Origin of the sequence: Anaerobiospirillum sp. NML120449 (assembly GCF_023051105.1) — a bacterium.
In the GTDB taxonomy this organism is placed as follows: domain Bacteria; phylum Pseudomonadota; class Gammaproteobacteria; order Enterobacterales; family Succinivibrionaceae; genus Anaerobiospirillum.
Genome location: NZ_JALKIL010000002.1, coordinates 57,672 through 115,342, shown reverse-complemented (window position 1 = coordinate 115,342; position 57,671 = coordinate 57,672). Strand labels below are relative to the sequence as shown.

The following is a 57,671-nucleotide window of genomic DNA, read 5'->3' as shown; positions in this document are numbered from 1 at the left end:
GTTGATACAGCAGCCGACATTAAGTTTTATGCCAGGGCTGTGATTATCTGTGCCGGTACCTTCCTCAATGGCCTGATTCACATAGGTCTTAACAATTATCAGGGCGGCCGTGCCGGTGATCCGGCCTCCATTGCTCTTGCTGAGAATCTTAAGGAGCTGGGACTAAGGCAGGGCCGTCTTAAGACCGGTACCCCGGCCCGTCTTATCAGCTCCACCATCGACTATTCAAAGATGCAGCGCCAGGAGCCTGAAAGCCCGCTGCCTGTGTTTTCATTTATCGATGACAACAGCGTTCTCCCTGAGCAGGTATGCTGCCATATCACCCACACCAATGAGCGCACCCATGAGATTATCCGTTCCGGTCTTGATCGCAGCCCGCTGTACTCAGGTGTAATTACCTCCACAGGTCCACGCTACTGCCCTTCCATTGAGGATAAGGTAGTACGCTATCCTGACCGTGCTGCCCACCAGATCTTTGTCGAGCCTGAGGGCCTGACCACCAGCCTGGTTTATCCAAACGGTATTTCCACCTCGCTGCCCTACGACATTCAGGAGCAGTTTATCCGCTCCATTGAGGGCTTTGAAAATGTGGTCATTGCCCGTCCTGGCTATGCCATTGAATATGATTTCTATGATCCTCGCGAGCTGTCAGTCACCATGCAGTCCAAGAAGATCAAAGGCCTGTTCCTGGCAGGTCAGATTAACGGTACTACCGGTTACGAGGAAGCAGCTGCTCAGGGCCTGCTGGCAGGTATTAACGCCGGTCTGTTTGTTCAGGGCCGTGATTCATGGTTCCCGTCACGCAATACAGCCTACATGGGCGTAATGATGGATGATCTTTGCACCCTTGGTACCAGGGAGCCATACCGCATGTTCACCTCACGAGCCGAGTACCGTCTCATTCTGCGTGAGGACAATGCTGATCTGCGTCTTACTCCGGCAGCCCGTGATCTGGGAATTATCAGCGATGAGCGCTACCGTATCTTTGAAGAGAAGCAGAACCAGATTGAAAAGGAAAAGGCCCGCCTGCGTGAGACCCTGGTAAAGCCAGGATCTGACATGGGTAAAAACATCAGCTCCATTCTCAACACTCCGCTTTCCAAGGAGCAGACCCTTGAGGAAATACTGCGCCGTCCAGAGTCCCGTTTAAGACCTCTTCTCGATGCTGCCGGTATGGATTTGATTGCCACCATGCCTCAGGCTGAAGAGCAGGTGGAGATTCAGGTGCGCTACCAGGGCTACATGGATCATGAGCTCGATGAGATCAAAAAGCGTGAGCTCAATGAAAAGACCCTGCTGCCAGCAGGCTTTGATTACCGATCAATATCTGCTCTGTCCAATGAGGTAGCTCAGAAGTTAAACGAGTTCCAGCCTGAAACCCTGGGCATGGCCTCCCGCATCTCAGGTGTTACTCCGGCCGCCATCTCCATTCTGATGGTCCACCTCAAGAAGCTCGGCCTGCTCAACCGCGTACCTCTGTCCGACCGTTAAGAGCACACAGCGGCCTGCTGCTTAAGGCAGAAGCCCGAGATCAGCTCTCAACGCAACCGGCTTAAAAAGGCGCCTTGTGAAGGAATTCATAAGGCGCTTTTTCATGGGCGCGGCCAGACTCACAGCTGCCATTGTGCAGGCATGGAATGACCCTTCGGCCATGGCAGCCCGGCTGGACAGGCCCTGGCCTGGACGTGCACTCAGCTGCAGGGACCGGTCTGCCGCCACATGGCTTGTGCCTGCTGCATCATGAAGAGCATGTGGAGCTGGCAATATGGACCCGGCTTATAAGGCAGCGGGCATGCAGGGCTGGAATCTCAGGCACTGTGGAAACAGGGGCAGACTGAGCCGGGGCGGGGCGGGCCGGGCGGAGCTGGCTGATAACCGGAGATGACCTGGAGGCGAACTGTCATTATGGAAAGCGAGGCGTTAAGCCGCTCGTGCGGGGATCAGAAAAGTGGCTGATTTTGCAAAATTTCGGCGAAAAAGCATGAAAAATCGAGTAAAAATGGGCTGAAATGAGCCGAAACGATGAAAAAACATGAAATCACAGCCTGTGGGAAAAGCGGGCAGGGCAGTCAGGCAGGCAGGTCGGGGATGGTGGCAGCCGGCGCGGATGTGCTGGTGCAAGGCCAGGCTGATTTTTCAAAATTTCGGCGAAAAAGCATGAAAAATCGAGCAAAAACGGGCTTAAATGAGCCGAAACGATGAAAAAACATGAAATCACAGCCTGTGGGAAAAGCGGGCTGGGCAGTCAGGCAGGTCGGGGCGGAGGCAGCCGGGGCGGCTGTGCGAGTTCGGGCTCTGTTGAGAACTTTTGATGGATGGTCTTAGAGCCGGTTTAAGGCGGGGTTTAGGAGAGGGTGAGGAGTGATGGCCGCCTGCTGGCATCTGTCTGTGCTGACGGATGCTGCAGGCGGACAGTATGATCAGGCAGCCTGGGGCAATAAGAGCGGGCGCCTGGTCATCATGTCCTGCAGGACAGTAAGGCGCTGCAGGACTGATGGGCGTGAAGCCGGAGCGTGTGCGCGCCTGCGCAGGCGCGTGTCGTGCCGGCTCAATTGCCTGAACCAGCCCGCAGGCTGGGCGGCAGCCGGACAGAGTTAGTAGTTGCGACGCTCTCTGGTGCCGCTCTCACCGGTATAAGGATTTACATTACCTTCGGTTGACCAGTTGTTGTTGTAGCTGCTGTCAGGTGCGGAGCGGTAATGGCCTCTTACCTCGGTGCCGTCAGAGCGGGTGTAACCATTGACCCAGACATCCCTGGCAAATGCAGAGCCGGCAAAAGCGGCAGCCGCTGCAGCAGTAATGACCATTGATAAAACGAGCTTTTTCATAAAAACCTCAGGCAGATTGTTATTAAGGTTGCGTGCATTATAGTCCCGGCACCATACCCGTTCAACAAATCTGTCATACATCCGAAAATGCATGGCCTCAGACTGGGACATCTGCTGACAGGAACCGTCCGTAACAGCCTGTGGGAAATTTCATGACTAAGCACGAAGTGATGTGATGAGACAGTGAGGGCAGGAAGCAGGGACGGGCAGCAGTTACAGGGGCGGCTGCTGATACTCCAAGCGGCCGTGGCGGCGTGCAGGATCACTGCAGTTGTCTGAGGCACAGGACTGAACGCGGGCGCTGCTGAGGTTAAGGCGGCGGGGAAAGCGGCGGAGGCGCCGCTGCCGGCGCGCCGGTGACGGCGCGGTGGTGGGGCGTCGTCAGGAGGGCGAAAAAAAGATGGTGCTGGGGGCTGTGGCCTCCGGCACCATCTTCAGTTGTCCGGCTCAGGTGGGAGCCGGACGAGTCAGTTTGAAGAGAGCTTGCTTTTATTCCCTGTTAAGGCTCATGAACTTGCGATTGAAGTAGAGCAGGGCATTATGTGGTCTGACAACGATATTCTTAAGCTCAACAAAGTAGAGGTTATGTGTGCCCAGTTCGTCCTGCTTGCAGATCACACCTTCAAGTGACGATATGGCGCCTGTATTGACCGGCTGAGACAGAGAACCTTCTTCCCAACTTGGATCCTGAAAACGCTCTTCCATGGTAGAGCCTTTCATGCCGGCGAAGTGGGCGGCCACTTCATCCTGACCCTCGGCAAGAACGTTGACACACATTGTGCCGTTACCCTGGAATACCTGGTTCATCTCGCTCTTTTTGTTAACAGCAACCAGTACGGTAGGAGGGGTATCAGTAATGGACATTACTGCTGTAGCGGTAATACCGCACTTGCCTGCCTCACCATTGGTGGTTACCACGTTAACGGCAGCAGCCAGATTGGCCATGGAATCTCTAAAGGAAAGGCGCATTGCCTCTACGTCGTCAGACATGTTCACCTCTTCTTAAACTAATTCTTCTAACTTAACGAGATCGTCGTTGTTGTGGTAGATAGGAGTCTTCCATCCCTTGCGATCGTAATCGCTCAGGCAGCGGTCAACCAGGTCAGTCATCTCCTTCATTGCGCCGGAGGCCTTGGCCTGACGTAAGCACTGCATGCGGATTTCGTCCTGAGAGCCGGTGTAGTTGATCTCATACAGCTCGTGACGGCCGCCGAACTCGGAGCCGATAGCATCCCACATGAGCTTGAGGATCTTGATGCGCTCCTCGAAGTCCATACCGTTGGAGCCACGTACGTACTTGGCCAGGTACTTCTCAATCTCAGGATTGTTCATATCGCGGATTGAGGATGGCAGGTAGACCAGACCGGAGGTCAGATTGCGCTCAACAATGTTCTTGATCTTGGCGTAGGCCATTGGAGCCATTACACGGTAGGTCATGATGGACTTGGTGTCAGGCATCCATGCACCACCGCGCCACTCTTCAGCCTCAGCCCACATGGCATCGGTCAGAGCCCAGAACATGTGACGCCAGGTAACTACTTCACCAAGGTCAGCCTGTACACCACGGAACTCACTTACGCCGGTGCACTCAAGGGACTTCTGTAATAAACCGGCCAGGAAGTCGAGCTTTACGGCAAAGCGTACGCAGGCCTGGAATGGGAACAGACGGGCAAAGCCACCCTGCATGGTCCAGTTACGGGCGCGCTCGAAGTCCTTGTAAATTAAGACGTTCTCCCATGGGATGAATACATTGTCCAGAACCAGAATGGCGTCGTTCTCGTCAAATCGGGAGGACAGAGGGTAGTCAAATGGGGAACCGGTAACACCGGCTACGAGCTCATAGGAGGCACGGGAAATCAGCTTGACGCCTTGAGCATCCATTGGAGCTACGAACATCAGGGCGAAGTCAGGGTCATCACCCATAACCTGGGCAGAACCGAAGCCGATGAAGTTGTAGTGGGTCAGAGCGGAGTTGGTGGCAACTACCTTGGCGCCGGATACTACGATGCCGGAATCTCTTTCCTCAACCAGCTTGATGTAGACGTCCTTAACCTCGTTAACTGGCTTGTGACGGTCAATTGGTGGATTAACGATGGCATGGTTGAAGTAAAGTACGCTCTCCTGAATGCGCTTGTACCAGGTACGGGCGTTCTGCTCGAAGCGGCCGTAGAACTCAGGATAAGCACCTAAAACGTTACAGAAAGCGGCCTTGTAGTCAGGGGTACGGCCCATCCAGCCATAAGAGAGGCGGGACCAGTCAGCGATAGCATCACGCTGTGCCTTTAATTCATCGCGGCTGCGGGCATAGCGGAAGAACTTGTGGGTGTAACCGCCAGAACCGGTGTCGGTGTCCCAGCACAGCTTGTCCTTGTACTCAGGATCGTGGAGTGCGTCATAAATCTTGCCAATGGAGGCGGCAGAGTTTCTGAAGGCCGGGTGGGTGGTTACGTCTTCTACGCGCTTGCCGTAAGCATAAATCTCACGACCATCCTGGAAAGACTGGAATAACTCCTTGCTGTTGAATGGGCGCTTTTTATCTTGGCGATAATCATCGTAAAGCATCGATCAGGTCCTCTCAGATGTTGTTGATGTTGGGAACTCAATGACTTCATTTTAGGTATTGAGCGCTGTCTTTTTAATTAACATTTGGACTGGAAAATGGTACTTTTCGGCTGAAGTTTCTTGTATCCCAGTAAGGTTGTGAAATTTCAATCCCAGGTCACAAAAAGGAACATTGATCGTGATAAAAGATCCGCAAATTGACCCATATGGCATGCTTATTGTTGATAGGTATCGCTCTGTTGATAAACAGTATCACCTCGCTGACATCAACCGTCATCAAAAAATGTGACTGGGTCCGAAAAATGGCCTGTATACCGGGTGCTTTATGTCACTTTTGAGTCTGTCCAGGCTTAAAACCTGCCCTGATTCCCCTTTTTTTTCACCTCCCTGCAGCTGCTTTTTCACCATGCATCAGCCAGCCTTTCCAGGCTGAATACAGCCGTGACGCACAGCCAGGGGCAGTAGCAGCCTGAAAGGGCTGTTTCAGTACCAAAAAGTCACTGGGATCCTGAATTCTCTATAGCCAAACAGCATGTATAAGCCAATTTTATGGGCATATTTGGCTGCATGCGGCATAAAAAGGTGTTTTCTGCCCTGAAGTTCCAGGTTTATGGATGTAAAAACACAAAATGGTACTTTTAGTTGAAATATCGGGTCTTTTGGAGAGTGTGGCCCATGAAGCCCCTTACGTGCATGCTTTTTAGCGCCAGGCTGAGTGCCTGGTAGCACTCAGGTGACGCTGTGCTTTATGGGCACAGACCTTGTGAAATGACAGGATGAGTAACTGTGCTCCGGCCCAGGGGCGGGCGCCGCCAGACAGAGGTTCATGCTGTGCCCTGGGCAGCTGCTCAATGGCGGCTCAATGGATGCAATTGCCTGCAGTCGGCATCCTGCTGCCGGACGCCGGTCAGAGGCATCCTGCCGCCGGATGTCGGCCGGAGGTATCCTGCAACCGGACGCCGGTCGGAGGTATCCTGCTGCCGGATGCCGGCCGGTGCCGACAGTATGCAGTCTGAATAAGATGTCAGGGCTGTGGCTGGACTGTGGTTATATAAGGATGGCTGTGCGAGCTGATAGAGTATGGCAAGTCTCGGTATGGAGGAGATTCTTGTCGCAGCATGGAGGAGATGCTTACGGTATGCACGGATGCGGGCAGGTTTGTGAGCCTGCCAGGGGGCGGGCGGGATTGAGGTGGTGGGAAAAATTAAGGGCAGCCATAGGCTGCCCTTAATTATAAGTGTACTGGAGTACGCCGCCGCTGCTTCTGAGCGCAGGCGCGGCTGCGCCTGAGCAGGTAGCGTGGTGATTACACTGTAGTGATATGGTGAATATCCTGGTAGATGTGCTGCATGTTCTTGCTGCGCTTGCGCCACTGTGATGGTGTCTGGCCTACACAGCGCACAAAGAAGCGGGCAAAGTATGAAGGATCAGTAAAGCCAAGATCTGCTGCAATCTGGTTGATGCTGCGATCTGAGTAGACCAGACGGCGCTTGGCCTCAAGCAGGACACGCTCGAAAATCATGCGCTTAGGAGGAAGCGATGAGAAGCGGCGGCACATGTCCTTGAGCTTGGAGTCGGTAATGGACAGCAGGCGGGCATAGTCAGGAACTGACAGCTGCTTGTGGTAGTTGGCCTCGATAAGCTTGATAAAGTTCTGGAAAATGGTGAGATCGCCATTGACCATGGGAGCTACGGTAAGGCTGTCCTTGAACTCGCGCTTGCACAGAATATAGGAGAACAGGGACTGTACCAGGTGGGACAGTACCAGATCCTGATCAGTGTCCACATTCTCAATGGAGCTCTGAATAATACGGAAGAAGCGGTCAATATTCTTCTTAATCTCGCTGTTTTCGGCAAAGGAGAGGAAGACAGCCTTGTTAAGAATGATATTAGGGTTTGAGTGGTACAGCTTCTCAATAATAGGGGTAATCAGACTCTCTCTTACTGTAAGCACGTGACCGGTGGTCTCATTGGTGGTGAAGAATGAGTGCGGCGCAGACGGTGGAGTAAGAATGAGCAGTGGCACCTTGGGAGTAAGGTTCACCGAGTCGTCAAGGTTGAGGTTAATGTAGCCAAAGTCAATGTAATGGAGCTGGAAATAGCCCTCGTGACGGTGAGGCTCCATAAAGCGGCCGTAGAAGGACGCCATATGCGAAAAGGAGCGGTAGCTCACGTCATTTAACTTGCCGAAAGTTAAATTATCCTTTGCTACATCGATATTTCTAATTGCCATCTTCTAACCAACAATTTTTCAATATCTAAACAGTAAGACAATCCATTTAACAAAGAGCCATACCATAAGGTACGCTCTTGACCAGGCAGTCGGAAAAACAGCTGATTTTTCAGGCATGGTATTTTCCGTCACTTTCACTTACCTGGTATGACTGGTATGGCAGTGCTGTATTTTCATGACCGGTATTGAGTCATACACGGCCTGATTATCAGGGTTGTTAAGCAGGGTTCTGCTTTTTCAGCCCTCTGTCAGCTGCAGTCTATCAGTCATGTCTGGTATTTATGATAGGACAAATGTCCAGGTCTAAGTAAGGACCTGCGTCACAGGCACAACAGACCAATATGATAATCATGCTCAATTATGAGCAAAATGCATGCTTTAGCCCTTTATTCAGGCGCACTGTTGAGTGCCTTCCCAGGGGACAGATGCTCAAAAATTGGTAAAACAGCCATTTTGTGCCGTGCTGGTGCATAAAAGGCACTGATATTTATCAGCAGGAGGCTAAATCACCATGGAGGTGGCAGATGCTGCTGTCGGTGCTGCTGGCTGACTGTTGCGCTCGGCTGTCAAGGCTGAATGGGGACAGGGTGTCCGGGCGAACGTATGCTGTGGAATGATGGGCTGAAAAATGATACACCGGAGGCCGTGAACGGCGCTCCGGTGTATCAGAAAGCATTTGATCAGCTGATTGCCGGGCTGATGGCTCTGGTCTGTTGCTGCGGGCCCGGGCCGTGGCTCAGGCATGAGATCTGGCCTGGGCTGGGGGCCTGGCTTGGGACCTGGCCGGAGACCTGCTGCCGCTTCATGCCTGATGCAGGCTGCAGGTCTCCGGTCTGACCACAGGTGACAGGTGGGCGCCATCACATCCCTGAAGCTTGCTGTTATGGAGTTGCTCTTGGACGTGATCTGCCCATTGGGATGAAGATCAGGAGGATAGAGCCAATTACCAGCAGGACAGATACGTAGATGAGACCTGACTCAAAAGAACCTGTCTTGTCGTACAGAACACCAATAACCAGAGGGCCGATACCTGAGCCTATGTTACCAACAGAGTTGATAACGGCGATGGCTACGGCGCGGGCGCTGTCTGAAATACACTGATCAGGAGTGGTCCAGAACAGTACCATGGCGGTGAAAGAACCGGCTGTTGCGATGATAATACCAATGTACTGCATGTTGGCTGAGGCCATCACAGCACACATTACCCATCCGGACATGGCTATGATGTATGGCAGTATGGTATGAACCTTACGTTCCTGCATCCTGTCTGAGCTGCGTCCCCAGATGAGCATCAGACCAATGGTAACAAGGTGCGGAATACCGGCCAGAATACCGATGATGGCATTTGATGTGTCAGGACCTGCTACGCTCTTGATGATCTGTGGAGTCCATACGTTGGATGCGGACAGTGAGTTACACAGACAGAAGTAGGAGATGGTATACAGGATAACAGGCATGGTGAAAACGCCCTTCCACTTGCTCTCATGCTGCAGGGCAACATAAGACTTGTGGCCTTCAGGCTGGACAAGGGTAAGCTTGTCCTTTTCAATCATGTCCTTAAGAGTCTCTTTTTCCTTGTCGGTAAGCCAGGTAGCCTTGTCAGGAGAATCAACAAGATAGATCCATACGAAGACACCGAGGATTACAGCAGGGAATCCCTCAAGCAGGAACAGCCACTGCCAGCCTGTTAAGCCCCAGATACCATCCATCTGCAGGAGGTAACCGGATACTGCCGAGCCGATGGCGGCAGTAAATGGCATGGCTACGATGAACAGTGCATTGGCGCGGGCGCGGAAGAATGAAGGGAACCAGTAGGTCAGGTACAGAAGAATACCTGGAAGGAAGCCTGCTTCGGTAATACCTACGAGCATACGGATGATGTACAGGGAGGTTGGTCCCTGGGCAAACATGGTTGCTGTCGATGCAAAGCCCCATGCCACCATGATGATGGCAATCCATTTGCGGGCGCCAATGATGGACAGAATAACGTTGGACGGAATGCCACCGATAAGATAGGTGACATAGAACAGCGTCATCGCAATACCGAAGGCGGTAGCATCAATACCGATATCCTCTCCCATGGTCAGGGCAGCAAAGCCGATGTTGATTCGGTCGAGGAATGAGAAAACGAAGAGAATGAAGAGGAAGAGGATCAGACGGGTAAACAGTTTCTTTATAACCGCCTGTTGCTCTGGTGTATAATTCTCGTGTTGTTGTGCAGGGTTGGTCGCTTGGGCGCTCATAATGCACACGCTCCTAAATAAAAGTTGATTCAAGCATGCCCTTACTGCTGTGGTCATTTTGCAGTATGGACAATGGTGCTTTGACTGAACTTGCCAGGAACCCGGATATCCTTAAAGTCCGACATAAACTGTGGTCAATTTTTTGTTTATGTCTGAGGCTGTAAAGGTCCGGGTTTTTTTTTGCCCGAAATTCACCCGGAAAGTACTGCAGGGCAGGTCAGGCCCTCAGGTGCATCAGGCCGGTCAAAGCTCTGATGCACTCACAAGGCTGCCACAGGGCGCCTTATGAGACTTCAGTCCTTACGGGCTGGTCAGACCCTCAGGGCTGTGGCCAGCCTTGCAGGGCTGACCGGGTGAAGGAGGTAAATACCTGCTCCAAAATCCAGTGACAGGGTCATCCGCCACTGCCGGGGCCAGGCTCTGGTCAGGAGCCCTGTCCCCATGTACAGGGATATTAAGTTCAGCAGTTATGTCTGTCTGATTAATAGACTGAGTTGCTGTCCTTTTTGACTTCAGTATTGCGGTACTTTGCCAGCAGGGACTTTGCAGCATTGGAGAGCATGGTAGTGTCAACACCTACGGCTACAAACAGAGCTCCCAGTTCCATGTAATGTCTGGCCATCTGTTCGTTGGCCATCAGGATACCAGGTGCCTTGCCGGCAGCCTTGATCTTGGCAATACACTGCTCGATGGTTTTTACCACCTCCTCGTTATTGGGATTGCCCATGTAACCCATGTCTGCAGAGAGATCGGCAGGTCCGATAAAGACACCGTCAACACCCTCAACTGACAGAATCTCATCGAGGTTTCTTACAGCCTCCATGGTCTCGACCTGTACCAGAACACAGATCTCCTCATTGGCGTGATGCAGATAACCTTCAACATTATTCCAGCGGGAAGCACGGGCAAGTGCAGCGCCAACACCGCGAATACCCTCAGGAGGATAACGGGTGGCTCGTACGGCCTTAATTGCCTCTTCCTTATTCTGAATCATCGGAATCAGGAAAGACTGGGCACCAATATCCAGGTACATCTTGAGCAGCACAGGATCATTGAAATTAGGGCGTACTACAGGAGCACTTGGATATGGTGCGATAGCCTGAAGCTGAGGCAGAACGGAGCGCACGTCATTAGGGGCGTGCTCACCGTCGATGAGCAGGAAGTCATAGCCTGCACATGCCATAAGCTCGGCAGTATAGGAGTTTGCCAGACCCAGCCACATGCCAATCTGCAGCTGACCGTTCTTTAAGCTGGCCTTGAACTTATTTTTGATTAATTCCATGTCTCACCTAGCCGAAGTAGCACTTTACTGAACCCATGTTGCCGTAATCTACAAAGAAGGTGTCACCCTTCTTGGCAGGGATAGGAATGGTGAAAGAGCCTGACAGGATGATTTCACCTGCCTTGAGGGTCTCACCATATGGGTGAAGCTTGTTGGCCAGCCAGGCTACACCGTTAGCCGGATGGTTAAGTACTGCTGCAGCGACACCGGACTCCTCAATGGAGCCGTTGCGGTAAAGCAGGGCGCTTACCCAGCGCAGGTCAAGCTCGTCCACCTTGACGATACGGCCGCCGGTAATTACGCCGGCATTGGCAGCATTGTCAGAGATGGTGTCGAAGACCTTGCGGGTACGACCGGTCACAGGGTCGGTATTTGGGCAGCGAGCATCTATAAGTTCAAGGGCAGGCTGCACATACTCAGTTGCCTTGTAGACATCGTAAATAGTGCAGTTCGGGCCGCTTAAATCCTTGCCCAGAATGAATGCCAGCTCAACCTCGATACGAGGAACAATGAAGCGATCGACAGGAATGGTATCGCCATCATTGAAGAGCATGTCATCAAGCAGGGCGCCATAGTCAGGTTCGGTAATGTTGGAACTTCTCTGCATGGCCCTGGAAGTCAGACCAATCTTGTGACCAATGATCCTGCGGCCCTCTTCCTCGGTCTTGATCCTCACCCACTCGCGCTGAATGCTGTACGCATCCTGGATATCCATATCAGGACAGGTAGCAGAAATCTGCGGAATCTGTACACAGGTCTTTTCAGCCTGATTCAGATCCTGGGCAATTTTCCTGATTTGAGCTGTGTCCAGCATAAAAACTCCTACTTGTTTACTGATCCAAGGCAGATGTATTTGACCTCGAGGTATTCATCAAGGCCATAGGCTGAACCCTCACGGCCCAGACCGGACTGCTTGATGCCACCAAAAGGTGCTACCTCGTTGGAGATAAGGCCGGTATTTACGCCTACCATGCCGGCTTCGAGAGCCTCATAGACGCGGACGATACGGCCCATATCTCTTGAATAGAAATAGGAAGCCAGACCAAACTCGGTGTCATTTGCCAGAGCCACAGCCTCGCTTTCATCCTTGAACTTGAATAATGGAGCCAGAGGGCCGAAGGTCTCCTCGGAGAATACCTTCATGTGCTTCTCAACGCCGGTGATGACAGTTGGCTTGAAGAAGAGCTTGCCCTTCTCGTGACCGGTGCCGCCTACCAGAACGACTGCACCGTTATCCTGTGCATCCTTAACGTGCTCACTGACCTTGCTTACGGCCATGGCGTTGATAAGAGGACCCTGCTGCACACCTTCCTCATGCCAGGCTCCTACCTTGAGAGCACCTACGCGCTCAGCAAGCTTTCTGGCAAATTCTTCGTACACACCTTCCTGAACAAAGATACGGTTGGCGCATACACAGGTCTGGCCAGAGTTGCGGTACTTTGCTACCAGAAGACCCTCAACAGCATCGTCCAGATCAGCGTCATCAAATACGATGAATGGAGCATTGCCACCAAGTTCAAGGGAGAGCTTCTTGACGGTGTCAGCGCACTGCTGCATGAGGATCTTGCCTACACGGGTAGAACCGGTAAAGGTGAGCTTCTTGATGACTGGGCTCTCACACAGGGCCTTGCCTACGCCTGCAGCATCCTTGCTTGGAACGATGTTGAAGACGCCGGCAGGAACACCGGCCTCACGGGCCAGGTATGCCAGTGCCAGAGCTGATAAAGGAGTTTCATCGGCAGGCTTTAAGACTACGGTACAGCCGGCAGCCAGAGCAGGACCAACCTTACGGGTGATCATGGCATTAGGGAAATTCCATGGAGTAATGGCAGCAACAACGCCAATTGGCTGCTTGATGGTGCTCATACGGATGGAAGAAACTGGAGCCTGCATGGTAAGGCCATTGATGCGCTTGCCTTCCTCTGCAAACCACTCGATAAAGGAGGCGCCGTAGGCAATTTCGCCCATGGCTTCAGCCTTGCCCTTACCCTGCTCGATGGAAAGGATGATGCCCAGGTCTTCCTGGTGCTTCATGATGAGATCAAACCAGCGACGCAAGATGATGCTTCTTTCTTTGGCAGTAGTCCTTGACCAGGTGGTGAAGGCCTTCTGAGCACACTCGATGGCGGTATGGGTATCAGCAACAGTCATATCTGATACACGTGAGATGACCTCACCGGTGGAAGGATCCAGAACGTCGAACTCAGCCCCGCTGCTGGAGTTGACGAATTCACCGTTAATAAAACCCCTGGTCTGAAGTAAAGAGGCGTCTTTTAAATGCTCTTGCATATAATCTCCTGATTAATTTGTTTGCTTTTCGTCGGGGGTATCTCTTCGAATCATGAACTGATGAATAAAAGAGATAAAAGCAAGTATTAACATTATTAATGTCATTGCAAACGGGGTGTCGTCCTGCAGGATTGACACAAGATATGAGGCCAGACATCCCAGAGCGAACTGTGAAGATACCGCCAGAGAGGTTGCACTTCCCGCCATTTCGCCCCTTTGACTGAGCAGCAGGGACAGTGAGTTTGCGCCCAGAGCATTGGTCATGGATATGAAAAGAACTATGCAGACGACAATTGTGGTCAGGTTACTTTCGTTGAAAATGAACAGCAAAATGCCAGAAATAAGCTGAAATGAGGTCTGAAACAGAATAATTTTTCTTAATTTGTACTTTTTGAGCAGTTTCATGTTCAAAACGAGCATGGCAATCATGCCCAGAACATTGAGCAGGAACAGATATCCGTAGTACTGCTCGGGTACTTTGAAATACTCTATATAAACAAAAGGAGAGCCTGCAATAAAGGCGAACATGGCGCCAAAAGAGAAAGCAAAGACACCGATAATGCCCATATCTGATGGCGATTTGATCAGGGTTATGTAGTTTTTAAACGATGTCAGGATAATGCCCTTGTCGTCCTCGGTCTCCCTGAGGGTCTCCGGCAGCACAAAGATGATGATGCAGAAGGCCAGCAGTCCGATTATCGTCAGCGTAATGAAAATGGCTCTCCATGAGGCAAAGTAAAGTACGTAACCACCTATGATTGGTGCTGCCAGCGGCGCAACCATGGTTACCAGAGTCATAAGCGACATGACCCGCGGCAATGTCTTCGGGTGGTAACAGTCCCGGGCAATGGCGCGCGCCATAACGATTGCTGCTGCCGATCCAAAAGCCTGCGTAAAGCGCAGGAACACAAATAATTCAGCGTTGGGTGCGAAAGCCAGGGTAAATGATGAACATACGAAAATCATAAGTCCGGCTATCAGCAGTTTGCGGCGACCAATCACATCGGAGATTGGGCCGTAGATAAGCATGGCTATACAGAAGCCAAAGAAGAAAGCAGAGAGTGAATGCTGCATCTGAGCCTGGCTGGCACCGAGATCTTTGGCAATAGCCGGAAGAGCCGGCAGATACATGTCAATTGACATGGGACCAAAAGCTACCAGTGAGCCCAGCAAAGGAATAAAGAATTTATGTGGATCTCCTTCAAATGGTTTTGGCATGATTTCACTTTCCTGTAATGCTGTTAATAACTGTCCAATACGTACATAAAGCAGGGCCTGCCCGTATGCATGCAGCAAGGCCCGGCCCGTGCCCTGTGGCACGGTGCTCTGGCTCTGGCACCTGTCCATGACATGTGCCAGACGGGCAAATGCCCTTTATCAGGATTTCTTTAAGAAAGCATGTACGTTGTTTTTCTTAAAGTTTAGTACAGGATCAAGCTCTTCCATGGTGAAAGACAGTGCCAGCAGCCGCTTTTCCTGAAGTTCGGCAAAGTGCCCGGTAATGAGATCAAAGATCATCTGACCGGCCTGCTTGCGGGTCTCCAGATCACGACCGGCTCCGATTTTCAGAGTCATATGAACAAAGGCATAGTCGTGGGCTCCGTCAGCCATCTGCCAGGTATCCAGCCAGATGGCTCTGGAGCGGATACCTCCTAAAGGAAAGACACCTGTGTCAGCCATTGCCTTGTTGACCTTGGCAAAGAGCTCAGGAAGACGGGCTTCCTCTTTGATGTTATCTGTACATTCAGCGATAAAGTGCGGCATAAAGTCCTCTGTTAACCTACTCGATCCCTGAGGTATTCAGGGATTGGGAACTCGGCCACAATCTGGCCGGTGCCGGAGCTTGGGAAGAGATCGCATAAAATCTCCACCTTCTCTGAGTATCTGTCCCAGCCAAGCATGCCCAGCAGCATTACTGTGTCGTGCATAGCACCTTCACCCTGGCAGTGAACTGCATACTCAGGAATCATTGCGCAGAACTCCTTAAAGCGGCCTTCTTTCCACATCTCGACCACCTTCTCGTCAACATGCCTGTTGAACTCGTTGGTGAATGCATCCATGCCCTCTTCGGCACGGTGATCAGGAATGAAGTAGTGAGACAGGGATCCTGAGGCAATAACACCCACAGTACCGTCATACTTCTCAATGGCGCTGATGATGGCCTCACCGATCTTTCTGGAGTCAGCATGCTCATGGGAGGTCAGGAAAGCAGCAATGGAAACTACCTTGAACTCGTAACCGCCCATTTTCATGTAGCGCATTGGAACCAGGGTGGCGTACTCGAGCTCAAGAGAGTCAATCTTGTGGCCCATGGCTCGCACGCCCAGTTTCTTTGCCTCTTCAGCGATCATCATGCCAAGCTCAGGGTTTCCGGTGTGCTCAAACTCCATATCGTGAATGAAGTGAGGCAGCTCGTTGGAGGTATAGGTGCCCTTGAAGTGTGCACCACAGTTGATGTGGTAGGCGGAGTTAACCAGCCAGTGGGTGTCGAACACGATTACAGTATCGACGCCTTTTTCCTTCATGCGGCGGCCCATCTCCTGCAGAGCATCGATGGCAGCCTGGCGGCAGCCGTGGTGCTTGCCTGGGAGCTCTGATAAGTAAAGTGATGGTACGTGTGTAGCTTTAACTGCGTAAGCAAGTTTGCCCATAGATCAAATCCTCTTTTTGTATGAGCCTGAAAACTCTTATACACCCCAGCGTGGGATAGGGTGATCGCCAAAGGAGATACATACGTTCTTAACTTCGGCAAATACCTCAAAGCTGTACTCACCTCCCTCGCGGCCAACACCGGAGGCTTTGATGCCACCGAATGGCTGACGCAGGTCGCGAACATTCTGAGTATTGACGAATACCATGCCGGCTTCGATCTTTGAGGAGATACGCAGAATCTTGGAAATATCCTGAGTCCATACATAGGAGGCCAGACCGTATTCGACGTCGTTGGCAAGGCGCAGACCCTCTTCCTCGTCCTCAAATGGGATGAGGCAGACTACAGGGCCAAAGATTTCTTCCTGAGCAATGCGCATGTTGTTGTTAACATCGGCAAAGACAGTAGGGCGGATGAAGTTGCCATTCTTCAGATGCTCTGGAACATCAGGACGCTCCAGACCACCGGCGAGCAGAGTTGCACCCTCTTCCATACCGATCTTGATGTAGCCGGTTACCTTGTCGTAGTGCTGCCTGGAGATCATGCAGCCTACCTGGGTGTTGAAGTCGGCAGGGTCGCCTACGATAAGACGCCTGGCGCGTTCGGCAAACTTCTGGACGAAGTCAGCGTAGATGCTCTTCTGAATAAAGATACGCGAACCTGCGGTGCAGCGCTCACCATTGATGGAGAAGATGGTGAACAGGGCTGCGTCCATGGCGCGCTCAATGTCAGCATCCTCGAAAATGAGCACAGGAGACTTGCCGCCCAGCTCCATGGAGTACTTCTTGATGCCGGCGTTCTGCATGATGGCGCGGCCGGTTTTGGTGCCGCCGGTGAAGGAAACAGCGCGGACATCCTTGTGACGTACCAGAGCGTCACCGGCAGTGGCGCCGTAGCCCTGAACGATATTGAATACACCCTTTGGAATGCCGGCTTCATTTACCAGCTGACCCAGGAAATCAGCAGTCAGAGGAGAGAGCTCGGACATTTTGAGAACAGCAGTGTTACCCAGAGCAAGACATGGAGCGGTCTTCCAGGTGCCGGTCATGAAAGGTACGTTCCATGGGGAAACAAGGGCACATACACCAACTGGCTGAAGCAGGGTGTAGTTCATCATCTTGTTGTCCACAGGATAGGTACGGCCGTTCATCTGCTGACAGACTTCGGCAAAGAACTCGAAGTTGTGGGAGGCACGTGGAATTAAGACATTACGGGTCTGGTGAATTGGCAGACCGGTGTCCATGGTCTCCAGTTCAGCAATTTTGTCGACGTTCTGGTCAATGAGCTCACCGAGCTTGCGCATCAGGCGGGCACGCTCTTTCATTGGGGTGGCGGCCCACTTTGGGAAAGCTTCCCTGGCAGCAGCTACGGCAGCATCAACTTCTCTGGCACCGCCGGAGGCAACCTCGGCAATAACCTCACCGGTAGCCGGATTGATGTCATCAAAGTACTCGTCGGAGGTTACGTTCTGTCCGTTAATCCAGTGATTTACTTTCATCATTATTGAAAGGTCTCCTCATATTGCTTCTGGGTAATTATGGTGTTGGCAAGGCGGCCTACGCCTTCGACCTCTACTTCAACAAAGTCGCCATGCTTGACGTCTGACAGGCCCTTTGGTGTGCCGGTGGCAATCATGTCACCCTCGTTTAAGGTCATGAAGGCTGACAGGTAGGAGATAAGGAAAGGAATGGAGAAAATGATGTCCTTTGTGGTTCCTTCCTGACGCAGCTCACCGTTTACGTAGGTGCGGACAGTGAGGTTGTGCGGATCGGCAACATCGTCACGATCGACAATCCATGGACCTGTAGGGGTGCAGGTATCACGGCACTTCACACGCAGGTTAGGGCGGTAGTAATTCTCCAGGTAGTCACGGATAGCGTAGTCGTTACATACTGTGTAACCGCCTACATAATCCATGGCCTCAGCTTCAGAGACGTTACGGCACTTCTTTCCAATGACCACAACCAGTTCGCACTCGTAGTGCATGTAATCAACATTGTCAGGACGTACGGTAACGCCCTTGTGTCCGGTAAGGGTGTTGTTGCCCTTTAAGAAGATTAATGGCTCCTCAGGTGGCTTGAAATCGAGCTCAGCAGCATGGTCAGCGTAGTTCAGACCAAGAGCGAACATGGTGCCCTGACATGGAGGCAGGAATTTGACCTCATCGCTTTTGAGATCGATCTTTTCCTGGCTCCTGTCATCGGTGAGCACTTCGCTGTCATCGATGTAGCCCTGGTATACGGAACCCTTATATAAAACCTTAGCCTTTCTCATGACTGCTCCTTACTTTGCAAAGGTGACCAGAGTTTCAAAACCCTGAGCCTTGATTTCAACTTTGTCGCCGCTCTTGATAGCAACGCGCTTCTGAGGGGTGCCCATGAGCACCATGTCGCCCACCTCAAGGGTGGCAAAGTCGGTAAGGGCCTCGAGAATCTGTCCTGCATTGCGGATAAAACCGCTGGTGTTGTAGCAGTCAACCTTCTCGCCATTGATCCAGGTTTCAATGTCGATGCTGGCAACGCAGACTTTGGCAACTGAACCTACAGGGCAGGAGTTGTCCTGGCACTTGGCCTTGATGGCAGGACGGTAGAAAGACTCTTCTGCAAGGGAAATTTCGTTGGCAAGCGCGAAGCCTTCGATATATTCGCAGGCGTCCTCTGCCTTGATTCTGGAAGCTTTCTTGCCAATGACGATGGCAAAGGTGCCGCCGGAGTAGTACTGCTCTGCAGGATCGAGAACAATCTCTCCGTTATTTACGTTGTGGGTATTGCGTGGCTTGATAAACCATACGGCCTTCTTAGGCAGCTCCTTGTATGGAGGCTCAAGAAAAGCATCATGCCAATGATCCATCTGGCTCTGGTGGTTCAATGCAATGGCAAATACATTTGGAGACATCTGGTTCAAGACCTCATGTTAAGAAAATTGATTGTTTTAAATTAATTTACCGATCCTGTACGCCCGGATATGTGACATAAGCCCCACAAAATCCAATTTCCAGGCAGCATTTTTTTAGTGATTTTTTCGATAATGTTTTGCAGATAACCGATAAAAAGATGTGAATATTAAACAAGCTTAACAAAGCCACAAAGCACGTGGCAGCGCCATCGACGTACCTGACACCCCCAGCCTGGATCCAGGCTTGAGGTAAAAACTTTTACACATGGCAAAAACTTTTGTCCGTCAAGTTGATAAAAAAATCTTAATTGAATATCAGTGCCATAAGATCCAAAAGTGCAATTTTTCAGATAAAAGGTACCATCACTGGCACTTTAGGGGTGTAAACCGGTACTTTTTGAGGAGTAGTCAGAACCCGTCTGCTCATGGCCTGTACAGCTGCTCAACAGGCCCCGTCACCTCCCCGCAAACAGGCGCATTTTCGGCATAAATATGACGTTTTGGCCAACAAACAGCAGTGCCTCATGTCACTGTTGACCCTCCCGGATTCATACAGCGAAAAATTCATGGACATGTATACACAGCCTGCTCTGCACAGATCTTCTCAAAATGGGCAAATTCCACCGAAAAGTACCATTTTGTTAAACAACCAGGGAGTGTGCTCACGGCTTTTAGAATGCCCGGGCCTCATGTTGTTAAAGAAAAACTTTGTGTCAAAACCATAAGCAGAGCATCACGGAGCGCAAAAGATGACCGCTCTCCTCGAAAAAGGCGCAATATATCAGCGCCCGCTCATACACTTGTATGGAAGTAATTATGTCCATAAGAACATCCTGTCCGGCATGATCCGGATCACTTTCCGCTAACATGGATCCAAGCTCAACACCCCTCTAAAACCCCGTCACTACGCCATTTGCGCCCAATAAAATTTCCGCTTCGTGCAAATCACACCGAAATCGGCCCCATTAACCGCCCTGCTCATGTCCAGTCTGCCTGTCCCCCGGTGACATACCAGTGCAGCGTGTTACCAGGAGCATCCCTGGCTGCAAATCCAAATGCGGCTTACCCGTACTGCGTGTTTCCAAGCGGACTCTTTCCAGGAGCATCCCTGGCTGCAAATCCAAATGCGGCTTCCCCGTACTGCGTGTTCCCCGGCGGCATCTTTCAGGGAGCATCCCTGGCTGCAAATTCAAATGCGGCTTACCCATACTGCGTGTTCCCCAGCTGCATCTTTCCAGTGGCATCACAGCCTGCAAGATCCAATAAGTCATACGCCTGGCTGCAGGATACGCAGCGCTCGCCCTCTGTCCTGAGCTATAACAACATATAAAAGCCGGGACATGGCCTCAGGGACAGCCCCTGACATCCCTTATTGTTATCTGCCCCGAATCGCAACAGATCATTCTGCTGCATCAAAAGCAGCAGCGCTCAATGCGGCTTCAGGTTCGCCAGCGAGTCACTGCAATACCAGTGTCAGGCTGTCAGGCTGTCAGCCGGCATCAACAATATATAGACGTACTGACACGTTCCGATCTGCTGACAGCATAAACATCATGAGCAGGCACTTGGGTTTTTGGGGAGAGTCGGTATCAGGGATTGAGTCAGCCATGGGCTGACACGGGCGGCAGTTTGATGGTCAGGTGCGTGGTATTGCCTGCCATTGCCAGTCATTGCCTGCAAGCAGGTATGGCCGTGCTTAGGAGGACCTGCCTGTCTTATGGCATGCACCAGGGGCGATATTAGGGGGAGCGTGGCTAACTGCTGGCAGGAGAGCTTTTGCTGCGGAAGTGCGCTGGCTGCAGCAATGTGGGCTGTGAGTGCAGCATGGTGGGCTTTGACGCAGCCTGGCGCGTCAGGTGGGTGTAGGGTTGGCTGTTTTCCTAGGAAAATATCACTGTGGCTGTTATGATCAGGGGTTTGGAATCAGCTCTGATATTGCCCCTGTAATTAGCAGTTTAGAGCCTGAGCAGTGATGACAATGCTCTGCAGGTCTGCTTATTGGTACAGGGCACTGGCATTTTTGATGCTCTTAATGTTCTTAATGCAGCTGAGCGTCAGTTTTTACTGCCAGGTATTTTTCTCCCAGGACATATGGGCCTGAGGCCTCAGTCAGATCTGATATCCAGGACCCCTGTTAGGGACCATTATCCCTGACCAGGTGGTTCGACATTTTTTTGATTTTGAGTTCATCATCAGGATTTTCTATGGCCAAGAAAGCTGCCCCTTTTTCCTTTGATCAGTGCAGGGAGCGTCTGACCGGACTTTTTGCTCAGACCTCACTTGAGATCAGTGAGGCTCAGATTGAGCAGCTGACCATTCTTCTGGAAATGCTCAATACCTGGAACGCCGCTCTCAATCTCACTGCCATCAAGGATGTGGATCAGATGGCCATTCTGCATATTCTCGACAGCGCCGCAGTCTGTCCTGTAGTCAGATCAGTTGAGGGCGTGAAGAGCGTAGCCGATGTTGGTACAGGTGCAGGCTTCCCAGGACTGGTGCTGGCCATTATGAATCCTGATCTGAACTTTACTCTCATCGATTCAGTGGGCAAGAAGCTTTCCTTTGTCCGTCAGGTGGTCACAAGGCTTAAGCTTGCCAATGTCGAGCTTATCAACAAGCGCTGTGAAGAGATTGAGCATGAGCCTTTTGACGTTATCGTCAGCCGTGCCTTTGCTCCTCTGGAGCGTATGATTTCATGGTGTCTGCCCCTGCTGGACAGGTCAGGCCGTATGGTAGCCATGAAAGCCAACCTCGAAGACAGTGAAATTCAGGATGTTCCTGAAACTGTTAAAATAGAAAGGATCGAAGAACTCAAAGTTCCTGAGCTTGACGCCCGCCGTCAGGCGGTAGTTCTAAGTCACGCCTGATCGGACTTCTTCCTCTGCCTGACCGGATAATCCCCTGTAGCATTGCTCACTGAAATGATGTCAGCTTTGCAGGCTGGAAAGACAGATAACAAAGCAGGTCATATCCCTGAGGTTTGCACTTGAGGATCGGATCTTGCTCATCAAGGCCAGGGGGACATGGGGCCTGCTCTTAAAGCTCCGTCAGCTGCATACAGAAGCTGCTGCTGATTCAGGATGCGCCTGCAGCAGTGCCACCGGCACAGCCTGCAGTCGCAGGCATTTATCTGACCGGGCACAGGTTCATCTGCCCATCAGGCAGAGACAGGATCTGCCGTTATCAGTACTGACAGTAATCAGAGCCGTCAACGGATAGGAAATGTTATGGCTAAAATCATCGCAATCTCTAATCAAAAAGGTGGTGTGGGTAAAACTACCACCTGCATCAACCTTGCTGCCTCTCTGGCACTGATGGATAAGAAGGTTTTAGTCATTGATGCCGACCCACAGGGTAATGCCACCATGGGATCGGGTATTAACAAGTACAGAGTAGAGTGCTCTGTGCGCCATGTACTCATTGACGGTGCTGACGCCATGAGCGCCCTTGTCACCGAAACCAACGGCGCCTATCACCTGATTCCTGCTGATGATGAGCTGGTTGCAGCCGAGTTCAAACTTCGTGACTCCATGTCCCGTGAGGTAAGACTCAAAAATGCCCTTGAGCCTATCAAGGACAATTATGATTACGTCTTTATTGACTGTCCGCCATCCCTTAACTACCTGTCCATCAATGCCATGTGTGCAGCCAACAGCATCATGGTTCCTATCCAGTGTGAGTACTTTGCCCTTGAAGGTCTGACTCTGCTGATTGATACCGTGGACAAGCTCGGCCGTGAGGTCAATCCTCATATCAGAATCGAAGGCATTCTCAGAACCATGTACGATAACCGCAACCGCCTGTCTCAGGACGTGTCCAACGATCTGCAGAACAGCTTTGGCGACCTCGTTTACCGTACTATTATTCCGCGTAATGTACGCCTTGCTGAGGCCCCAAGCTATGGCAAACCTGCTGTGTTCTATGACCGCAGCTGTGCCGGTGCCAAGGCATATGTAGCTCTGGCAGCAGAGATCCTGGAAAAGGAACTGCTGGCCTCAAGCTCTTAAGACAGTATTAACAGTATTCACGGTCAGACTTTCCTTTCTGACCTGCCCGCCTGAAATCACATGCGCGGGCTGATCTGAGGCCCAGGATGGCCTGTCCCGTCACCAGCGGCGCTCCTGCAGATGCAGCAGCTGCAATCCTGTAACTGATGTGCCATAAAGCTGTGACAGCAATGGCGTGAGATAACAGGTAATGTCCCCATGAATGACGGGCGGCACTGTACAGATCCCATCCCCTTTTCATTAATCACTCTTTTCAGCTCTGTTCCTTTATCATTAGCGGTATTACTGTGCCTGCTGACAGCTGCAGCTGTGCACGTGACCCGTGGTGGTTCAGGACAGAATCAGGGAGCAAAATCATGGCTGGCTTAGGCAGAAGTTTAGGCACTTTAATCAGTGACAGCAGCGAGAAGAAGTCACGCAGTGGCAAGTCTGCAGCTGAGTCATATGTAAATGATCTGCTCAGCCGTTCCCTGGCAGGACGAGCTGATGCTGACAAAGGCGCGGATCAGGAACAGGCAAAGTCCGGAGAACAGACAAAGTCTCAGAGCAGGTCCCAGGCAAAATCAAAGGCCAACACTCCGGCCAAAGCTACAGCCAAAGCTCCGGTCAAATCTGCAGCCAAATCCTCTGATAAGACTGCTGAAAAGGCAACTGCCAGTAACTCTGTAAAGGCAGGCGGCAAGAGCGCAGCCTCTGCAGGTGCAAAGTCAGCTGGCAAGGCTGCTGCCGGCGCCGTGGATGCAGACGCAAAGCCTGCATCCAGAAGCAGCACCAAAGCAGCCGCAGTAGCTGACGCTGCAGCCGAGGCTGTGGCCCCGGCTGCTGTTCAGGCCGGGACTTCAAAGTCCGGATCCAAAAAGAAAGCTGCTGCAGGCAGGACAACTGCAGCAGGAAAGACAGATGCTGCCGGCAAGGCATCCGCAGCAAAGGGCGTAGCTCAAGAGAAAACCATGGCTGCACAGCAGGTCCCTGCACAGACTGATGTGCATCAAGGCGCTGACCATGAGACTGATGCTGAGCTGCCTGACAGTGCTGAAAGTTCAGCTGCAGTGACTGCTGCTGTGGTCAGTGAGAAGGCTCACAGTGAAAAGACTTCTGCTGTGTCCTCCCTTGCCCGTGAGGCTGTCAGCGCTCAGGAATTGCGAGATGGCAGTGAGCTGTCCACCATTGCCAGCTCCCGTGCCGGCTTTGGCAGCAGCGCCATGGCAGCAGTGAATGCTGCCGGATCTGAGGCATCGGATAATCATCTGGTACTTAACGTCAAGCTTGAGCTGCTCAAGCCATCAGCCTACCAGCCACGTCACAGCTTTGATGATGAGGCTATTATTGAGCTTGCTACCTCCATCAAGGAGCACGGTCTGCTTGAGCCTCTGATTGTTCAGCGTACCGACAGCGGTTTCTTTGAGATTATCTGTGGTGAGCGTCGTTATCGTGCTGCACGTATGCTGGGTATGGATGCAATTCCATGTCTGGTGCGTGATGTTGTAGATGAAAAGGCCTATGCCATAGCCCTTATCGAAAACATTCAGCGTGAAAACCTCAACCCTGTTGAACTGGCAATTGCCTTTGATCAGATGATGCAGGAATGCGGCATGACCCAGGAAGAGGTAGCTCGCAGCGTCTGCAAGTCACGCTCTGCCGTGGCCAACTATCTGCGTGTGCTCAAACTTGAAGATGAGGCTATGGCGGCCCTGCGTGCAGGTCAGATTGACCTTGGACATGCCAAGGTGCTGCTGTCATTAAGCGGAACTGCTCAAAGTGAGGCCTGTCAGGTGGTAATTGAACGCGGTCTGTCAGTGCGTGCCACCGAAAGCTTTGTAAAGGAGTTTGCCAAGAAGATTGCTGCCCGTCAGGCTGAGGAGGCCAAAAGCTCCCCCAGTGAAGGCGAGGCGCTCAAGGACCTGAACTTCCAGGCTCTGGAAAAGACTCTGAACATGCGAATGCGCGGTCCGCGCGCCAAGTTCAAGACCGGTCGCGGCGGCAAGGGCAAGCTCACCTTAAGCTACGAGGACGAGCATGAGCTTTTTGCCCTCCTTACCATGCTGGGTCTGCAGCCTCATAACGACTGATAATCCCTGACATCTTTTCAGGCCCTGCCTTATTGAGCGTAATGGCTCAACAGGGCAGGGCCTGTGCATTTTCACAGCCCGGCCACCAGGCACTGCCCACACCGGGATGGATCATCTTCAATCAAGCAAATAACCATGCAACAGCAAGATAACTCCCAGACATATACACCTGACAGCAGTGCCCAGCAGGCGCCAGAACTCACCAGGGCAGACGCCGCCACTGCAGCCGGTGCCGCTCAGGCCTGCTCACGGCAGGCAAGTGCCCCGCAGGACGCTGCTCCGCAGGCCAGCTCTGGGCAAGCCAGTGGGCGTGCTGCTGGCGCCGGCAAGGGCAGCGGCTGGGATGATGTGGATAATGATGATTATGGTGTTCCAGCCCGCAAGATCTCCTATGAGGAGGCGCTTGAGCTAAGCCGCAGGCAGCCAGGACTAAGCAGCATCATCTTTATGATTCAGGTCAGTATCTTCTGTATTTTTGGCTCAGCCTTCGCTGGCTTTGCCAAGGCCTCATCAGCTCTCAAGGAGATGGCTCCTGACAGCCCTGAGGTGCTCTCCCGTCTTGCTGAGCTTGCCGGTCCCTTTGCTGACATGGGGGCCATGGGCGCTGCCATATGGTTCATGCTCTCATCTCTTTGTGGATGTGCCGGTGTGATTGTCCCGATAGCTGTCTACAATGCCATTGCCCGCTCCCCAGACCGCAGTCACGGCCAGCATGCAGGCATGACCATGTATGACCTCATCAAGGCAGAGATCCTCAAGTACTCCATCATGGTCATCATTCTGGTGGCCGCCTTCAAGTTCACTGACCTCAATGCCCTGGTGATCATGGCCTCTTTTGTCGTAGTGATGTTTGTTCAGATCCTGAGGACCTCTCTGTCTCTGGGAGTACGCAGCTAAGCACAGCGCAGAGCAGCACCTGCCTTTATCCATGGACCAGATAAGAGGGCCCGACCTGTTACCTGCTGATGCCCCAGGTAGCACGGTCGGGCTCTTTTGTTTTGTCGGTCGGGTAATAGCAGTGCTGCCTGCACACGAACAGCTGGTGCGCAGCCAGCCTGGGGCGGCGCTGGATGCCGGCTCCTCCTGGTCTTGCCCTGTGCCGTCAAATCACCACGCCAGCGTGACCTGTCAGTCTGGTGTGGGGCGCTGGTGGCTGATTGGGGGCTGATTGGGGGCTGATTGGGGCGTGCGGGCTGATGGCTGTTGAGCCTTATTTCTATGGTCTTCTGGCATTATTCCTGTGGTCTTTTGCCTGATGCAGAAAAGACAGGAGCTGTGAGCATGGTGGCGGTAAAGTTAATAAAAATTCGCAATCGTATCAGCGCTAATACGCTCTGGCATGCTGCCATCTGGCAGCTGGAGAGAGCATGGCTAATCCAGTACAGCGCCAGGGGCTGGTGCCTTGCCGGAGTGACTGGCTGAGGGGCAGTCGGTTGTTAGTCTGGCGGGCCATAATGCGCAGTAAGAGTGCAAATTATGTGAGCACGAAACCGCATGATGAACTTTTTTGGAGATGGGGTAAAAAGGTCAATATAGTGTAGTTTTATTTTTCGCTCTGGTACTTTTGGACAGATCTGACAGCAAATTTTATGAGGTGGGCAACACTTTTGGGGGATATGTATCAGGATGGAGATGTGATGACGTGCACAGTTTTTCTTTGATGGAGCGATTTGAGTGTATCTATGATGATAATTTATTGCACTTTTATGATCACGCAATGTGACGTATGAAATTGCTAAATTTTCTACTTTGAGGGTATATTAAGGTGATCATAAAGGTCTACAGCTGTCTTTTGAGCATGTGCCCCGGCACTGATTAGCCTTTAATCAAGTGCCTTACATAACGCAGTTTTCAAAGTAGCAGACTGCACGTTCTGCCAGCCGGAAAATGATCCTCCATATATGGAGATCAAACTGGAGTTTGGTTGCTCATCTGGTTATCCCTTCCTGATCAAAGGCTCAGGCGGACAGCTAATTTTGAGCAAACAAACATAAGGTAATGCTTAAATTTTTGACGAGGTTCAATTTTATAAGCATTTCCTGTCCTTTAAGGCCGGTAGTGCAGGCGTAAACGGCCCTTTTTTCTCCTGGAAACAGGTAAAATATTCGGGCCTGACAGGACTGTCCTTTTACGGGAAAATCCTGTCGCGCAGCGCAGCTGAAACTGCCATGTCCGGGGTGACATGACAGTAAGATCTGGCATATTTCATCTCACTTTGCTCTACAGAAAATACAGTGATGCAGAACCGAATGGTACTTTCTGTCGAAAGGGCGTCCGGTTTGTTGTGGTGCACTTTTTCTGTTGACACAGAAGCTGTGAAAGTATGTCAGGCGATCAGATAAAGCCATACTGTCAGGTGGTTATCTGAGCTGCTTAACAGGTACGGGGGCGGGAGTTGTCTTTCGCATCCTGGGCTGTGGCAGACGGTAATTATTCAAGGTTGGCAAACCTTTGAGTCCTCTTTGGTCGATTAAAGTTGTTTTAAGATCGCGCCTTTTCTCCTTATAACCCCCTTGCCGGTACCTTACTTAGTGCATGGAAGCGGGGCCTTTTACATCAGACGAAAAACACCGGACTGACATTGCGGTATCAGACTGTTGAGAGCTTAAGTGCGGGAACAGTCAGAATGCGCACATTTGTCATAAGGTCATGACCGGGCTGTCAGATGCAGAGTTGAGAGCTTAAATGCGGGAACCTGTATTAAGGACAGGGACGGCAGAGACTGCACCAGGTCCTGGTGAATAAAGCCATGATGTAAGGGAACTGTTGAAGTGAGTTACGTATTGATGCGGTTTTGAGGTCTTAAGAACCATGAGAATGAGGCTGTGAGGATGAAAAGCTGCTGTCTTTTCCAATACTGGAGTAAGAGCCCTGAGCTTTAACTTTGGTAATTGTCTGAAGAGCACCTGGTACGCGTCACTTTATCTGAATGAAAGCTCTCCTGCGGAGACGGTCCATGACCTGGACATAATCCACAAGGTGGGCATCAGTCAGCGCAACTTTTATATCAAATAATTGAAGAATACAGACCTGACGGTCCTGAAGCCCCGGCGGCAGTACTGTTGTGAATGTGTTCTTTGCGTGTTCATCTTGGAAGCTAAAGAATCTTATGTCTGAGACTTCACCATCTCAAGAGTATATTGGACACCACCTTTCATTCCTGCAAGTTGATCTCACAAACGGCAATATCGTAAACAGCGTTATTCCAAAGGAGCCTGCAGCCTATCAGAACTGTCTTGCTGCATCCGGAAGTCAGGCTGACTGTCTGGCCATCACCGGTTACGAGCAGTGCAAGTTCACTGATCTGGCACAGGGCACCTGTATCGCTTATCACGCTCCTGCCGAGCATGAGGCCTCATTATTCAATTTCGCACACCTGAATCTTGACTCTTTCCTGGTCACCATCGTTCTGGGTCTGATTTTCATCGGCCTGTTCCGCTATGGTGCCAAGCAGACACGCTCCGGCGTGCCTACCAAGCTTCAGTGCTTTGTGGAAATGATTTTTGAGTTCGTACAGGGATCCGTAGCCTCCATCTTCAAGAGAAAGAGCGACATCATTGCCCCTCTGTCTCTGACAGTTTTCATGTGGGTATTCCTCATGAACCTGATGGATCTGCTCCCTATCGACCTCCTGCCTGGATTTGCAAGCTATATTGGTGTTCCATACTTCAGAGTAGTTCCATCAGCTGACGTAAACATCACCCTTTCCATGGCCACTGGTGTTTTCTTCCTGATTTTCTACTTCTCTTTCACCAACATTGGCGTCAAGGGTTTCATCAAGACCTATACCCTGCATCCGTTCCATCACTGGGCTTTCGCCCCGATCAACCTGATCCTTGAAGGCGTTTCCTTACTTGCCAAGCCTGTTTCCCTCGGTCTGCGACTCTTCGGAAACATGTACGCAGGTGAAATGATCTTCATCCTGATCGCGCTGATTCCGGTGTGGTGGGTACAGTGGGTACTGAATGTGCCTTGGGCATTATTCCACATCCTGATTGTTACCTTACAGGCTTTCATCTTCATGGTATTGACCATCGTTTACCTGTCAATGGCCAGTGAAGAAGACTAGCAGGCAGATGTGAACAGACGTTTACCGCTGCCTTCTGGTGAAAACCATAACTAACTTATTCAACATGAAGCATCAGTGCTGAAGTTTCCCGACTTTATATGCATTTTCAAGGGGAATGGATGACTGACCCGGTGTTACCGGCCAGCCTGCCGCCGTTTTCGTCTCGTCTGGCACAGGAGGGCTTTCCGGGGATATGCTCCAGTCACAAAATTTGTACTCTAAAAGGAGAATTTAAATGGATCTCAACATCCTTGCTGCCGGCATTATGATGGGCTTAGCTGCTATTGGTGCTGCTATCGGTATCGGTATCTTAGGTGGTAAGTTCTTAGAGGGTTCTGCCCGTCAGCCAGATTTACTTCCATTACTCCGTACTCAGTTCTTCATTGTGATGGGTCTTGTTGACGCTATTCCTATGATCGGTGTAGGTCTTGGCATGTACCTCCTGTTCGCTGCTTAAGCTAAACACTGTTTTAGCAAGGAGCTGAACCTTGGAAATTAATGCTACTTTTTTAGGTCAAGCCGTTGCATTCTTCATTTTTGTGGTCTTATGCATGAAATATGTATGGCCACCATTAATGAGCGCCCTTGAAAAAAGGCAGAAAGAAATTGCCGATGGTCTTGCCAATGCCGAAAAGGCTAAAAGAAACCTTGAGATAGCAAAGTCTAATGCAGCTGACACCTTACACAAGGCTAAGGAAGAAGCTCAGAAGATCATTGATGAGGCAAACATGCAGCGCTCAATGATTCTGGACCGTGCTACTGAAGAAGCTACTAACGAGAAGAACCGCATCATCGAGTCTGCAAAGGCTGTGATCGAGTCAGAGACTAACAAGGCCCGTGAGGAATTACGTGCTGAAGTTATCGCCCTGGCCGTTGCTGGTGCGGAGAAAATTCTTGATAAGAAAATGGATGCAAGCTCTGATCATCAAATGGTCAAGAAGATTGTTGATTCCTTGTAAAGTGAGGTGAAAGCATTGGCTGAGAACCTAACTATCGCAAGACCTTATGCTCAGGCAGCTTTTGAAATTGCCCGACAGGACAAGACCTTTGACAGCTGGTCAAAGGCCCTTGAGGCTCTTTCCTGCGCCATGTCTCATGAGCAGTTTGCCTACATGATCTCTGAGGCCAGTACTCATGAGGCTGCGGCAAAGCTTCTGATTGAGCTTTTAGGTGATCTTCTTGACGAGAAAGCACAGAACTTCGTCTATGTAATTGGTGAGAACAATCGTTTTGAGGTTCTCCCTGAAATCTGTCAGGAATTTATCAGGTTACGCGACGACTTCATGCAAGTCCGCGTCGTTGAGATCGTGACTGCCCGTCCTCTGGCAAAGGAAGATGAACAAGCTATCGTTGCCAAGCTGGAGGCCAGGTACAAGGTCAAGGTAAATCTCACCCGTACCATCGATCCTTCCATCATGGGCGGTGTCATCATCCGTATCGGAGATGAAGTCATTGACGGCAGCGTCAAGACTAACCTGAGTAGATTGTCTTCAACCCTCAAGTAAAGCAGGGGAAATGTAAATGCAATTAAATTCAACTGAAATTGCCGATCTCATCAAAAAGCGCATCGAGCAATTTAAGGTTGTCACAGAGGCACGTGATGAAGGCACCATCGTCTCCGTAAACGATGGTATCGTACGTATTCACGGCCTTTCCAACGTTATGCAGGGTGAAATGCTGGACTTCGGCGAAGGTCTGTTCGGTCTGGCTTTAAACCTTGAGCGTGACTCTGTTGGTGCCATCGTGATGGGCCCATACACTCACTTATCTGAGGGTATGAAGGTCCGCAGCACCGGCCGTATTCTTGAAGTACCAGTTGGCAACGCACTGCTGGGCCGCGTTGTAAACACTCTGGGTGAGCCTATCGACGGCAAGGGTCCTATTGAGAAGACCGCTTTCTACCCAGTAGAAAAGATCGCTCCAGGCGTTATTGCACGTCAGGGCGTATCTCAGCCAATTCAGACTGGTTATAAGGCCGTTGACGCCATGATCCCTATCGGTCGTGGTCAGCGTGAGCTTATCATTGGTGACCGTCAGGTAGGTAAGACTGCTCTGGCTATCGACACCATCATTAACCAGAAGAACTACGGCGTTCGCTGTATTTATGTTGCAATTGGTCAGAAGGCTTCTACCATTGCCGGCGTAGTAAGAAAGCTCGAAGAGCACGGTGCTCTGGACAACACCATCATCGTTGCCGCTTCTGCTTCAGATACTGCCGCCTTACAGTACATCGCCCCATATGCCGGCTGTGCCATGGGTGAGTTCTTCATGGACCAGGGCGAAGACGCTCTGATCATCTATGACGATCTGTCCAAGCACGCTGTTGCCTATCGTCAGATTTCTCTGCTGTTACGTCGTCCACCAGGCCGTGAGGCTTTCCCAGGTGACGTATTCTACCTGCACTCCCGCTTACTCGAGCGTGCCTCCCGTGTTAACGCCGAGTACCTGGAGGCTCTGTCAGGTGGTAAGGTCAAGGGCAGAACCGGTTCCTTAACCGCACTGCCAATTATTGAAACTCAGGCCGGTGACGTGTCTGCGTTCATTCCTACCAACGTAATTTCCATTACCGACGGTCAGATCTTCCTTACCTCCTCACTGTTCAACTCTGGCGTACGCCCAGCTGTTGATCCAGGTATTTCCGTATCCCGTGTAGGTGGTGCAGCTCAGACCAAGCTCATCAAGAAGCTCTCTGGTGGTATTCGTACCGCTCTGGCTCAGTACCGCGAACTGGCAGCATTCGCCCAGTTCTCCTCTGACCTTGATGATGCAACCCGCAAGCAGCTCGACCACGGTCAGAAAGTAACCGAACTCATGAAGCAGAAGCAGTTCTCTCCATTAACTGTTGCTGAGCAGGGTCTGATTATTTTCGCAGCTGAGCGTGGCTTCCTTGAGGATGTTGAGCTTTCCAAGATTCTGTCATTTGAATCTGCCCTGTTAGAGTTTGCCCGCCAGAAGTATGGTGACTTCTTAAGTGGCCTTGAGGCCAACCCTGATTACAACGATGAGATCGTCAAGACTCTCAACGATTTAATCACTGAGTTCAAGTCATCACAAACCTGGTAGGAGCCCTAATATGGCCGGCGCAAAAGAAATACGCACTAAGATCGCCAGTGTTAAAAGCACTCAGAAGATCACCAGTGCTATGCAAATGGTAGCCGCATCAAAGATGAGACGTGCCCAGGAGAAAATGAGCTCCTCACGTCCATACTCTCAGGCTCTTAACCGAATTATCGGTCACATTGCTGCTGGTCACACTGAATATCGCCACCCATACATGGTCGAGCGTGAGGTAAAGAACGTTGGTTATATCATCGTTTCTACCGATCGTGGCCTGTGTGGTGGTCTTAACATCAACCTTTTCCGTAAGACTCTCAATGACATGAAGAGCACTATTAACAGCGGAAAGGGCGTTAAGACCGTATTGTTAGGCAGCAAGGCCAACGCCTTCTTTGCCCGTGCAGGCATGGACATTATTGCCCAGCATGCCGGCTTTGGCGATGAGCCTTCTCCTGACAAGCTGGTAGGTGCTATTAAGGTGATGACCGAGGCGTACTTAAATGGTGAAGTAGACAAGATCAATCTCTGCTTCAACGGCTTTAAGAACACCATGGTGCAGCTCCCAATGGTAGTTCAGCTTCTCCCTCTGCCAATGACAGATGACGAGAACATCAAGAAGAACCACTGGGATTACATTTACGAACCTGATCCGGCTATCATTTTACATGTAGTTTTAGATCGTTATATTCAGCAGATGGTTTATCAGGCTGTGCTTGAGAACCTTGCCAGTGAGCAGGCAGCCCGTATGGTGGCTATGAAAGCAGCTACAGATAACGCCGATGCCCTTGTCAGCGATCTGCAGCTTGAATATAACAAAGCACGTCAGGCAGGTATTACGATGGAGCTTAACGACATCGTATCCGGTGCCTCTGCGGTCTAATTTTTTTGAGGATAAAAAATGGCAGAAGCTAGAAAACGTGCTGGTGAAAAGGGCACTATTGTGCAGATCATCGGCGCTGTTGTGGACGTTGAGTTTGCTGAGAACTCAATTCCGGAGCTTTACGACGCACTTGAGATTAAGGGTGACGGCAAACAGCGTCAGGACATCACTCTTGAAGTGCAGCAGCAAATCGGTGGCGGTGTAGTACGTTGTATCGCCATGGGTTCATCTGACGGTTTAAGCCGTGGTCTGGTAGCTGTTAATACCGGTGACGGTATTAAGGTTCCAGTAGGCGCCGCCACTCTGGGCCGTATTATGAACGTACTGGGCGAGCCTGTAGACGAGGCCGGCCCAATCGGCGAGCAGGAGCGCTGGGTTATTCACCGTGGTGCCCCTACTTATGCCGAGCAGTCATCCACAACCGAGATTCTCGAAACCGGTATTAAGGTTATCGACCTGATCTGTCCTTTCGCCAAGGGTGGTAAGGTAGGTCTGTTCGGTGGTGCTGGTGTAGGTAAGACCGTTAACATGATGGAGCTTATCAACAACATCGCCAAGGCCCACTCCGGTCTGTCCGTGTTCACCGGTGTAGGTGAGCGTACCCGTGAGGGTAACGACTTCTATCACGAGATGGAAGAGTCCAAGGTTCTGGACAAGGTATCAATGGTTTACGGCCAGATGAACGAGCCACCTGGCAACCGTCTGCGTGTAGCCTTAACCGGTCTGACCGTTGCTGAGAAGTTCCGTGACGAGGGTAAGGACGTGCTGTTGTTCATCGACAACATCTACCGTTACACCCTGGCCGGTACTGAGGTATCCGCTCTGCTGGGCCGTATGCCATCAGCCGTAGGTTATCAGCCAACTCTGGCTGAGGAAATGGGTGCCCTGCAGGAGCGTATTGCTTCTACCAAGAAGGGTTCCATTACTTCCATTCAGGCTGTATACGTACCTGCTGACGATCTTACCGATCCAAGCCCTGCAACCACCTTCGCTCACCTTGACGCAACCATCGTATTATCACGTCAGATTGCCTCTCTGGGTATTTATCCTGCTGTGGACCCTCTTGACTCCACCTCTCGTCAGCTCGATCCTCTCGTTGTAGGTCAGGATCACTACGATGTTGCCCGTGGCGTTCAGACCATTCTGCAGCGTTACAAGGAGCTCAAGGACATTATCGCCATTCTCGGTATGGACGAGCTCTCTGAGGATGACAAGCTTACTGTGGCCCGTGCCCGTAAGATTGAGCGTTTCCTGTCTCAGCCATTCAGCGTAGCTGAAGTGTTCACCGGCTCTCCAGGCAAGTATGTTTCCCTGAAGGACACCATCCGTGGCTTCAAGGGCATCATCAATGGTGAGTACGACAACTTACCTGAGCAGGCTTTCTACATGGTTGGCTCAATCGAGGAAGTCGTAGAGAAGGCCAAGAGCTTATAAAGGGAGGATTGACGCATGGAAGAGATTACTTTCCATCTCAACGTCGTCAGTGGTGTTGGCAGTTTGTATTCCGGCCGCGTCAGAGCCATGTCCATTACTGGTTCTGAAGGTGAGTTAGGTATCCGCCATGGCCACACTCCTTTAATTACCACCATCAAGTCAGGCATGGTTTCCCTGGTTGACGCTGATGGAAAGCAGGATCAGATTTATCTTGCCGGTGGTATTTTAGAGGTTCAGCCTGAGGACGTAACCGTTCTGGCTGATACTGCTCTGCGTGCTGATGACATTGACGAGGCCAAGGCCCAGGAAGCAATGCGTAATGCACGTGAGGCCATTTCCCGTGCCAATGCAGGTGATAAGGACTACACTCAGGCCTTCATCAAGCTGTCAGAAGCCATGGCCCAGCTCAAAGTGGTCGAGCTCGCACGCTCACGCAGGCGCTGATAACAGGGGAGCACATAACTGTGTTCCTGCTCTGCAAGGCCTCAGGGCATGCAGGGCTTATCAAAGCCAAAAAAAGGGATCGCAAGATCCCTTTTTTTTCGCCTTTAATCTGAGCCCAACCCCGTTACGACTCCGAACAGTATCCGAACATCCCCATCACAGCCAAATCCCTAACACATCCCGAACACACCCCGAACGCCCGCCGAACAATCACCAGACGTAAACAGAGCACTTCCCAAACAGCGGTCGAGCAATCACCAGACGTAAACAGAGCTCTTCCCAAACAGCGGTCAAGCAATCACCAGACGGAAGCAGAGCACTTCCCAAACAGCGGTCAAACACTCCCAAAGATAAGTCGAACACACTCAGAGCGGAGGTCGTCAAAACCCCAAGCTGAGGTAGAACCAACACCGAGCGAAAGTCTGGCTCATAACCGATAGTGGTCGATCACAACCCGAACAGAACCGGAACATAAGCCATTGATTTCAGGACAGTGTTAAGCCCGCATTCCAGGTAACTGAGTCTGCGCACGTGCACCGGCAAGACTCATCAGGCACGGGCAACGGCACCGACCATTGAGCACTCATGCAGGGAGGATGCATGTAAGAGGGGCTGTGAGGTATCAGAAGAAAAAGCTTTTTTCGTAAATGCCAAAGTGGCACTGACCTATCTGGTCATCACGAATCATGCTCAGACCAAGCAGATTCTTTTTGCGGGCTGAGCCCATTTCAACGTAGACAATGCCGTTTTCATTGAGCAGCTCTCGCTCCATTATGAGCTCCACAGCAGGTTCCAGCAGATCGCTGTCAAAAGGCGGATCAAGGAAAATCAGATCAAAGCCCTGACCCTTGGGAGATGAGCGCAGATACTCAAGGGCATCGCCTTTGATGAGCTGCACTGTAGTGCCCTTAAGCTCAGGCAGAGAGTCAATCTGGCTTTTGAGCACGGCGGCGTTGTCCGCATCCTTTTCTACCAGCACCAGATCGCGGGCTCCGCGTGACAGGGCCTCAAGGCCCAGGGCGGCTGAGCCGGCGAAGAGATCGAGCACTCTGGCATTGGCAGTGCGGTCCTGAAGCCAGTTAAATACAGTCTCTCTTACCCTTGAGGTGGTAGGACGAAGACCATCCATGTCGATAACCTCAAGCTTACGTCCTTTCAGGATGCCGCCGATAATGCGGATTTTATTGTCGTATGCCAATGCTGAGTCCTTAATCTTGCAGGTGGGTTACAGGACACCAATGTCCATATGATGGCAGTGGATCGCCATAAAGTCTGATTTTATGCCATTTTTCGTAAAGATCAGGCAATTTCGCTATAATAATCGCTGTTTCAGGCCATTTTCAGGCCTTTGTTGTATTAATTTATCCTGATTTGATATCTGACGATAGTCAAAAAAAGGAGAGCAGCCTCATCCGATCAGGCGGCATGACTGCCTGCAGTTACCGGCTCTGAGGACAGGATTAATCCAGGCTGCAGCCCTGCTGCAGGCCTCAGGGCCCTGCAGACTGTTGATGCACAGTGCTGCCAGAGCAATCTAAGTGGAAAGTAATTAGCATGGGATTTTTTTCAAAACTTTTCGGCAGAAATAAGAAAAAGCAGGACGAGTCACAGTCCCAGCTTGAAGAGAAAAACTTATCTGCAGGAATTGATCAGGATGATCAGCCTATAGCTGATTCCATTGCCACTGAAGAGAAGGCAAAAGAGCGTTTCAGCCCTGCTGAGGATAATGAATCTGTCTTTGCTGAAGACAGCGTTGGAGCCGACAGGGAGCTGCACTCCCGCGATATCGACTCCATTGCCGATCAGGTTGAGCAAGCCGAAAAAAAAGAGCCATCTTGCGACAGCTCCAAGGCCATAGAGAAGACTGATACTGCCGGTTCTTCTCCAGCAGCCCCATCCGCCGGGGCAGCCTCTGTTGCAAGTAATATTGAGCAGGAACAGGCCGCAGCCGCCGCTGCAGCCGCAGCAGCTGAAGCTGAGGCTGCCCGTATCGCCGCTGAAAAGGCTGAACAGGAGCGTCTTGAGGCTGAGCGCCGTGCAGCTGAAGAAGCTGCCGCCGAGGCAGCCCGCATCGCCGCTGAAAAGGCTGAACAGGAGCGTCTTGAGGCTGAGCGCCGTGCTGCTGAAGAGGCAGCTGCTGAGGCTGCCCGTATCGCCGCTGAAAAGGCTGAACAGGAGCGTCTTGAGGCTGAGCGCCGTGCCGCTGAAGAAGCTGCCGCCGAGGCAGCCCGCATCGCCGCTGAAAAGGCTGAGCAGGAGCGCCTCGAAGCCGAGCGCCGTGCTGCTGAGGAAGCTGCCGCCGAGGCTGCCCGCATTGCAGCTGAAAAAGCTGAGCAGGAGCGCCTCGAAGCCGAGCGCCGTGCAGCTGAAGAAGCTGACGCCGAGGCAGCCCGCATCGCCGCCGAGAAGGCTGAACAGCAGCGTCTTGAGGCTGAGCGTCGTGCCGCTGAAGAAGCTGAAGCTGCCGCTGATGCTGAGGCTAAGGCTGAGTCTGAAGCTGGTGATGCTGCTGAGGCAGTTGATGGGGATGAGGCTCAGAAGGGCGATAAGGCCGCGCCGGTGCGTGCCCGTGGCAAGCGAGCCTTAAAGGCCAAGGCTGAAGCCGCCGCTGCAGCTGAGGCTGAGGCCGCAGCAGCAGCTGAGGCTGCAGCTGCTGAGGAGGAGCGCAAGGCCAGAGAAAAGCAGGAAAAGCAGGACGAGAGCAAGGAAAAGGAAGCCATCCAGGAAGAGCGCAAGTCTTTCTTCAGCCGTCTTAAGAAGACCCGCGACAACCTTGCCTTTGGTGTCAGCTCGCTGATCTTCGGTCGCAAGATTGATGATGATCTTTATGATGACCTGGAAACTGCGCTGTTAACTGCTGACCTTGGTGTTGAGACCTCCATGGAGGTTATCGAGCGTCTGCGTGATGAGTCCCGTGTTCGTGACCTTCGCGATGCCGGTGCCTTGCGTAACAACCTCAGATACATTCTTTACGATATTCTCGATCCGTGCGAAAAGCCGCTGGTAGTTTATGATCGCACGCCTTTTGTCATCCTCATGGTTGGCGTCAACGGTGCCGGTAAGACCACTACCATTGGCAAGCTGGCCCGCAAATATCAGGACCAGGGCCTCAAGGTCATGCTCGCTGCCGGTGATACCTTCCGTGCCGCTGCTGTTGAGCAGTTAAAGGAGTGGGGTGAGCGTGCCAATGTGCCTGTTATTGCTCAGGCAACCGGTTCTGACAGTGCCTCGGTTATCTTTGATGCCGTTAATGCTGCCAAGGCCCGTGGTATGGATGTACTGATCTGCGATACCGCAGGTCGTCTCCAGAACAAGAGCCATCTTATGGATGAGCTTTCCAAGATTGTCCGCGTCATGCAGAAGATCGATCCTGAGCTTCCTCATGAGACCATGCTGGTACTTGATGCTGCCACAGGTCAGAATGCCGTGTCTCAGACCAAGATCTTTACTGAAGCTGTGAAGGTAACAGGACTTACCCTTACCAAGCTCGACGGCTCTGCCAAAGGCGGTGTGATCTTCAATCTGGCCAACATGTTCAAAATCCCAATCCGCTTTGTCGGCATAGGTGAGAAGGCCGAGGACCTGCGTGAGTTCAAGGTCGAGCCATTTGTTGATGCCCTGGTAGAAGAAGAAAAGCGCTAAACAGCCTGTTTATCATAAAATTAACTATTAGTTTTTCTAATACATGTCTGGCACTTTTCGTTTAAGTACCAGGAGAAAGGGGAGCCTGTGCGGCTCCCCTTTTTTACTGCTGTTATGGGCGTCAGACTGCCCAAATTACGGGCATTTTAAATTTTGTGAGCAAGTTCACAGCTTAACAAATGGCCTGGGAATGCTGTTTTTACAAAAACCGCATTATCCAGTTGCAAAAAATGATCAGTTATATGCTCATGTCGATAAATAAGTGCAATACTAGGCACTTTCTAAATGAACTTCCTGGCTTAATGTGTGTGAACTATATTAAATACAGTTTATAAATTGTGGGACTGTTCATAAGGGCCTAAGCCTCTTTTGTCTTCGTATTTTTACTGACTTTGAAAAACTCTGGTGTTCAGTGCAGTGTTCGCCAGCTGTAAGGTCAGACCGGGCGTGAGACTTAGACAGTATCTGATGCCTTAATAAACTCAAAAATAAAGCGAGTTTCCAATGACTTCTTCCAAGCTGAATAAGAGCCTGCTGGCTGCTGCTCTGACTGCCGTATTAACCCCAGCCTCCTTTGCTGCTGCCAATGCTGATGATGGCATGACCCGCATCAAGGGTGAGACAGTAGTAGTTACTGCAGCCCGTACCTCTCAGGATCTGTTAGACACAAATTCATCTGTAGCCGTTGTTTCAGGAAAGGAATTAAAGAACCTGACCACTGACTCAGTACCTGAGATGCTGCGCTCTGCAACCGGTGTGCGTCTTACCTCAGACGGTACCCCTGGCACCAAGCGTATTACCATTCGTGGTGAAAACGCTCTGCGTACCCTGCTGATGGTTGACGGTCAGCGTATTGACGAGCAGAAGAGCAAGTCTGGCGCTCCAATGCTGATTAACCCTTACTTCATTGATCGTATCGAAGTAGTCAAGGGCCCTGCCTCCGTACTGTACGGTTCTGACGCCATCGGTGGTATCGTTAACGTTATTACCAAGGAAGCCTCTGAAAAGCCTCTGTCCTTTGATGGCGGTGCTTCTTTTATTGGTGCCAATAACAGCTACACCGAATACGCAAACTTAACCGGTACCCTCGATCGTTTCCAGTATGCCTTTGGTGCTTTTAACACCAATGCCGGCGATCTCTACCTCAAGGATCACAAGCCACTGGAAAACACAGCCTATGACGCCCACGGCTTCAATGGTGACTTCAGCTACGAAATCATGGACAAGGTTCGTCTTGGCTATGCAGGTGAGTACTACGACTCCAGCTCTGAGACCTCTACCACTGTCAAGGGCTCCTACTCTGCCTTCCGTGGCGAGATTCCAAAGTGGGATCGTCAGAAGCATCAGGTTTACTTAAAGGCTCACGACATCAATGATTACATTGCTGCTTTCGAGACCAGTGTTTACTACCAGGAGATGAGCAAGGACTTCTACTCCACCCCTACCCGTGGTATCAACGTAGGTGTGTTTAATGAGCAGAAGAGCCTTGGCGGTAACATGCAGCTGGAGCTGAGCCTCTCTGACATGTTCTATCTGGTAACCGGTTATGACGGCCGTATTGAGAAGATGAGCTCCTTCTCCGATGTTGACGTCAACATGGGTCCTGCCTACAAGGGCAAGTACGTCATGGACGACAATGACTACAAGCAGACCAGCCATGCTCTTTACGCAATGCTGTCTACCTATCTGACCGATGAGCTGACCCTCAACACAGGTTTACGTTACAACTACATTGACAATACTGCCGGTAACTCCATGTTTACCATGCAGCACACCACCAATGGTGCTTCCAGTCCTGTAATCAATCGACCAATTACCAACAATGACGAGAGCTTCAGCAAGCTGGTAGGCAGTGCCGGTCTGGTATACCGTCCATTTGATAATGCTGCTTTCCGTCTGAACTGGTCTCAGGGCTTCCGTGCTCCTACTGTTCAGGAACTCTTCCTGACCACTGCAACCGGTGAGATGCAGTACGGTAATCCTCAGCTTGAGCCTGAAAAGTCCAACAACTTTGAGCTGGGCTTCAGATGGGATGATGGCGCCTTAATGGCTGATGTGGCTCTGTTCTACACTGTATCCGACAACTACATCGAGACCAGAAGACTGCCAGCAGGCTTACCTGGCTCTACAGGTGTTTCCTACACCTACCAGAATATCGCCAAGGCCACCACCTGGGGTTCTGAAGTTGGCCTGTCCTACCTCATCAACAACACCTGGGAGCCATATGCCAATATGACTTACATGGTACGTGAGTATGAGATTGGCTCTCAGAGCACCAAGGACACCGGTACTCCAAACTTCTTTGGTAACGCCGGTCTGCGCTACCACGGTGAGATGTTCCAGATTGACGGCTACGCCAACTTCGCTACCACCACTGATGACGAAGATCTCGGCGGTACCAGCTACTTCAGCAGCATGACCTACGATGGTTATGTAACTGCTAACCTCACCGTTTCTACCCGTGTCGGTCCTGAGGATCAGTTCACCTTATATGGCAGCGTTGAGAACATCTTCGACAAGGAATACCAGACCAACCAGCTCATCCACGAGCCAGGCCGTTTCGTATCCGTCGGTGTACGCGCCCAGTTCTAATTTCACCAGCATCAGGACACTGCGTCAGCCGGGCGCTGCTGCCCGGCGCTGTCCAGCCTGTAACTGGTCAGTGCCGGAGCTGGCCGCCGCCTGAGCTGGTCAGTGCCGGAGCCGGCCGCCGCCTGAGCGGTCTGCCCTGGAGCCGGCCACCGCCTGAGCTGGTCTGCCCTGGAGCCGGCCGCCGCCTGAGCTGGTCTGCCCTGGAGCCGGCCACCGCCTGAGTCGTTCAGCGCAGGAGCTGGCCAGTGCTCGAACTGGCTGCCAGGATAAAGCCCGGCCTTGCCGGGTTTAGTGCCTGGCTTTCAGGCCCTGGATTAGCCTGATGAAATCAATAAAAAAGGCAGTAACAGAGCAATCTGTTACTGCCTTTTTTACTTTTTCAGAGCAGCTCGTACTTGATTGGAATCAGCACCCTGTTGCTCATGGCGTCGAGCCTGGTGTTGAAGCGTATCAGGCTGCGGGCCAGTTTTGATGCGGCCTCGTCAAGAATGCGGTGTCCAGAGCTCTTTTCAATATTGAAGTTAACTACTACACCGTTTTTGACTATGAACTCCACCATAACCGTACCCTCAAGCTTGCGTCTGACTGCATTGCGCGGATAGTGCAGCTTGGAGCGGATTTCCTTGACCAGCAGCGATGCCAGCTGGGCATTGATCTGTCGGGCGCTGGCCTCATCCTGTGCGGAGTTGTCTGCAGCTGCAGGAGGCGGGCTGCCCACAGGGCCTGCGGCCTTTGGGACCTCACGGGCCGGAGCCGGTTTAACCGGAGCTGGGCGCTCAGGCTGTTTTTCAGCCTTTGGTTTTGTCGGTTCAGGTTTTTGTTTGACCGGCTGCTGCTTTTTGGGCTCTGGCTGTTTGACCGGTTCAGGCTTTTGAGGTTCAGGTTTTGGTTTTAGTTCCTGTTTTACCGGTGCCGGCTTTTCCGGAGGTGGAGGCGGTGCCGGAGGCTCAGCCGGGGCTGGCGGTTCTGGTGGTGGAGGTTCAGGCAGCTGTTCCTTAACCGGTTCAGGTTCGTGAGCCACCGTTGCAGGCTCTGGCTCCGGCTCTGGTTCCTTTACCTGCTCCTCTTCAGGAGGAGGCGGGACTATTCCGGCACTGGTTTCGGGCGGGCGATCGTTGACCTGAATGCTGAGCATTACCGACTCAAAATTCTGCTGAGGGGTAATGATGAATTTGGGCGTGCCAAGTACACCAATGTATACCAGGACTCCCAGGACGCCGATCGAACCGCAGGTGCGGGCAATGAGATCAGGATGCATTATTGCTCCCCGTCGGCCTTGCCTGTAGCAGCTGCGCTGTCAGCCCCATCAGCAGCCGAAGCTGCAGGAGCAGCCCCGGCTGTTCCCTGAGCGGCTGCAGCCGGATCAATGCTGCTGCTGTCAGTCTTTTCACTGACCACCAGCAGGCGGCCCTGGGTATAGGCGCGGGCCAGATCGGCAACGTGAATAAGGTACTGGGTAGGACTCTGACTGTCGATAACCAGCTCAAGGCTGAGCTCTTCGTGCTTCTTGTTGCTCTCAACCATGCGCTCCTTTACCAGGTGATTGAGCTCATCAATAGTGCAGATCTTCTCATTGACACTGTAGTTGCCTTTGCTGTCCACGCTTATGCGCATGGTGGCGCCGCGCTGCTCGGCCTGAGCAGTGCTTGACTGAGGGAGATTGAAGTCAATAACAGGCAGGGTGAAGCTCATGGTCATGATGAAGAAGATCACCAGCATGAAAATGACGTCAATCAGTGGGGTGAGGTCGACATTAAGATCGTCATCTAAATCTGACATTAATGAGCTCCGCATTGGAATGGATTCGGTAGCAGCCCGCAGGCTGCATCAGCAGGTTAGTCACTGAGTGGTCATGGGCTGCTGTCCGGCAAATTGTCCAGGACTGGTACTGATACCTGGTTTATTTCTGTTTGAAGGCCTGTCAGGGGCATGGCGGCTGCAGCCCCGGGGCTGTCGGCATTTATCTGGGCTTGTGGCGTCTGGCTGCAGGCACCGGGCTCCTTGAGCCGGGATGCTGGGGCGTGGGGCCTGGCTTATTGAGCGAGGCTATGGCCCCATGCCCCATGCCTGTGGCTATTGACCGGGCCTAGCCCGGGGCGGTGCAGGTTATGGGACAGGAGTCTTGTGATGTGTGATGTCCTGTCTGCCCCTCTTTCAGATCCTGGGATTATTCGTGAATATGGATATTGCTGATGGCAAGGTTAATCTGATTGCGCATGCCTCTGAGGTTCATGAGCAGATAGTAGTGAACAATCAGGGCCGGAATGGCCAGAGTAAGGCCCATAACCGTGGTGAGCAGGGCCTCCCAGATGCCGCCTGCAAGCATGCTTGGATCAGGCATGGAGCGTTCGGAGAGGGTGGAGAATACATCGACCATGCCCAGCACTGTTCCCAGCAGGCCAAGAAGCGGGCCTACAGCAGCACAGAGTTTCAGGAAATACATGGAAGAGTAGATGCCCTTGAGCTGTACCTGCATCAGGGTGTTGATGATGAGCTCACGGTTTGGACAGTGGTCGCCCTCGGAGCTGCTGTTAACACTGTGCTCTTCAGACTCTTTTACTGTGGTGATGATCTGGCGTGAAATGGAGTGCTCTGACAGTCCCTGATTTCTTACCAGGATAACCAGTACAGTGCCGCGAATGGCCATGAAAAGACCGACCAGGCCGATAAAAAGAATGGCAAGGCCTGAGTAGCCTACCTGATGGAAGAAATTGATCATGATGTTAACCGGTATACACAGCTGCTCAGATATTGTCTGCAGCTTCTGTATGGGCCTGCAGTGACTGAGGGTGGAGTTCAGATCCTGAAAGAGGGACTATGGTGTAAAGCTGTCGCTTATCTGTTTTTGTCTTTGCTGTAGAGCTGCTGTTGCGCAGTACAGCTGTAATGATGTCGTTCTGGCCTGAGGCCCGGCAAGCCGGGCCGTCGGGAGATGTGGCCTTGCCCTTGTCCGCATGCTGTACGTGAGTCTGGGCGGCGACCTGCTTTCTGCCCCATCTTCCCTGCTTTTTATCTTTGCTGCACGGCTGCTGGCCCGTATGGTGGCAGAGCTGTGAGGCAGAGCCTGAATGTCTGATATTTTCAGGATGGGGGCTGTTTTCAGGGCAGGGGGTGAATTTTGAGGGACTGTGCCGGCGCAGCTGCCAGATGCTGGCAGTTAAGCGCTATGGCTGATGCTGGCAATTAAGCGCTATGGCTGATGGTGGCTGCTCTGACAGGAATCAAGCCTGTCTGTCCCGTATCAATACAGCCTGACCTCGTTGGATTTGCCGGGTGATAATTTTACCTGTAAAGCCATACTTGCGCCATATTTTCACCTGAGCACATTGTCATCTTATGGACATGCTCACGCAAAAAGTTCTCTTAATGGTGCTGGTATTGAAGACTGTATTTATGTTGCTCCCGGCAGTGGTGCAGATAAATGGCTTATTTATGGGAAAGAGCGCCTGGACCTCAGAAGGGAAACCGGTACTTTTGGAAGGGTATTATTAAGAGAATTTATAAAATAAATTAATGAACTAAATTGCCTTTACGCGGCTGAAAAATGGCCAGATTATGCTACGTAAATGCATTTTCAGATTGTACAAGATGGAAAATGTGATATTTTTTTGCGATAACTGTCGTTTAGTGAGATTCAAATGGCCGGTCGAAAGGCCAGGATATCGCATATTTTGAGGCTTTCATTAATCAGGGGGCCGCGATATATAGATATGTTGAGATTCTCATTGTTCGATGATAATCACAGAGATAGTGACGTGAATAGCATATAATGCGGCCTCAACTTAACAAGCGAGGTGCAGCGGAGTACTATTTAACTTCACGCTCCTGCTGTTTTTTCATGAATGGGAAAAAACCGCAGGTGTTCAGTATTCTCGTGGGTACTTTCATAGGGGTCTTCCATGGTAAACGAACTAATGGTGGAATTATCACGTTGGCAATTTGCTGCCACGTCTTTATACCACTTTCTTTTCGTTCCGCTTACTCTTGGTATCTCATGGCTGGTCTTCATTATGGAGCTGGTCTATGTGGCCACAGGACGTGTCATATACCGTGACATGGCAAAGTTCTGGGGTAAGCTTTTCGGTATTAACTTTGCGATCGGTGTAGCCACCGGTATTACACTCGAGTTCGAGTTCGGTACTAACTGGTCCAATTACTCTCACTACGTTGGTGATATCTTCGGTGCTCCATTAGCTATCGAAGGCTTAATGGCATTCTTCCTTGAGTCAACCTTCATTGGTCTGATGTTCACTGGCTGGAATCGCTTCTCCAAGCCAACTCACCTTCTGATCACCTTCTTAACCGCACTGGGTTCAAACCTGTCCGCCATGTGGATTTTAATTGCCAACGGCTGGATGCAGTACCCAGAGTTCGCACAGTTCTCTCCTGAGAGAATGCGTATGGAAATGACTGACTTCTGGGGATTAATCTTCTCCGATGTTGCTCAGGCCAAGTTCCTGCACACCGTAACTGCCGGTTACACCACTGGTGGTATTTTCGTAGTCGGTGTATCTGCATTCTTAATGCTGCAGAGAAAGAACTTCCAGTTCGCCAAGCGCTCCATGACCATTGGTCTGCTGTTCGCTCTGTGCGCCATGGGCGGTTCCGGCTTATCTGGTGACATGAGTGCTTTATTAATCACCAAGCACCAGCCAGCAAAGCTTGCTGCCATGGAAGCCGAATTCCACACTGAGGAACCACCAGCAGGCTGGTCCTTATTTGCAATTCCTAATGAGGATGAGATGGATAACTATGTTTCCATCAAGATTCCAGCCTTATTAGGTCTGATTGCTACCCACTCATTCGACACCGAAGTTAAGGGTCTGCGTCAGATTGTTGCTGAAAACGAGCTCCGCGTCCGTAACGGTATCATTGCCAACCGTGCTTTAACTGCAATGCGTGGCGGTGAAGTTACTGACGAGAACATGGCTGTATTCAAGGCTCACCAGGATGACCTTGGCTATGGTCTGCTGCTTGTTCAGCACGCTCAGGATCCATTAAATCCTACTGAGGAAGAGATCAAGGCTGCTGCACGTAACAGTGTTCCATCAGTTCTGATTCCTTACCTCTCCTTCCGTGTCATGTTAGGTATCGTCAGCATCCTGGGCTTACTGTGTGTTGGCGCAGGTTACTACCTCATTTACAAGGGTGATCTGCAGGCACGTCCTAAGCTCCTGAAGATTCTTGTTATGGCCATCCCATTACCATTCATCTGCTGCGAAGCCGGCTGGATCCTCGCCGAGTACGGTCGTCAGCCATGGGCCATTCAGGATGTTCTTCCTACCTACCTGGCAACTTCATCACTGTCTCCAGTTGATGTAGGTATTTCCTTACTCTGCTTCATTGGCATTTACACCATCTTCCTCGTAATCGAGATGAAGCTGATGATCAATGCCATCAAGAAGGGCCCGGAAATCACTGAGCCAGAAGAGGACGGCAAGGGCTATCCTCCACTCCCTCCACAGGGGCCTCAGGGCGGTACTCCTGCTGAAGCTGCACCAGCTCATGCTGCTGCCCTGGCTCCAGCTGCTACTGCTGTTGCATCCGAAGAAGAGGCCAAGGCCGATTCTGCTAAGGGAGGTGCCGTAAATGCTGTTTGATTATGATACTCTGCAGGTCATCTGGTGGCTGTTAGTAGGCGTTCTGCTCATTGGCTTTGCGCTGACTAACGGCATGGATATGGCCGTATCTGCCCTGCTTTTCAAAGTGGGCAAGAACTCCAAAGAGCGTGGTGCCATTATCAGCACCATTTCCCCTCACTGGGACGGCAATCAGGTATGGTTAATCACCGCCGGTGGTGCCATCTTTGCTGCCTGGCCTGAGGTTTATGCTGCATCATTCTCCGGTCTGTACTGGGGCATGTTACTGGTTCTGTTCGCCATCTGGCTCCGTCCACTGGCCTTCGATTACCGTAACCACAACGATGATGAGAGCTGGTACAAGAAGTGGGACATCGCCTTAACCGTAGGTTCTTTCGTTCCTATGTTAATTTTTGGCGTTGCCTTCGGTAACCTCTTACAGGGTCTGCCTTTCTGGGCTGACGAGAATGTTCGCTGGCACTATGACGGCGTATTCTTAACCGCTCTGTTACCTCTGCTCGATCCATTCTCCATACTGTGCGGTCTGGTAGGCGTCACCATGCTGTTAACTCAGGGTGCCCTCTGGATTCAGTTACGTACTGTTGATGAGATCGGCAACCGTGTACGCGGTCTGACCTTAAAGCTTGCTCTGGTTACCCTCGTTCTGTACGTCATTGCCGGCTTATGGGCTTACACCTTCGATGGCTACCGTCTGATCGAACTGGCTCCGGAAGGTTCTTTCCACGCCATCACCGAGAAGAAGGTTGAGGTAGTACCACACGGTCTGTTCGAGAACTACAAGTCTGTATGGATCCTGGTTCTGGTTCCACTCGGCGCCATGTTCTGCATGATCAAGGCCGGTATCTGTGGTGGCAGTGGTAATGCTGTTAAGGGCATTATCTACAACTCCCTGGCTATCGCCCTGGTTATCACCACCGCTGCTATTGCCATGTTCCCATTCGTTATGCCTTCCAGCGTAATGCCTGAGTCTTCACTGACCATCTGGGACGCTTCATCTTCTCACTTTACCTTACAGGTAATGTTCTACACTGTTATCATCTTCGTTCCTATTGCCCTGTCCTATACTTTCTGGGCTTATAAGAGAATGTGGAACCGTGTATCTGAGAAGGATGGCAACACCGGTCATTACTAATCAGACCAAATTACCCCTTTACCCACGGTATGCGACATAAGCATGTCGCCGGGGCACCTCACTTCAAGGTGTAATTCATGGCCCGGATTTGCGTCCGGGCCCTGTTAAAACCCGCCGGGGGAACAAGGTTAAAGGAGTAAAGATGATTTATCTTGCTTGGATTTTAGGATTATTAGGTGTATGCGGCCTGATTCTGGCTGTGTGCTATTTATTTGATCTTTGGGATTGGTTCTAAAATCGCTACTTCAACTAAATTGAAGGCCTCCTCAGCTCAGCTTAAGAGCTGGGGCCGCCGAGCCAAAGGCCTATTGCATCTGCTGATGTTACTGACACTGGTGGATGCAATTTTTTTGTGCGCCTTTTATGCAGCTGTCTGTTTGAGCTTCGCTCCCTTTGTTGTAAGCCAGGACAGCTCTTATCTCCATCTTGCACCATATGCCCTGGTGCCTCTGGCCGGACGCTTTGTCATGCGTCTTATCATAGCCAGAGTAATCTCCCGAATTTCCTATACAGTTGAAGGTGCCGTCCGTGAGGAGCTGGTTCGTAAACTCCTGCGCGTCGGTCCCCTGTCCTTTGCCGTAAAGTCATCGCTGAGCACTCTTTTTGTCGATGCTATTGATGACATCATGCCTTACTTCAGCTCCTTCCTCGTGACCATGCGCTATGCCATGGTCATACCGATGATCTGCCTTATCGCCGTAGCAGTAGTGTCGCCAGGTTCGGCCGGCATTTTATTCTGCATGGCCCCTCTCATCCCTTTTTTCATGATTGCCATTGGCAAGGGTGCCGAGCGTCTCAATCAGAGACAGTGGAAGCAGATCACCCGTCTTGCAGTACGTTTCCAGGAAGCGCTGGACAAGCTCTCCATTATCAAGCTCTTCAATATTGAGCGTGGCGAAATCGAAAAGATCGCCCGTCTGACCAAGCGCTGGCGCGTTGAGACCATGCAGGTCCTGCGTATTGCCTTCCTTTCTGCTCTGGTGCTTGAGTTCTTTGCTACCTGCGGTATCGCCTTCTGTGCCATTACCCTGGGCTTTGCCGTTTACGAGCACGGCTTTGACTATACCCGTGCCCTCTTTGTGCTGCTTCTGGCACCTGAGTTCTTCCTGCCATTAAGACAGCTGGGCTTTACCTACCATGCCCGTATGCGCGCTATGGGAGCCATGACTGGTCTTTTGGACCTGCTCTCCGAGCGCGATATTTTCCCTGATTCCCTGCCATCACGTGAGCAGCGTGAAGCAGCCAGACATGCATCAGAGGCCACTGGCAGCTCTGGAGCCACCGGCACCAGCAGCGCTGCTGGCGACGGTACCAGCAGTGCCGCTGGCGACGGCGCCACAGCTGCAGGCGACGGTGCTGCTGTAAGCAGCCCTGATGCCTGGCCTGAGTGGATGCGCGGACCAATTAATATTGAATTTCACGATTTTGAGGCTACTTATCCTAATGGCCGTATTGGTGTCAGCGGGTTTTCCTCTGAATTTCATGCCGGAGAGGTAACAGCTCTGGTGGGGCCGTCCGGTGCCGGTAAGAGTACCATTTTGCAGTCCATTGCTGCCTTTACCGAGGCCAGTGCCGGTGAGATTGTGGTCAATGGCCACAGCTGCAGCCGCCAGGATCTGCTGACCCTGATGGCCCGTGTCTCCTATATTCCTCAGCTGCCAAATCTGTTTTATGGCACCCTGCGCGACAACCTGAAAATGGCTGCGCCTGATGCCGACGACGAGCTGCTCAAACAGGCTCTTGCTCTGGTTGGTGCAGGTGAACTGCTCAGCCGCTTTGCCGACGGCCTTGATCATCATGTAGGCGATCAGAACCGTGGTATTTCAGGTGGTGAGACCCGTCTTATTGCCCTTGCGCGCGCCATGCTTCATGACAGCGCCGTACTGTTGCTCGATGAGCCTACAGCCAGCCTGGACCGCGACAGCGAAAACCGCTTCCTTGCTGCCCTTAAGCATATTGGCCGTGAAAAGACCGTGATTGTGGTGGCTCACCGTCGTGAGCTCATTGCCTTTGCTGACCGTGTCATCAAGGTCACGCCGTCAGCCCGCGACCCTCAGGGCGATTCTGAGGCCGCCGCGCCAGCTGCTGCCTCGGCCGACGCCTCGGCCGCAACGGCCGCGCCGGATGCAGCCGCAGCTGCAGTGGCGGCTCATGCCGGCGTGAGCGACGCTGCCTGTGGGGCCGTGGCTGCTGGTGAGGGTGCACAGGACCATGACAGCAAGGAGGCCCGCTGATGGCTCAATACTGGCATTTTGTCGGCCTGATCCGCAAAGAGCTTTATGGTGCGATGTTTGGCGTATTCATGTCCTTCATCGCCACTTTCTCATCCATTGCTCTGATGAGTACGGCCACCTGGTTCTTAAGTGCCATGGCTGTGTGCGGCTTTTATGATGTGGTGCTCAACATCTTCATCCCGTCTGCCCTGATCCGTCTTCTGGCGGTATCACGCACACTGCTGCGCTATGCTGAGCGCTATTACACTCATGATGCTACTTTCAGACTGATTGCCTATCTGCGTGTCTTCCTTTTTGAGCGTGCCCTCGATCTGAGAATTGAGGATGCTCTCAAGCTCAAGAGCTCGGATCTGCAAAGACGTATGCAGTCTGATCTGGAGCGTCTGGAGATGATCTATGTCCGTCAGTTCGTTCCTTTCACTGTAGCTGCACTGATGGGCCTGGTTGCAGGCGGCGTACTGCTGGCTTTCTCTCCTTTAATGGCCTTTACTGCTCTGGCTCTGATGATTCTGGCCGGTGTCATCGTGCCTTATGTGCTTACCATCATGGCCCGTGACTACTCCGTGCAGCAAAGTGAGCTGGCCGTAAAGTTAAATGATGACATGAGTGATTTCATTCATGGCTTCTTTGACCTTGTGCTGCTGGGCAAGCATGTAGAGCGTGCCGTACGCTTCCTCAATACTGCTCAGGATCTGGCCCGCGCCCGTGCCCGCATCATTTTCTACGATCAGCTCTCTCAGGTCTTTCTCATGGCCTTTGCCGAGCTTACTCTGTTCCTGCTGCTCATTCAGTGCGTACCGCTGGTGGTTGCAGGTCAGATGTCATCTGCTCAGATGATGATGCTCTCCGTAGGTGCCATGGCAACTTATGAGGTACTGGTGCCGCTGAGCGCTGCCTTCCTCAATCTGCCTTATGTCACTCACTCAGCTGAGCGTGTGGGTTCCCTGCTGCATATCACCAGGGACAATGCTGATATCAATCCTAATATGGTGGCTGTTATCAGGGAGGAAGAGGACAATTACTCAAGCTCCTCAGCAGCTGCAGCTGCCCGTGGTGGTTTGCTTGCCCGTTTCAGCTCTCTTGCCGAGCAGAGCTCGGTAAAGGCTGATATTAATGCTGCAGCTCAGGCAGGTCAGGTCAACCGTGTTGAGCTCAGGGATGTGTCTTTCCACTATGAGCTCAGTGACGGTCAGTATCTGCAGGTGCTCAATGATTTCTCCTGCTCTTTTGGCAGTGATGAAAATTATGTAATCAAGGCACCATCAGGCCGTGGCAAGAGCACCATGGTGCTGCTCATGACCTCACTTCTGTACCCTCAGAAGGGAGAGCTTATGTTAAACGGACGCAGCTATGCCTCCATGCCAGCCCGTGATATCCGCGCCTCCTTTGCCGTAGCTCTGCAGGACATCTCCCTGTTCTCAGGCACTGTATTTGAGACCTTCCGTCAGATCCGTCCTGATGTCACCCGTGATGAGGTCATGGCTGTACTGACTACAGTAGAGCTCGACTCTCTGATTGAGGAGCTGCCGGGCGGTCTTGATGAATGGCTGGGCAGCACCGGTCTTACCATATCAGGTGGTCAGGCCCGCCGCCTGTGTATGGCCCGTGCCCTGGTGGCAGCCGGCTTTACTGCCGTACCGGTGTCAGGTCCTGCTGCTGTTCCGGCTGACTCTCCAGCCGGTCAGGCAGCTGCCGCTGCTCAGGGAGTATGTCATACCATTACCGCCTCTGATGGCAGCACCACTGTGCAGCCAGCCTGTATTCACAATGGCCGTTTCCTGGTTCTGGATGAGCCTGGTGAGGGCCTTGATGAAGAGCAGGAGCTGCGCATCATCGAGCGCATTCAGAGCATGCGCAAGGGTGTTATCATCATTACCCACAAGCAGGCCGGTACCCGTCTTGCCGATCATCTGCTGACCCTGTAGCCGCCACTGGTGTGCTATCATGGCATGTCTGCGCTTTGATGCGCGGGCATGCCAGGGGCAGTATTAAATCAGTACTGCAGGTGCCAGGCACCTGCAGCCGCTTCAGATCAGACAACGCCCTGCCATTTGCACGGAAAAGCTCTGACTGTCCTCCCTTTTTCTGCATCTGTTTCCCCTGTCTTACTTACCCTGAGCTTTGAGCTGCAGCCGATAGTGACTGTCAGCGCAGAGAATTGTTTCATTGTTGCTTACCGGTAATTACATAACCTGGGATCCGGCACCTGCACTGGCTTCATATGCTTTACAAAGCGCTTTGAATGTCAGGAGTTGCCCGGCCCCGCCCGGTGCTTTCCGTTGTTGCCCGACGTACGGCAGCACAACGGACTGCCGCGCGCATGCCGCGCGCAGTGCCCGCCACGGCCGTGCCGGCCGTGCGGTCGGCGTGCATGCAGTATGTATGTATTTATCTGAGTAATCCTGATTTACAGGACGGGTTTATCTGCTTGTCCGGCTCAGTTCAGCCGGGTACGGGTGACCTGATCACCCCTCCATCAGCTAACAGTCAATTATGGCCAGTTCCAAAACTTCCTTGCATCAGTCCTCATCTCAAGACCAGACCAAAGGTAAGGTCTCAAGGAGCATTGCCACTGCAGTGAGCGATGTGCCTGCCCATGAGCGCCAGGCTATTGTTCCTGAGGCTGAGATTCTGGACTCTGTGGACTCGCAGGTCATAAACTCTGCAGACCCTGAGGTTCTGGACGCTCATGCTGTAGAGTCAGGGGCAGTGGATCCAGAGGCGGTGGACTCGGAGGCTGTAGATTCTGAGGCTGTTGTCTCTGGTGCTGTGGATTCTGCGGCGGCAGCGGCGCTGAGCAGCGATGAGCTGTCGCATCTGTCTGTAAAGTCCAAGGGCAAGGCCGCCCGTGTGATTGATGCTCAGGTGGTTGATGATGAGGACAGAGGCGCTGACATCAATCCTTCTGTCTTTGACAGCGAGCACTTTGCCAGCGGATCTGACATTACCCTTGATGATTATGGCCGTACCATTGAAGTCAATGAGGCCGAGCGCATCAAGGACAGGCTCAATGAAAGTTTTACCGAGCAGTTTGGTACTGCAGCCTACTCAAGTGCGCTTAAAAAGCCTCGCACCGTAGCAAGTCAGGCTCAGGTTATCGAGGTCAGCGACGACAGTGATGGCGCGCCTGGGGCAGGTGCAGCAGCTTCCGGTACTGCAGCGGCTGGCGCAGCTGGCGCCGTGCCTGCTGCGCAGACTGTGGCATCAGGTACAGCCCTGGTGCCGGCATCAACCTCACGGGCTCTAACTGTCACCACAGCCAGTGGCCATACAGAGCGTGCGGGAAGATCGGCAGGTCGCAGGTCAGCTGCAGCGCTGCCGGCCCCTGCCGGGGCTGGTGCCGGTGCGGCCCCGGCCCTGCCTGCCCCAGGTGGCAGGATAGCAGGCAGCTCTGAGGCTGCGGTGCGGGAAGCCGGGGCAGCAGGGGCATCGTCCTCAGCTTCAGCTGCTTCCGGGGCTCATGGAGACAGACGTGGTCATGAGCTCTTTGAGGGAGTGGATGTTGAGTCGCTTGCCAGCGGTCTTGATGTTCTCAAGCAGATTCGTGACATCAATGAGCGTCGTCGTAATGCTCCTCATGATGATGAGGATGATGAGGACTCAGATTATCTGGGAGCCTTTGCAGACTTTGATGATGATGGCGATGACAGCGGCCTGTCGGGCATGCACTATGTGCGTGAGGACGATCAGGGTGATGAGGACGAAGATGATGGCTATGGCTCTGCCATGGACAGCGCCGATGCCCATGATGGCTCATCTGCATCTGACCTGTCTGCAGGACGCCGCCGCTCTCATTCAACAGCAGTAGCACGCTCAGCCGGTAATATTGGTGCCTTTATCAGGGCTGCCAATATGGTGCCTATGCTCACCGAAGAGGAGGAGCGTAACCTTGCCCGCCGTCTGCGTGAGTTTGGTGATGTTGATGCAGCCCGTCAGCTGGTGACCTCCCATCTGCGCTTTGTAGTAAGCGTAGCGCGCAAGTTCACCGGCTACGGCCTGCCGCTTGCCGATCTGATTCAGGAGGGCAATATCGGCCTTATGAAGGCCGTGAAGAACTACGATCCTGATGTGGGCCGTGGTCTTGCTGCCTTTGCCTCGAGCTGGATTAAGGCTGAGATCTTCGACTATGTAATCCGTAACTGGCGTGTGGTCAAAGTGGCTACCACCAAGGCTCAGCGCAAGCTCTTTTTCAATCTGCGCAAGAGCAAGAAGCGTCTGGGCTGGCTTTCTGAAAGTGAGCGTCATGAGCTGGCTGAAGGCCTTGGTGTATCTGAAAGTGATGTGGCTGAAATGGAGGCCCGTCTGTCAGGTACCGATGTGGGCTTTGATCTTGATGAGGGCGACAGCAGCGACAAAGGCGTAGCCGTTACCCTTTCTCCTTCATCCTATCTTGAGGATGAAGACTCCAACTTCGCTCAGAAGTTTGAAAACAGCAATTACGCTGCCTGGGAGATCAAGAAATTACGTGAGGCCATGGAATCTCTGGATTCGCGCTCCCGTCATATCATCAAGCGCCGCTGGCTGGATGAGAACAAGGCCACTTTGCAGGAGCTCTCCCGTGAGCTGGGCGTATCTATTGAACGTGTGCGCCAGCTTGAGTCCAATGCCATGAACAAGGTCAAGGCCATACTGCTAAACGAGGGCGTCAATGACGATCAGGCCACTCTGGCTCTGGAAAACCGCTCAGGCAAGGAGTCCAAAGGACGTGCCGTAGCTGCAAAGCGTACCCGCACAGCCGTCAAAAAGAGTGCTGAGGGCAAGGGCGCCTCGGCGCGCCTCAAGGCTCTGCCGCTGCGCAGCACTCGTACTGCAGCCACCGCTGCAGCTCAAAGCGAAAGCCATACTCCTAAAAAGCGTGGTCGCAAAAAGGGCAGCACCGCAGCCGCTGCGACAGCAGCTGCAGGCACAGTCCGAAGCACCCGCAAGGCCGAAAGCGCCGTATCCGGCTCCCGCAGTGCCGCTGACAGTGATAATCGCAGCACCGACAGCCGTGAATAAAAAGAACCCCGATACGCAGATGCGCATCGGGGTTCTTTTTTGGGGCCTGGCTACCGCCTGGCCATATTGCCAGGCGGCAGCCTGCGCCCGGTGCCCGGGCTGCAGGTCAGTCAGCGGCGCCATCGTTGACGCCGGCGCTGACTGTTGGCTGGTTACTTAAGCCAGCTGCTGATGTCCCAGGTGGCGCCAAGACGCAGATCCTGGTCGTTGCTCAGGGTAAAGGTGCCCTTGTCCAGATCAGGCAGAACTTCACGGCAGGAGAACTCGCTGCCACGGCAGACAAATTCAATGAGCAGGCAAGGAGCATTTTTGCTCATCAGCTCAGCCTTGCTCTTGATCTCATCGAGGCACTCAGGACGGGTCAGGTCCTGGGCTACCTTGTGCTGGCTGCCATTGTCAGCTGTCATGACCGAGGACAGCAGTTTGTAGTCAGGATCGAGCAGATTGATGGTGCGGCCTGAACCGTAGTGAATGAGCAGAGTAGTCCTGCCATTGAGGCACAGTACGCCAATGGTGTTTACATCCTGATGTACAGGAGCATTGAGGTTGCCCTCGTGGCTGTAGATGATGATGGATGGCTCCATGACGCGGCTTGATGAGAGCTTGTCCATCACCTGACGTGATGTGGCACGAACCTGCAGATCAGCCATGATACGGATCAGATCAACACGGTTTACCACCTTCTTGTCCATGACATTGACGTTGGTGCCGTAGGCGCCATTGCAGGTCATGTAGAAGGACTCAGGCAGGCCCATCCACATCTGATCATCAATGTCAGAGGCGCGTGCAACTACAGCTGCAGGAACTGGGGCCTGAGCCTCGGTAAAGCCATACTTTTCACGCAGAGTGGCGTGCAGAGTGCTCTTGTTGAGCAGGTCTGAACAGCTTTCCCACTTATCCATGCCCCAGGTGCGCAGAGCAAGGATTTTCTCGCTCAGGCTGCCTGGCATTTGGCACAGGTTGAGGCAGCGACCAGTGGTATTGCGATAGCTCTGCTCGAGGATCAGGGCACGCTCGCCTGAGGTGATCTCAAGGCCGTCATTGAGACGTACCAGAATGCTCTGCTCGCGCTCATGGCAGCGGTAGTCGCCAGGAGTGCCACTGGCCAGATAGTGCAGCAGCGGATTTACATCCTTGAGCTGGTGGTATTCACTGTAGCGGTTGCCATCAAACATCAGACCTGGCAGGCGGGATTCCTTGAAACCGTAGTGAGTGTAGTGGAAGGCAGCATCAGGGCAGCCATCATCGTTGTACTGAATCTCAGGATATTCGCGGCTGTACCACTGCTCATCAAAATAAGGGCTGTTGCGGACAATGTCAGCAAGAGTTGCCTGATCGTACTCACCGGCGAGCAGCCTGCTTAAGGTAAGGTTCTGGTGGGAAAGGAAATTAACAGACATTTTGAGATCCCGTTATGAGTGAATAATGAGCACAAGGGCTGCCGGCAGGGCTGATTCAAACTGAACACTGATGTGTTTGAAATTGCGGTTGCGTTCTTTAAATGAGGTCAGTACCTGTAACAGTGAGTCACAGACATCAAAAACACTGTCGGTGCTGAAATTCTGTGGACCCTGATACTTGTCCAGGGACTTTGGAATGGTAAGGGCCACAGTGTGATACTGACGGCGCAGAACCTTATGAGTCTGAGACAGGTTGAGCTGAGCGGCCACCATATCATTGAGGGTTAACTTGACCATCTGGCTCTTGCCTGTGGCAAGGTGCTCAGCCAGGGTTTCTGCAAGATAGAAATCATTGCTTGCAGCTCCCTGAGGTATGCGGTTGGCCCATGCCTGGCCCTGGGCATCAAAGTAAATAAGAGAGCGTGATGGAGCGATAACACCCTTGCGCACAGTTACTTTCTGGGCATGGGAGGCAATAAATTCGCTTGTTAAGGTGCTCTTTAACATGGCCGGAGTGGAGACCATGGCAGTGTACTTTTTGAAAGTGCTGCGGCTCATCATCAGCTCAGTGATGGCGTCACAGTCCATATCAAGAACATTTTCGGTAGTTCCTGAAGGTAAAGAAACAGTGCGGCCATAACTCTGGGACAGAAGCATGGAAAAGCCCAGAGCCAGAGTATCAGGATCAAAGCTCTTGAGGCTGATGCGCTCAAGCTCAGGCAGCTCACCTAGCAGTGCTGCACTGTCCTTGCAGTCGCGCAGCAGTGCCATGGCCAGCGGACGGGCCAGAGCAAGGTGGAAAAGCTCAAGGGCCACGAAGCTGTTTACAACGTCGGCATTGTCTTTTTCCAGAAGGGAGTTGAGATCGGACAGGCTTGAGGAGCGGGCCCTTAGTACATTGAGTACTTCGCTGTCCTGGGCATACCTGGCAATGAGGTCATTGACCGCAGACATACTGTCAATAGCATGGCTTTCCATGCTCTTGTAGTAAGGCTGCAGTACCTGATAAATAGCTGGTTTATTTAGGGAGCTGGTCATACTGTGTCTTTCACTGGCCACAGCTGCAGAGGCTGTGACTTTACTGAGGGTGGCATCACAAAGCAGGCTCAGGCCTGGGGTGCCTGGTCAGAC

At 52.1% G+C, this 57,671-nt stretch carries 41 protein-coding genes and 1 pseudogene (1 of these 42 only partly in view); 22 read left to right on the top strand and 20 right to left on the bottom strand.

All coding sequences use genetic code 11. The features are described 5' to 3' along the window. Nucleotides 1-1,491: the 3' portion of a tRNA uridine-5-carboxymethylaminomethyl(34) synthesis enzyme MnmG gene (gene mnmG, locus MXE41_RS01210; protein ID WP_247099069.1), read on the top strand. The gene continues 408 nt to the left of window position 1, outside the view; 1,491 of the gene's 1,899 nt are visible here — the last part of the coding sequence; its start codon lies beyond the left edge, outside the window; it ends in the stop codon at nucleotides 1,489-1,491. Between the two features lie 531 nt (nucleotides 1,492-2,022). Further along, on the top strand, nucleotides 2,023-2,202 hold the full coding sequence (locus MXE41_RS01205) for a hypothetical protein (protein WP_247099068.1): 180 nt from the start codon (nucleotides 2,023-2,025) through the stop codon (nucleotides 2,200-2,202). Between the two features lie 392 nt (nucleotides 2,203-2,594). On the opposite strand, the gene MXE41_RS01200 is transcribed toward MXE41_RS01205, so the two are convergent. From MXE41_RS01200 to MXE41_RS01135, 14 genes are all read right to left on the bottom strand, one after another. Further along, a complete protein-coding gene (locus MXE41_RS01200; protein ID WP_247099067.1) occupies nucleotides 2,595-2,828 on the bottom strand; it encodes a hypothetical protein in 234 nt (77 codons plus the stop codon). A 489-nt stretch (nucleotides 2,829-3,317) separates the two neighbouring features. After that, nucleotides 3,318-3,818 carry a 4-hydroxyphenylacetate 3-monooxygenase, reductase component gene (hpaC, locus tag MXE41_RS01195; protein WP_247099066.1) on the bottom strand — a complete coding sequence of 167 codons (501 nt, stop codon included), beginning with the start codon at nucleotides 3,816-3,818 and terminating at the stop codon, nucleotides 3,318-3,320. Nucleotides 3,819-3,830: 12 nt separating this feature from the next. Next, a complete protein-coding gene (gene hpaB / locus MXE41_RS01190) occupies nucleotides 3,831-5,390 on the bottom strand; it encodes a 4-hydroxyphenylacetate 3-monooxygenase, oxygenase component (RefSeq protein ID WP_247099065.1) in 1,560 nt (519 codons plus the stop codon). A gap of 1,306 nt (nucleotides 5,391-6,696) precedes the next feature. After that, complete coding sequence (gene hpaA / locus MXE41_RS01185; RefSeq protein WP_247099064.1) at nucleotides 6,697-7,623, bottom strand: 4-hydroxyphenylacetate catabolism regulatory protein HpaA; 927 nt, start codon at nucleotides 7,621-7,623, stop codon at nucleotides 6,697-6,699. An 881-nt stretch (nucleotides 7,624-8,504) separates the two neighbouring features. Continuing rightward, a complete protein-coding gene (hpaX, locus tag MXE41_RS01180) occupies nucleotides 8,505-9,866 on the bottom strand; it encodes a 4-hydroxyphenylacetate permease (protein WP_247099063.1) in 1,362 nt (453 codons plus the stop codon). A 481-nt stretch (nucleotides 9,867-10,347) separates the two neighbouring features. Continuing rightward, entirely contained in the window at nucleotides 10,348-11,148 is an 801-nt protein-coding gene (gene hpaI / locus MXE41_RS01175; protein ID WP_247099062.1) for a 4-hydroxy-2-oxoheptanedioate aldolase, read from the bottom strand. 7 nt (nucleotides 11,149-11,155) lie between these two features. After that, complete coding sequence (hpaH, locus tag MXE41_RS01170; protein ID WP_247099061.1) at nucleotides 11,156-11,962, bottom strand: 2-oxo-hept-4-ene-1,7-dioate hydratase; 807 nt, start codon at nucleotides 11,960-11,962, stop codon at nucleotides 11,156-11,158. Between the two features lie 8 nt (nucleotides 11,963-11,970). Beyond that, complete coding sequence (locus MXE41_RS01165) at nucleotides 11,971-13,437, bottom strand: NAD-dependent succinate-semialdehyde dehydrogenase (protein WP_246977070.1); 1,467 nt, start codon at nucleotides 13,435-13,437, stop codon at nucleotides 11,971-11,973. Nucleotides 13,438-13,449: 12 nt separating this feature from the next. After that, complete coding sequence (locus MXE41_RS01160) at nucleotides 13,450-14,655, bottom strand: Bcr/CflA family multidrug efflux MFS transporter (RefSeq protein WP_247073748.1); 1,206 nt, start codon at nucleotides 14,653-14,655, stop codon at nucleotides 13,450-13,452. A gap of 159 nt (nucleotides 14,656-14,814) precedes the next feature. Continuing rightward, complete coding sequence (locus MXE41_RS01155) at nucleotides 14,815-15,201, bottom strand: 5-carboxymethyl-2-hydroxymuconate Delta-isomerase (protein ID WP_246977066.1); 387 nt, start codon at nucleotides 15,199-15,201, stop codon at nucleotides 14,815-14,817. 11 nt (nucleotides 15,202-15,212) lie between these two features. Further along, nucleotides 15,213-16,088, bottom strand: a complete 876-nt coding sequence (gene hpaD / locus MXE41_RS01150) for a 3,4-dihydroxyphenylacetate 2,3-dioxygenase (protein WP_247099060.1) — start codon at nucleotides 16,086-16,088, stop codon at nucleotides 15,213-15,215. Nucleotides 16,089-16,124: 36 nt separating this feature from the next. Further along, nucleotides 16,125-17,588 (bottom strand): 5-carboxymethyl-2-hydroxymuconate semialdehyde dehydrogenase, encoded by a 1,464-nt coding sequence (gene hpaE, locus MXE41_RS01145; RefSeq protein WP_246977062.1) that lies wholly within the window; start codon nucleotides 17,586-17,588, stop codon nucleotides 16,125-16,127. Next, a complete protein-coding gene (locus MXE41_RS01140) occupies nucleotides 17,588-18,361 on the bottom strand; it encodes a fumarylacetoacetate hydrolase family protein (RefSeq protein WP_246977060.1) in 774 nt (257 codons plus the stop codon). The genes hpaE and MXE41_RS01140 overlap by 1 nt, the downstream gene beginning before the upstream one ends. A 9-nt stretch (nucleotides 18,362-18,370) precedes the next feature. Then, nucleotides 18,371-18,982: a fumarylacetoacetate hydrolase family protein gene (locus MXE41_RS01135; RefSeq protein ID WP_246977058.1), complete on the bottom strand. Its 612-nt coding sequence runs from the start codon at nucleotides 18,980-18,982 to the stop codon at nucleotides 18,371-18,373. Nucleotides 18,983-21,186: 2,204 nt separating this feature from the next. On the opposite strand from MXE41_RS01135, the gene rsmG reads away from it, so the two are divergent. The 12 genes from rsmG (at nucleotide 21,187) to MXE41_RS01075 (ending at nucleotide 34,942) form a co-directional block, all read left to right on the top strand. Beyond that, nucleotides 21,187-21,849, top strand: coding sequence for a 16S rRNA (guanine(527)-N(7))-methyltransferase RsmG (gene rsmG, locus MXE41_RS01130; RefSeq protein ID WP_246977056.1), 663 nt, complete (start codon nucleotides 21,187-21,189; stop codon nucleotides 21,847-21,849). Nucleotides 21,850-22,209: 360 nt separating this feature from the next. Further along, nucleotides 22,210-22,989, top strand: a complete 780-nt coding sequence (locus MXE41_RS01125) for a ParA family protein (RefSeq protein WP_246977054.1) — start codon at nucleotides 22,210-22,212, stop codon at nucleotides 22,987-22,989. 356 nt (nucleotides 22,990-23,345) lie between these two features. Beyond that, nucleotides 23,346-25,058, top strand: a complete 1,713-nt coding sequence (locus tag MXE41_RS01120; RefSeq protein WP_247099059.1) for a ParB/RepB/Spo0J family partition protein — start codon at nucleotides 23,346-23,348, stop codon at nucleotides 25,056-25,058. Nucleotides 25,059-25,193: 135 nt separating this feature from the next. Continuing rightward, a complete protein-coding gene (locus MXE41_RS01115; RefSeq protein ID WP_247099058.1) occupies nucleotides 25,194-25,955 on the top strand; it encodes a hypothetical protein in 762 nt (253 codons plus the stop codon). Nucleotides 25,956-28,167: 2,212 nt separating this feature from the next. Next, nucleotides 28,168-29,127, top strand: coding sequence for a F0F1 ATP synthase subunit A (gene atpB / locus MXE41_RS01110; protein WP_246977047.1), 960 nt, complete (start codon nucleotides 28,168-28,170; stop codon nucleotides 29,125-29,127). A gap of 235 nt (nucleotides 29,128-29,362) precedes the next feature. After that, the gene (atpE, locus tag MXE41_RS01105; protein WP_246909920.1) at nucleotides 29,363-29,584 is read left to right on the top strand and encodes a F0F1 ATP synthase subunit C; all 222 of its coding nucleotides are present in this window, start codon (nucleotides 29,363-29,365) and stop codon (nucleotides 29,582-29,584) included. Nucleotides 29,585-29,615: 31 nt separating this feature from the next. Continuing rightward, nucleotides 29,616-30,086, top strand: a complete 471-nt coding sequence (atpF, locus tag MXE41_RS01100) for a F0F1 ATP synthase subunit B (RefSeq protein ID WP_246977045.1) — start codon at nucleotides 29,616-29,618, stop codon at nucleotides 30,084-30,086. Between the two features lie 15 nt (nucleotides 30,087-30,101). Then, entirely contained in the window at nucleotides 30,102-30,632 is a 531-nt protein-coding gene (locus MXE41_RS01095) for a F0F1 ATP synthase subunit delta (RefSeq protein WP_246977043.1), read from the top strand. Nucleotides 30,633-30,648: 16 nt separating this feature from the next. Further along, nucleotides 30,649-32,190: a F0F1 ATP synthase subunit alpha gene (atpA, locus tag MXE41_RS01090; RefSeq protein WP_246977041.1), complete on the top strand. Its 1,542-nt coding sequence runs from the start codon at nucleotides 30,649-30,651 to the stop codon at nucleotides 32,188-32,190. A gap of 10 nt (nucleotides 32,191-32,200) precedes the next feature. Beyond that, a complete protein-coding gene (gene atpG, locus MXE41_RS01085) occupies nucleotides 32,201-33,064 on the top strand; it encodes a F0F1 ATP synthase subunit gamma (RefSeq protein ID WP_246977039.1) in 864 nt (287 codons plus the stop codon). Between the two features lie 18 nt (nucleotides 33,065-33,082). Beyond that, nucleotides 33,083-34,498, top strand: coding sequence for a F0F1 ATP synthase subunit beta (gene atpD / locus MXE41_RS01080; protein WP_246977037.1), 1,416 nt, complete (start codon nucleotides 33,083-33,085; stop codon nucleotides 34,496-34,498). A 15-nt stretch (nucleotides 34,499-34,513) separates the two neighbouring features. Further along, nucleotides 34,514-34,942, top strand: coding sequence for a F0F1 ATP synthase subunit epsilon (locus MXE41_RS01075; RefSeq protein WP_246977035.1), 429 nt, complete (start codon nucleotides 34,514-34,516; stop codon nucleotides 34,940-34,942). Between the two features lie 622 nt (nucleotides 34,943-35,564). Here MXE41_RS01075 and rsmD read toward each other — a convergent pair. Continuing rightward, on the bottom strand, nucleotides 35,565-36,140 hold the full coding sequence (gene rsmD / locus MXE41_RS01070; RefSeq protein ID WP_247099057.1) for a 16S rRNA (guanine(966)-N(2))-methyltransferase RsmD: 576 nt from the start codon (nucleotides 36,138-36,140) through the stop codon (nucleotides 35,565-35,567). A gap of 356 nt (nucleotides 36,141-36,496) precedes the next feature. Between rsmD and ftsY the strand changes: the two genes are divergently transcribed. Together ftsY and MXE41_RS01060 are read left to right on the top strand one after the other, a co-directional pair. Continuing rightward, nucleotides 36,497-38,584 (top strand): signal recognition particle-docking protein FtsY, encoded by a 2,088-nt coding sequence (gene ftsY, locus MXE41_RS01065; RefSeq protein ID WP_247099056.1) that lies wholly within the window; start codon nucleotides 36,497-36,499, stop codon nucleotides 38,582-38,584. Between the two features lie 504 nt (nucleotides 38,585-39,088). Continuing rightward, complete coding sequence (locus MXE41_RS01060; RefSeq protein ID WP_247099055.1) at nucleotides 39,089-41,176, top strand: TonB-dependent receptor; 2,088 nt, start codon at nucleotides 39,089-39,091, stop codon at nucleotides 41,174-41,176. A 379-nt stretch (nucleotides 41,177-41,555) separates the two neighbouring features. On the opposite strand, the gene MXE41_RS01055 is transcribed toward MXE41_RS01060, so the two are convergent. From MXE41_RS01055 to MXE41_RS01045, 3 genes are all read right to left on the bottom strand, one after another. Next, nucleotides 41,556-42,434, bottom strand: coding sequence for a TonB family protein (locus tag MXE41_RS01055; protein ID WP_247099054.1), 879 nt, complete (start codon nucleotides 42,432-42,434; stop codon nucleotides 41,556-41,558). Next, a complete protein-coding gene (locus MXE41_RS01050) occupies nucleotides 42,434-42,955 on the bottom strand; it encodes a biopolymer transporter ExbD (protein WP_247099053.1) in 522 nt (173 codons plus the stop codon). The genes MXE41_RS01055 and MXE41_RS01050 overlap by 1 nt, the downstream gene beginning before the upstream one ends. Before the next feature lie 388 nt (nucleotides 42,956-43,343). After that, nucleotides 43,344-43,895 carry a MotA/TolQ/ExbB proton channel family protein gene (locus tag MXE41_RS01045; RefSeq protein ID WP_246977023.1) on the bottom strand — a complete coding sequence of 184 codons (552 nt, stop codon included), beginning with the start codon at nucleotides 43,893-43,895 and terminating at the stop codon, nucleotides 43,344-43,346. A gap of 541 nt (nucleotides 43,896-44,436) precedes the next feature. On the opposite strand from MXE41_RS01045, the gene MXE41_RS01040 reads away from it, so the two are divergent. The 6 genes and pseudogenes from MXE41_RS01040 to rpoH all read left to right on the top strand — a co-directional run. Then, nucleotides 44,437-44,685 carry a hypothetical protein gene (locus tag MXE41_RS01040; RefSeq protein WP_247073751.1) on the top strand — a complete coding sequence of 83 codons (249 nt, stop codon included), beginning with the start codon at nucleotides 44,437-44,439 and terminating at the stop codon, nucleotides 44,683-44,685. A gap of 390 nt (nucleotides 44,686-45,075) precedes the next feature. Next, nucleotides 45,076-46,776 carry a cytochrome ubiquinol oxidase subunit I gene (locus MXE41_RS01035; protein ID WP_246977021.1) on the top strand — a complete coding sequence of 567 codons (1,701 nt, stop codon included), beginning with the start codon at nucleotides 45,076-45,078 and terminating at the stop codon, nucleotides 46,774-46,776. Further along, the gene (cydB, locus tag MXE41_RS01030; protein ID WP_246977019.1) at nucleotides 46,766-47,908 is read left to right on the top strand and encodes a cytochrome d ubiquinol oxidase subunit II; all 1,143 of its coding nucleotides are present in this window, start codon (nucleotides 46,766-46,768) and stop codon (nucleotides 47,906-47,908) included. The genes MXE41_RS01035 and cydB overlap by 11 nt, the downstream gene beginning before the upstream one ends. A gap of 212 nt (nucleotides 47,909-48,120) precedes the next feature. Then, nucleotides 48,121-50,142 (top strand): thiol reductant ABC exporter subunit CydD, encoded by a 2,022-nt coding sequence (gene cydD, locus MXE41_RS01025; RefSeq protein ID WP_348647403.1) that lies wholly within the window; start codon nucleotides 48,121-48,123, stop codon nucleotides 50,140-50,142. Further along, nucleotides 50,142-52,067 carry an ATP-binding cassette domain-containing protein gene (locus tag MXE41_RS01020; RefSeq protein WP_247099051.1) on the top strand — a complete coding sequence of 642 codons (1,926 nt, stop codon included), beginning with the start codon at nucleotides 50,142-50,144 and terminating at the stop codon, nucleotides 52,065-52,067. The genes cydD and MXE41_RS01020 overlap by 1 nt, the downstream gene beginning before the upstream one ends. Nucleotides 52,068-53,910: 1,843 nt before the next feature. Next, a pseudogene (gene rpoH, locus MXE41_RS01015) lies at nucleotides 53,911-54,765 on the top strand (RNA polymerase sigma factor RpoH); the annotation flags it as partial. Between the two features lie 527 nt (nucleotides 54,766-55,292). On the opposite strand, the gene MXE41_RS01010 reads toward rpoH, so the two are convergent. After that, entirely contained in the window at nucleotides 55,293-56,540 is a 1,248-nt protein-coding gene (locus MXE41_RS01010) for a hypothetical protein (RefSeq protein WP_247099050.1), read from the bottom strand. Nucleotides 56,541-56,552: 12 nt separating this feature from the next. After that, nucleotides 56,553-57,578, bottom strand: coding sequence for a hypothetical protein (locus MXE41_RS01005; RefSeq protein WP_247099049.1), 1,026 nt, complete (start codon nucleotides 57,576-57,578; stop codon nucleotides 56,553-56,555). Nucleotides 57,579-57,671 lie beyond the last annotated feature (93 nt).

Coding starts and splice junctions, on each gene's coding strand:
- MXE41_RS01205 (WP_247099068.1), top strand. CDS start 2,023: ATGAAAAAACATGAAATCACAGCCTGTGGGAAAAGCGGGCAGGGCAGT.
- MXE41_RS01200 (WP_247099067.1), bottom strand. CDS start 2,828: ATGAAAAAGCTCGTTTTATCAATGGTCATTACTGCTGCAGCGGCTGCC.
- hpaC (WP_247099066.1), bottom strand. CDS start 3,818: ATGTCTGACGACGTAGAGGCAATGCGCCTTTCCTTTAGAGATTCCATG.
- hpaB (WP_247099065.1), bottom strand. CDS start 5,390: ATGCTTTACGATGATTATCGCCAAGATAAAAAGCGCCCATTCAACAGC.
- hpaA (WP_247099064.1), bottom strand. CDS start 7,623: ATGGCAATTAGAAATATCGATGTAGCAAAGGATAATTTAACTTTCGGC.
- hpaX (WP_247099063.1), bottom strand. CDS start 9,866: ATGAGCGCCCAAGCGACCAACCCTGCACAACAACACGAGAATTATACA.
- hpaI (WP_247099062.1), bottom strand. CDS start 11,148: ATGGAATTAATCAAAAATAAGTTCAAGGCCAGCTTAAAGAACGGTCAG.
- hpaH (WP_247099061.1), bottom strand. CDS start 11,962: ATGCTGGACACAGCTCAAATCAGGAAAATTGCCCAGGATCTGAATCAG.
- MXE41_RS01165 (WP_246977070.1), bottom strand. CDS start 13,437: ATGCAAGAGCATTTAAAAGACGCCTCTTTACTTCAGACCAGGGGTTTT.
- MXE41_RS01160 (WP_247073748.1), bottom strand. CDS start 14,655: ATGCCAAAACCATTTGAAGGAGATCCACATAAATTCTTTATTCCTTTG.
- MXE41_RS01155 (WP_246977066.1), bottom strand. CDS start 15,201: ATGCCGCACTTTATCGCTGAATGTACAGATAACATCAAAGAGGAAGCC.
- hpaD (WP_247099060.1), bottom strand. CDS start 16,088: ATGGGCAAACTTGCTTACGCAGTTAAAGCTACACACGTACCATCACTT.
- hpaE (WP_246977062.1), bottom strand. CDS start 17,588: ATGATGAAAGTAAATCACTGGATTAACGGACAGAACGTAACCTCCGAC.
- MXE41_RS01140 (WP_246977060.1), bottom strand. CDS start 18,361: ATGAGAAAGGCTAAGGTTTTATATAAGGGTTCCGTATACCAGGGCTAC.
- MXE41_RS01135 (WP_246977058.1), bottom strand. CDS start 18,982: ATGTCTCCAAATGTATTTGCCATTGCATTGAACCACCAGAGCCAGATG.
- rsmG (WP_246977056.1), top strand. CDS start 21,187: ATGGCCAAGAAAGCTGCCCCTTTTTCCTTTGATCAGTGCAGGGAGCGT.
- MXE41_RS01125 (WP_246977054.1), top strand. CDS start 22,210: ATGGCTAAAATCATCGCAATCTCTAATCAAAAAGGTGGTGTGGGTAAA.
- MXE41_RS01120 (WP_247099059.1), top strand. CDS start 23,346: ATGGCTGGCTTAGGCAGAAGTTTAGGCACTTTAATCAGTGACAGCAGC.
- MXE41_RS01115 (WP_247099058.1), top strand. CDS start 25,194: ATGCAACAGCAAGATAACTCCCAGACATATACACCTGACAGCAGTGCC.
- atpB (WP_246977047.1), top strand. CDS start 28,168: ATGTCTGAGACTTCACCATCTCAAGAGTATATTGGACACCACCTTTCA.
- atpE (WP_246909920.1), top strand. CDS start 29,363: ATGGATCTCAACATCCTTGCTGCCGGCATTATGATGGGCTTAGCTGCT.
- atpA (WP_246977041.1), top strand. CDS start 30,649: ATGCAATTAAATTCAACTGAAATTGCCGATCTCATCAAAAAGCGCATC.
- atpG (WP_246977039.1), top strand. CDS start 32,201: ATGGCCGGCGCAAAAGAAATACGCACTAAGATCGCCAGTGTTAAAAGC.
- atpD (WP_246977037.1), top strand. CDS start 33,083: ATGGCAGAAGCTAGAAAACGTGCTGGTGAAAAGGGCACTATTGTGCAG.
- MXE41_RS01075 (WP_246977035.1), top strand. CDS start 34,514: ATGGAAGAGATTACTTTCCATCTCAACGTCGTCAGTGGTGTTGGCAGT.
- ftsY (WP_247099056.1), top strand. CDS start 36,497: ATGGGATTTTTTTCAAAACTTTTCGGCAGAAATAAGAAAAAGCAGGAC.
- MXE41_RS01060 (WP_247099055.1), top strand. CDS start 39,089: ATGACTTCTTCCAAGCTGAATAAGAGCCTGCTGGCTGCTGCTCTGACT.
- MXE41_RS01055 (WP_247099054.1), bottom strand. CDS start 42,434: ATGCATCCTGATCTCATTGCCCGCACCTGCGGTTCGATCGGCGTCCTG.
- MXE41_RS01050 (WP_247099053.1), bottom strand. CDS start 42,955: ATGTCAGATTTAGATGACGATCTTAATGTCGACCTCACCCCACTGATT.
- MXE41_RS01045 (WP_246977023.1), bottom strand. CDS start 43,895: ATGATCAATTTCTTCCATCAGGTAGGCTACTCAGGCCTTGCCATTCTT.
- MXE41_RS01035 (WP_246977021.1), top strand. CDS start 45,076: ATGGTAAACGAACTAATGGTGGAATTATCACGTTGGCAATTTGCTGCC.
- cydB (WP_246977019.1), top strand. CDS start 46,766: ATGCTGTTTGATTATGATACTCTGCAGGTCATCTGGTGGCTGTTAGTA.
- MXE41_RS01020 (WP_247099051.1), top strand. CDS start 50,142: ATGGCTCAATACTGGCATTTTGTCGGCCTGATCCGCAAAGAGCTTTAT.
- MXE41_RS01010 (WP_247099050.1), bottom strand. CDS start 56,540: ATGTCTGTTAATTTCCTTTCCCACCAGAACCTTACCTTAAGCAGGCTG.
- MXE41_RS01005 (WP_247099049.1), bottom strand. CDS start 57,578: ATGACCAGCTCCCTAAATAAACCAGCTATTTATCAGGTACTGCAGCCT.